39 protein-coding genes and 1 pseudogene (1 of these 40 running past the window's edge) are annotated in these 44,304 nt (G+C 70.2%); 20 read left to right on the top strand and 20 right to left on the bottom strand.

Annotation, left to right across the window (positions count from 1 at the left end; translation table 11 throughout):
- The first annotated feature begins 224 nt into the window (after positions 1–224).
- The 4 genes from ACFWYW_RS45515 to ACFWYW_RS45500 all read left to right on the top strand — a co-directional run bounded on the left by ACFWYW_RS45515 (position 225) and on the right by ACFWYW_RS45500 (position 4,826).
- Positions 225–833, top strand: a complete 609-nt coding sequence (locus tag ACFWYW_RS45515) for a superoxide dismutase (RefSeq protein WP_379610701.1) — start codon at positions 225–227, stop codon at positions 831–833.
- A gap of 70 nt (positions 834–903) precedes the next feature.
- Positions 904–2,013 carry a serine/threonine-protein kinase gene (locus tag ACFWYW_RS45510; RefSeq protein ID WP_379610702.1) on the top strand — a complete coding sequence of 370 codons (1,110 nt, stop codon included), beginning with the start codon at positions 904–906 and terminating at the stop codon, positions 2,011–2,013.
- Positions 1,965–3,395 carry a serine/threonine-protein kinase gene (locus tag ACFWYW_RS45505; RefSeq protein ID WP_379610704.1) on the top strand — a complete coding sequence of 477 codons (1,431 nt, stop codon included), beginning with the start codon at positions 1,965–1,967 and terminating at the stop codon, positions 3,393–3,395. The genes ACFWYW_RS45510 and ACFWYW_RS45505 overlap by 49 nt, the downstream gene beginning before the upstream one ends.
- A gap of 42 nt (positions 3,396–3,437) precedes the next feature.
- On the top strand, positions 3,438–4,826 hold the full coding sequence (locus ACFWYW_RS45500) for a class II fumarate hydratase (RefSeq protein ID WP_379610705.1): 1,389 nt from the start codon (positions 3,438–3,440) through the stop codon (positions 4,824–4,826).
- 159 nt (positions 4,827–4,985) lie between these two features.
- Here the strand turns inward: ACFWYW_RS45500 and ACFWYW_RS45495 are convergent, their stop codons facing one another.
- Positions 4,986–5,942, bottom strand: a complete 957-nt coding sequence (locus ACFWYW_RS45495; protein ID WP_379610706.1) for a LysR family transcriptional regulator — start codon at positions 5,940–5,942, stop codon at positions 4,986–4,988.
- 120 nt (positions 5,943–6,062) lie between these two features.
- Here ACFWYW_RS45495 and dnaE point away from each other — a divergent pair, with 120 nt between their 5' ends.
- Positions 6,063–9,575 (top strand): DNA polymerase III subunit alpha, encoded by a 3,513-nt coding sequence (gene dnaE, locus ACFWYW_RS45490; RefSeq protein ID WP_379610707.1) that lies wholly within the window; start codon positions 6,063–6,065, stop codon positions 9,573–9,575.
- Here the strand turns inward: dnaE and trpD are convergent.
- Positions 9,541–10,614: an anthranilate phosphoribosyltransferase gene (trpD, locus tag ACFWYW_RS45485; RefSeq protein ID WP_379610708.1), complete on the bottom strand. Its 1,074-nt coding sequence runs from the start codon at positions 10,612–10,614 to the stop codon at positions 9,541–9,543. The genes dnaE and trpD overlap by 35 nt on opposite strands.
- 241 nt (positions 10,615–10,855) lie before the next feature.
- Between trpD and ACFWYW_RS45480 the strand changes: the two genes are divergently transcribed.
- From ACFWYW_RS45480 to ACFWYW_RS45460, 5 genes are read left to right on the top strand one after another with little or no spacing between them, the layout of a single operon-like run.
- Positions 10,856–11,605 carry a 3-hydroxybutyrate dehydrogenase gene (locus ACFWYW_RS45480; protein ID WP_379610709.1) on the top strand — a complete coding sequence of 250 codons (750 nt, stop codon included), beginning with the start codon at positions 10,856–10,858 and terminating at the stop codon, positions 11,603–11,605.
- Complete coding sequence (locus tag ACFWYW_RS45475) at positions 11,605–13,476, top strand: helix-turn-helix domain-containing protein (RefSeq protein ID WP_379610710.1); 1,872 nt, start codon at positions 11,605–11,607, stop codon at positions 13,474–13,476. The genes ACFWYW_RS45480 and ACFWYW_RS45475 overlap by 1 nt, the downstream gene beginning before the upstream one ends.
- 31 nt (positions 13,477–13,507) lie before the next feature.
- The gene (locus ACFWYW_RS45470) at positions 13,508–14,779 is read left to right on the top strand and encodes an MFS transporter (RefSeq protein WP_379610711.1); all 1,272 of its coding nucleotides are present in this window, start codon (positions 13,508–13,510) and stop codon (positions 14,777–14,779) included.
- Positions 14,776–15,786 (top strand): alpha/beta fold hydrolase, encoded by a 1,011-nt coding sequence (locus ACFWYW_RS45465; RefSeq protein ID WP_379610713.1) that lies wholly within the window; start codon positions 14,776–14,778, stop codon positions 15,784–15,786. Before ACFWYW_RS45470 ends, ACFWYW_RS45465 begins: the two co-directional genes overlap by 4 nt.
- Complete coding sequence (locus tag ACFWYW_RS45460; RefSeq protein WP_379610714.1) at positions 15,786–16,922, top strand: alpha/beta hydrolase family protein; 1,137 nt, start codon at positions 15,786–15,788, stop codon at positions 16,920–16,922. The genes ACFWYW_RS45465 and ACFWYW_RS45460 overlap by 1 nt, the downstream gene beginning before the upstream one ends.
- Before the next feature lie 4 nt (positions 16,923–16,926).
- Here the strand turns inward: ACFWYW_RS45460 and ACFWYW_RS45455 are convergent, their stop codons facing one another.
- Both ACFWYW_RS45455 and ACFWYW_RS45450 read right to left on the bottom strand, forming a co-directional pair.
- A complete protein-coding gene (locus ACFWYW_RS45455; protein WP_379610716.1) occupies positions 16,927–18,924 on the bottom strand; it encodes a glycosyltransferase family 2 protein in 1,998 nt (665 codons plus the stop codon).
- A gap of 60 nt (positions 18,925–18,984) precedes the next feature.
- Complete coding sequence (locus ACFWYW_RS45450; RefSeq protein ID WP_379610717.1) at positions 18,985–19,620, bottom strand: lytic transglycosylase domain-containing protein; 636 nt, start codon at positions 19,618–19,620, stop codon at positions 18,985–18,987.
- 321 nt (positions 19,621–19,941) lie between these two features.
- Between ACFWYW_RS45450 and ACFWYW_RS45445 the strand changes: the two genes are divergently transcribed.
- Genes ACFWYW_RS45445 through ACFWYW_RS45435 form a run of 3 tightly spaced genes read left to right on the top strand, consistent with a single transcriptional unit; the run spans position 19,942 to position 22,570 of the window.
- Positions 19,942–20,616, top strand: a complete 675-nt coding sequence (locus ACFWYW_RS45445) for a response regulator transcription factor (RefSeq protein WP_184967676.1) — start codon at positions 19,942–19,944, stop codon at positions 20,614–20,616.
- Positions 20,616–22,025 (top strand): ATP-binding protein, encoded by a 1,410-nt coding sequence (locus ACFWYW_RS45440; protein WP_379610718.1) that lies wholly within the window; start codon positions 20,616–20,618, stop codon positions 22,023–22,025. The genes ACFWYW_RS45445 and ACFWYW_RS45440 overlap by 1 nt, the downstream gene beginning before the upstream one ends.
- Positions 22,022–22,570 carry a hypothetical protein gene (locus ACFWYW_RS45435; protein ID WP_379610719.1) on the top strand — a complete coding sequence of 183 codons (549 nt, stop codon included), beginning with the start codon at positions 22,022–22,024 and terminating at the stop codon, positions 22,568–22,570. Before ACFWYW_RS45440 ends, ACFWYW_RS45435 begins: the two co-directional genes overlap by 4 nt.
- Here ACFWYW_RS45435 and ACFWYW_RS45430 read toward each other — a convergent pair.
- From ACFWYW_RS45430 to ACFWYW_RS45370, 13 genes are all read right to left on the bottom strand, one after another.
- On the bottom strand, positions 22,560–23,879 hold the full coding sequence (locus ACFWYW_RS45430; protein ID WP_379610720.1) for a PhoH family protein: 1,320 nt from the start codon (positions 23,877–23,879) through the stop codon (positions 22,560–22,562). The two genes, ACFWYW_RS45435 and ACFWYW_RS45430, sit on opposite strands and share 11 nt — an antisense overlap.
- A 195-nt stretch (positions 23,880–24,074) precedes the next feature.
- Positions 24,075–24,842 carry an isoprenyl transferase gene (locus ACFWYW_RS45425; RefSeq protein WP_184967670.1) on the bottom strand — a complete coding sequence of 256 codons (768 nt, stop codon included), beginning with the start codon at positions 24,840–24,842 and terminating at the stop codon, positions 24,075–24,077.
- A gap of 49 nt (positions 24,843–24,891) precedes the next feature.
- Positions 24,892–25,392, bottom strand: a complete 501-nt coding sequence (locus ACFWYW_RS45420) for a hypothetical protein (protein WP_379610721.1) — start codon at positions 25,390–25,392, stop codon at positions 24,892–24,894.
- 72 nt (positions 25,393–25,464) lie between these two features.
- Positions 25,465–26,292: an amidohydrolase family protein gene (locus ACFWYW_RS45415; RefSeq protein ID WP_379610722.1), complete on the bottom strand. Its 828-nt coding sequence runs from the start codon at positions 26,290–26,292 to the stop codon at positions 25,465–25,467.
- A 9-nt stretch (positions 26,293–26,301) separates the two neighbouring features.
- Positions 26,302–26,658, bottom strand: a complete 357-nt coding sequence (locus tag ACFWYW_RS45410) for a hypothetical protein (protein WP_379610723.1) — start codon at positions 26,656–26,658, stop codon at positions 26,302–26,304.
- A gap of 118 nt (positions 26,659–26,776) precedes the next feature.
- Positions 26,777–27,607 carry a DUF692 family multinuclear iron-containing protein gene (locus ACFWYW_RS45405; RefSeq protein WP_379610725.1) on the bottom strand — a complete coding sequence of 277 codons (831 nt, stop codon included), beginning with the start codon at positions 27,605–27,607 and terminating at the stop codon, positions 26,777–26,779.
- A gap of 12 nt (positions 27,608–27,619) precedes the next feature.
- Positions 27,620–28,582: a TIGR04222 domain-containing membrane protein gene (locus tag ACFWYW_RS45400; RefSeq protein WP_379610726.1), complete on the bottom strand. Its 963-nt coding sequence runs from the start codon at positions 28,580–28,582 to the stop codon at positions 27,620–27,622.
- Between the two features lie 60 nt (positions 28,583–28,642).
- The gene (locus ACFWYW_RS45395; protein ID WP_379610727.1) at positions 28,643–29,608 is read right to left on the bottom strand and encodes a TIGR04222 domain-containing membrane protein; all 966 of its coding nucleotides are present in this window, start codon (positions 29,606–29,608) and stop codon (positions 28,643–28,645) included.
- 40 nt (positions 29,609–29,648) lie between these two features.
- Complete coding sequence (locus ACFWYW_RS45390; protein WP_379610728.1) at positions 29,649–31,442, bottom strand: phosphoenolpyruvate carboxykinase (GTP); 1,794 nt, start codon at positions 31,440–31,442, stop codon at positions 29,649–29,651.
- Positions 31,443–31,677: 235 nt separating this feature from the next.
- Positions 31,678–32,184, bottom strand: a complete 507-nt coding sequence (locus tag ACFWYW_RS45385; RefSeq protein ID WP_379610729.1) for a hypothetical protein — start codon at positions 32,182–32,184, stop codon at positions 31,678–31,680.
- A 70-nt stretch (positions 32,185–32,254) separates the two neighbouring features.
- Positions 32,255–33,523: a C40 family peptidase gene (locus ACFWYW_RS45380; RefSeq protein WP_379610730.1), complete on the bottom strand. Its 1,269-nt coding sequence runs from the start codon at positions 33,521–33,523 to the stop codon at positions 32,255–32,257.
- Positions 33,524–33,536: 13 nt separating this feature from the next.
- Positions 33,537–34,037, bottom strand: a complete 501-nt coding sequence (gene greA / locus ACFWYW_RS45375; RefSeq protein WP_184967656.1) for a transcription elongation factor GreA — start codon at positions 34,035–34,037, stop codon at positions 33,537–33,539.
- 100 nt (positions 34,038–34,137) lie between these two features.
- The gene (locus tag ACFWYW_RS45370; protein ID WP_379610731.1) at positions 34,138–34,557 is read right to left on the bottom strand and encodes a DUF4307 domain-containing protein; all 420 of its coding nucleotides are present in this window, start codon (positions 34,555–34,557) and stop codon (positions 34,138–34,140) included.
- Positions 34,558–34,691: 134 nt separating this feature from the next.
- Between ACFWYW_RS45370 and mca the strand changes: the two genes are divergently transcribed.
- Genes mca through ACFWYW_RS45355 form a run of 3 tightly spaced genes read left to right on the top strand, consistent with a single transcriptional unit; the run spans position 34,692 to position 36,077 of the window.
- Positions 34,692–35,576 carry a mycothiol conjugate amidase Mca gene (mca, locus tag ACFWYW_RS45365; protein ID WP_379610732.1) on the top strand — a complete coding sequence of 295 codons (885 nt, stop codon included), beginning with the start codon at positions 34,692–34,694 and terminating at the stop codon, positions 35,574–35,576.
- Positions 35,577–35,627: 51 nt separating this feature from the next.
- Positions 35,628–35,795, top strand: coding sequence for a hypothetical protein (locus tag ACFWYW_RS45360; protein ID WP_379610733.1), 168 nt, complete (start codon positions 35,628–35,630; stop codon positions 35,793–35,795).
- Positions 35,796–36,077, top strand: a complete 282-nt coding sequence (locus tag ACFWYW_RS45355) for a GNAT family N-acetyltransferase (RefSeq protein ID WP_379610734.1) — start codon at positions 35,796–35,798, stop codon at positions 36,075–36,077.
- Here ACFWYW_RS45355 and ACFWYW_RS45350 read toward each other — a convergent pair.
- The gene (locus ACFWYW_RS45350; RefSeq protein WP_379610735.1) at positions 36,063–37,217 is read right to left on the bottom strand and encodes a hypothetical protein; all 1,155 of its coding nucleotides are present in this window, start codon (positions 37,215–37,217) and stop codon (positions 36,063–36,065) included. The two genes, ACFWYW_RS45355 and ACFWYW_RS45350, sit on opposite strands and share 15 nt — an antisense overlap.
- 92 nt (positions 37,218–37,309) lie before the next feature.
- Here ACFWYW_RS45350 and ACFWYW_RS45345 point away from each other — a divergent pair.
- Both ACFWYW_RS45345 and nadE read left to right on the top strand, forming a co-directional pair.
- Positions 37,310–39,281: pseudogene (locus ACFWYW_RS45345) on the top strand (thioredoxin domain-containing protein).
- A 9-nt stretch (positions 39,282–39,290) separates the two neighbouring features.
- A complete protein-coding gene (gene nadE / locus ACFWYW_RS45340) occupies positions 39,291–40,139 on the top strand; it encodes an ammonia-dependent NAD(+) synthetase (protein ID WP_379610736.1) in 849 nt (282 codons plus the stop codon).
- Here nadE and ACFWYW_RS45335 read toward each other — a convergent pair.
- Both ACFWYW_RS45335 and ACFWYW_RS45330 read right to left on the bottom strand, forming a co-directional pair.
- Positions 40,136–42,205, bottom strand: coding sequence for a transglycosylase domain-containing protein (locus tag ACFWYW_RS45335; protein WP_379610784.1), 2,070 nt, complete (start codon positions 42,203–42,205; stop codon positions 40,136–40,138). The genes nadE and ACFWYW_RS45335 overlap by 4 nt on opposite strands.
- Before the next feature lie 186 nt (positions 42,206–42,391).
- Positions 42,392–42,871 (bottom strand): Lrp/AsnC family transcriptional regulator, encoded by a 480-nt coding sequence (locus ACFWYW_RS45330; RefSeq protein ID WP_184967643.1) that lies wholly within the window; start codon positions 42,869–42,871, stop codon positions 42,392–42,394.
- Positions 42,872–42,938: 67 nt separating this feature from the next.
- Between ACFWYW_RS45330 and hppD the strand changes: the two genes are divergently transcribed.
- The gene (hppD, locus tag ACFWYW_RS45325; RefSeq protein WP_184967641.1) at positions 42,939–44,039 is read left to right on the top strand and encodes a 4-hydroxyphenylpyruvate dioxygenase; all 1,101 of its coding nucleotides are present in this window, start codon (positions 42,939–42,941) and stop codon (positions 44,037–44,039) included.
- A 34-nt stretch (positions 44,040–44,073) separates the two neighbouring features.
- Positions 44,074–44,304, top strand: partial view of an RDD family protein gene (locus tag ACFWYW_RS45320; protein ID WP_379610737.1) — the 5' portion only. 204 nt of this gene lie beyond the right edge of the window; 231 of the gene's 435 nt are visible here — the first part of the coding sequence; the start codon lies at positions 44,074–44,076; the stop codon falls past the right edge of the window.

The raw sequence follows: 44,304 nt of genomic DNA, 5'->3' as shown, positions 1-44,304 counted from the left end.
GGGTCCCCCTCCAGTGGTTTTTGGGCACGACCGGGCCGGGGCATGAAAGGGGGGGGCGGGCTAACTTAGACCGCTCGCCCGCACGACCAGGACCTAACTGACTCTTGCCATGATGTCTTAGTTGCGAATAGTTCGCAAGAAGAGCTGGACCTAGGTCGCAGGTCTGATGCAGTTGCGTGATAGTTGCAATAGTGTCGGATGCCAGTGATCGACTAGGAGGACACATGGGGGAGTACACCCTTCCTGACATGCCTTACGACTACGCGGCGCTGGAGCCCGCCATCACCGGCGAGATCCTGGAACTGCACCACGCCAAGCACCACGCGGCGTACGTCAAGGGCGCCAACGACACCCTGGAGCGCCTCGCCGAGGCCCGCGACAAGGGCGAGTTCGGCGGGCTGGTCGGACTGGAGAAGACGTTCGCGTTCAACCTCTCCGGCCACGTGCTGCACTCGATCTTCTGGGAGAACCTCTCCCCCGACGGCGGCGACCGCCCCGACGGCGCGCTGCGGGCGGCCATCGACGAGCACTTCGGCACGTTCGAGGCCTTCCAGAAGCAGTTGACGACGGCCACCGCCGGGGTGCAGGGTTCCGGTTGGGGAATCCTGGCCTGGGAACCGCTCGGCAAGCGCCTGATCGTCGAGCAGGTCTACGACCACCATGGCAACGTCGGCATGAACAGCACGCCGCTCCTGGTCTTCGACGCCTGGGAGCACGCGTACTACCTGCAGTACCGCAACGTCCGCCCGGACTACGTGGAGAAGCTGTGGAGCCTGATCAACTGGGACGACGTAACGCGTAGGTTCGCTGACGTCACAAGTCAAGCGAGTTGACCAAAGTTCGCAACTTTTTATCGGCCCGGCCTCTACTGGTCGGTTTACACAAATAGGTAAGCTGCCTGCCATGCGTGCGCCCGCCGGTTACCTCCTCGCCGCGCGCTACCGGTTGTTGGAGCCGGTCGGCCGCGGTGGCATGGGCACCGTTTGGCGAGCGCATGACGAGTTGCTTGACCGGCACGTGGCGGTCAAGGAAGTGCGGCTGCCCGCCGTACTCGATGAAGAGTTGCGCGCGGAGTTGTGCGCCCGCACCGAGCGCGAGGGCCGGGCCACCGCGATGGTCGCCCACCCCTCGGTCATCACCGTCTTCGACGTGGTCACCGAGGACGATCGGCCGTGGATCGTGATGGAGCTGCTCCAGGCCAAGTCCCTGGAGCAGCTCATCCTTGAGGACGGACCGCTCCACCCGCGCAAGGCCGCCGAGATCGGCCGCCAGATCCTGGGCGCGCTGCGCGCCGTCCACGCCAAGGGCATCCTGCACCGCGACGTGAAGCCCAGCAACGTGCTCGTGACCGAGGACCGCGCGGTGCTCACCGACTTCGGCCTGGCCGCGCTGGAAGGTGACGTCTCGATCACCCAGGCGGGCATCGTGCTGGGGTCCGCGGGTTACATCGCGCCCGAGCGGGTGCTCGGCGCCAAGGCCAGCCCCGCCGCCGACCTGTGGTCGCTCGGCGCGACCCTCTACACCGCCGCCGAGGGCAGAGGTCTCCATGGCCGGCGTACGGCTGCCGCCGCCCTGGCCGCCCTGACCAGCGGTGAGCCGATCCCGATGGCCAAGGCGGGCCCGCTGGCGCCCGTGCTCGACGCCCTGCTGCGCATCGACCCGGAGACCCGGCTCGACTCGGTGCGCGCCTCGCTGATGCTGGCCCGCGTGGCGGCGGGCGGTTCGGCCGAGGAACCGCTGCCGGTGAAAAGGGGCGCGCGGCCGACGCCGGTGATCACCACCCCGTCTTTCGCGCGCAGGCCCGCGCATCGCGGGCTGCATCGGGCGGAGGCCACGGCGGCGGCGCTGGCCGTACCGGGGCCCAGGATGGAACGTCGACAGGGCGAGGGCGTGCACCGCAAGCGCGTGGAACCACGTCCCACTCTGTCGGCTTATGCCCGATTTAAAGCTGCGGTGATAAAGTTGTGCCTTCCTCGTCGCTTCTGGCCACGAGAACTTCGCAAGCGAGGGTAAAGCACTTCCTAAGCGAGAATCGATATCTTCTACCCATGCCGGAACAGCACACACGCCTGCTCGCGGAGCGCTACGAGCTGATAGCCCCGCTTGGCCGGGGCACCATGGGCACCGTGTGGCGCGCCCGTGATCGCGCCCTCGGCCGGGACGTGGCGGTCAAGGAGATTCGCCAGGATCCCGGGCTCAGCGAGGAGCAGCGTGCCGAGCTGCGCGAGCGCATGGTCAGGGAAGGCCGTACCGCCTCCAGGATCAACCACCCCTCGGTCGCCTCGATCCACGACGTCATCATCGAGGACAACAGCCCGTGGATCATCATGGAGCTGGTCGAGGCCCGCTCGCTGGAGCAGGTCATCGACGAGGAGGGCCCGCTGCCGCCGCGGCTCGTGGCCGAGATCGGCGTCGACCTGCTGGGCGCGCTGCGCGCCGCGCACGCCCAGGGCATCACCCACCGTGACGTCAAGCCCGGGAACGTTCTCGTCACCGCGAGCGGGCGGGTGGTGCTGACCGACTTCGGCATCGCCAAGCAGGAGGGCGACAGCAAGCTCACCAAGACCGGCATGGTGATCGGCTCGCCCGGCTACACGGCTCCGGAACGCGCCAGAGGCGAATACACCGGGCCGGAATCGGACATCTGGTCGCTCGGCGCGACCCTGTACTTCGCGGTCGAGGGACGGCCGGCGTACGAGCGCTCGTCGATCGCCGAGACGCTGGCGGCGCTGCTCAGCGAGAACGCGGACCTGCCCACGCAGGCCGGGCCGTTGCGCCCGGCGCTGACCGGGCTGCTGAACAAGGACTACAAGCAGCGGCTGAGCGCGGCGCAGGCCGAGACCATGCTCAGGATGGTCGCCGACACGCCCACCAGCGAGATCCCGATCATCAAGGACGAACCGCCGAAGGCGCCGCCGCGGCCCCCGAGGCCCGCCGAGGGCTACGACCCGGACCGCACGATCGCCGTACGGGTCCCCAAACCACCCCAGATGCCCACAGCCGCCCGTCCCCCGGCCCCGCCCGTACGCAACCCCCAGGCCCCCGCCTACCCGGCCTCGGCCAACACCGCGCCCCACCCCACGTCCCGCCCCCAGCCCCCGGCTCCGCCCGTACGCCGGCCGCCGGTCGACGAGGGGGACGTCAACACCATGCGCGTCTACCCGCCAGGCCAGCAGGTCTACCCGCCGCCCCCGCACATGCGCCCCCAGCAGCAGCCACCTCAGCCGCCGCCGGTCTTCGAGGAGAAGGGGCTGGGCACCGACCTGTTCGCCATCGCCGGCACCAACCAGGAGCCGCCGCAGACCGGCAACAAGCGCGGCATGCTCATCCTCATGGCCGTGGCCGCGGCGACCGCGGTCATCATCGCGATCCTCATCGTGGCGCTCGTCAGCTGACCGCCCTCATGAGGCAGACCCCCATGAGACAGACTGGGAGCCATGAGCGAGTTTCGGATTGAGCATGACTCCATGGGCGAGGTCCGGGTGCCGGCGGGGGCGCGCTGGCGGGCGCAGACCCAGCGCGCCGTGGAGAACTTCCCGGTCTCCGGCCGCCCGCTTGAGCCGGCCCACATCGCCGCGCTCGGCCTGATCAAGGCCGTGGCCGCGGAGGTCAACGGCGAACTCGGCGTGATCGGCAAGGATCTGGCCGAGGCCATCGCGCAGGCGGCGGCCGACGTGGCCGACAACGAGTACGACGCGCACTTCCCCATCGACGTCTTCCAGACCGGCTCCGGCACCTCGTCCAACATGAACGCCAACGAGGTGATCGCCAGCCTGGCGGAGGAGCGGCTGGGCCGTCCTGTGCACCCGAACGACCACGTCAACGCCTCGCAGTCGTCCAACGACGTCTTCCCGACCTCGATCCACGTGGCCGCCGCGACCGAGGTCACCTTCCACTTGCTGCCCTCCCTTGAGCACCTGGCGGCGGCGTTGCGGGCGAAGGCGGCGGAGTTCGCCGATCACGTGAAGTCGGGCCGTACGCACCTCATGGACGCGACGCCGGTCACCCTGGGCCAGGAGTTCGGCGGCTACGCCGCGCAGATCGAGCACGGCCTGGCCCGGGTCCGCTCGGCGCTGCCCCACGTGCTCGAACTCCCCCTGGGCGGCACCGCGGTCGGCACCGGCATCAACACCCCGCCGGGCTTCGCCGAGCAGGCGATCGCGAAGCTGCGCGAGGCCACCGGGATCGCGTTCCGCGAGGCGGACGACCACTTCGAGGCGCAGAGCGCGCAGGACTCGATCGTCGAGCTGTCCGGGCAGCTCAAGGTCGTGGCCGTCTCCCTGAACAAGATCGCCAACGACCTCCGCTGGATGGGCTCGGGCCCCCGCGCCGGTCTCGGCGAGATCAACCTGCCCGACCTGCAGCCCGGCTCGTCGATCATGCCGGGCAAGGTGAACCCCGTCATCCCCGAGGCCACGGCCATGGTCGCCGCCCAGGTCATCGGCAACGACGCGGCCATCACCTTCGCCGGCGCCTCGGGCACGTTCGAGCTGAACGTCCAGCTCCCGGTGATGGCGCGCAACATCCTGGAGTCGATCCGCCTGCTGGCCGCCATCTCACGCCTGCTCGCCGACCGCACCGTCTCCGGCATCACGGCGAACGTGGAGCGCCTGCGCGAGTACGCCGAGTCGTCGCCGTCGATCGTGACGCCACTCAACCGCTACATCGGTTACGAGGAGGCGGCCAAGGTCGCCAAGCAGGCACTGGCCGAACGCAAGACGATCCGCCAGGTCGTCATCGAACGCGGCCACGTGGCCAATGGCGCCCTCACCGAGCCCCAGCTCGATGCCCTCCTCGACGTGCTCTCCATGACCAAACCCTCTTGAAGACCGCCCATACGTTACGGCGAAGCCGCCCCCACCCCCACCCGCCGACGCGGGCGGGCGCCGATCGTGGGGGTCGCTTCTCACGTCGGACGTGGTCCCCACCGCAACGGCCACCCTTGGCCACCCGGCGGGGAAACCCCTCAGCCCGCCCGAGGGAGGTCACCCCAGCCCGCCCGGCCCGCGGAAAGCCTCGCGGTCTCGGGCGGGCAGCCAGTGCCGGTCCGGGGTGAAGGCGCGGAAGCTCTCTCGCACATGCCCCACAAAAGCCCGCAGGATCGGCCGCCGGTTCTGCCGGTGCACGATCAGCGAGCACGGATAGGCCGGTGACGGGTTGACCAGCGGGATCTGCGTCGTGTCCGGGTGCCGGGGGATGCGGGTCCGCTCGCCCGCGAAGCTGACCCGTTCCCCCTCCGCCACCGTCTCCACGAAGTGCTCCCAGCCGAAGTCCGGGCCCGAGGTGTCCACCCGGAACCCGAAGGCGGCGGCCATCTCGGCATAGAAGCCGGCCCACTCGCTGCCCTCCTCGTTGCCCGGCATCCAGACGGTCATCCCGGCCAGGTCAGCGGTCTCGATCTGCCTGTGCCCGGCCAGCGGATGCGTCCTGCCGACCAGGAGATGGAGCGGTTCCAGGTAGGCGGGGACGGCTTCCAGCGTGTCGGGCAGCACGCCGTCGGCGCGGGCGAAGACGGCGTCCACGTGGCCCTTGCCGAGGCTCTCGCGGGCGCTTCTGAGGCCGTTGGAGGTGACGACGTCGATGTCGGCTTCGCCGCGGGCGCGGTGGAAGGAGCGGACCAGTTCGATGGAGGCCACCCGGGTGTCCAGCACGTCCACGCGCAGCGCCCGGTGCCGCCGCCTGGCCAGTTCGACGGCCTGGTCGGCCAGGCCCACGAGGGCGCGGGCGTGGGTCAGGAAGGCGGCGCCGTCCTGGGTGAGGTCGGCGCCGCCGCGCGTGCGGTAGAACAACGTCAGCCCGAGGTCTGACTCCAGCTTCGCGATCCGCTTGGAGACGGCCTGCTGGCTGAGGCCGAGCTGTGCGGCGGCCTCGCTGAAGAAGCGTTCCTCGGCGATCGCCACGAACGCGCGCACCGCGCCGAGGTCGAGCTCGGGACCTTCCACCGCCACCTCCTTACACAACCACTCGTTGTGCTTTTCCGCGTGTCGATTGTTGGACAGCCCATGTCGGCCTCGGGTCGAATGCTCGGGTTCCGCGCCGAGCGTACAACCAGGAGGAGTGGCATGAGGTCCTTCGCACACCTGCACGTGCACACGGAGTACAGCATGCTGGACGGCGCCGCCAAGGTGGCGCCGCTGATGGCGGAGGCGGTCAGGCTGGGGATGCCGGCCGTGGCCATGAGCGATCACGGCAACGTGCACGGGGCCTACGAGTTCCACCAGGCGGCGCGGAAGGCGGGCGTCAAGCCGGTCATCGGGATCGAGGCGTACGTGGCGCCGGCCTCCCGGCGGGACCGGCGGCCGGTGTTCTGGAGCGAGGACCTGTCGCTGCGGCGCTCCAACGACGAGACCGGGGCGGGCGGCGACGTGTCGGGGCGCGGGCTGTACACGCACATGACGATGTGGGCGGCGGACGCGGCGGGGCTGCGGAACCTGTTCCGGCTGCAGTCGCGGGCCTGGCTGGAGGGACACGTCCAGAAATATCCGCGCATGGATGATGAAATCCTGGCCGAGCACCACGAAGGCGTCATCGCCACGACCGGCTGCCCCTCGGGAGAGGTGCAGACCCGGCTGCGCCTCGGCCAGTACGACCGGGCGCTCGCCGCCGCCGCCCGCTACCGCGACGTCTTCGGCCGCGACAACTACTTCCTGGAGCTGATGGACCACGGCCTGGCCATCGAGCGCCGCGTCCGCGAGGACCTGCTGCGCATCGGCACCGCGCTGGGCCTGCCGCCCCTGGCCACCAACGACTCCCACTACGTCACCGAGTCGCAGTCCCAGGCGCACGACGCGTTGCTGTGCATCGGCACCGGCAAGCGGCTGGCCGACGCCGACCGGTTCCGGTTCGGCGGCAGCGGCTACTACCTCAAGCCCGCCGAGGAGATGCGCGCCCAGTGGGACGCCGAGGTGCCGGGGGCCTGCGACAACACCCTGCTCGTGGCCGAGCGGGTCGGCGACTACTCCGAGGTCTTCGCCCACCGCGACCTCACGCCGAGGTTCCCGGTGCCGGAGGGCGAGAGCGAGTCGAGCTGGCTGCGCGAGGAGTCGCTGCGCGGCGCCCGCCGCCGCTACGCCGGCGAGCCGCCGCAGGAGGTCCTGGACCGCATCGACTACGAACTGTCGGTCATCGACACCATGGGCTTCCCCGGCTACTTCCTGGTCGTCTCCGACATCTGCCGGCACGCCCGCGAGAACGGCATCGGCCTGGGTCCCGGCAGGGGTTCTGCCACCGGCTCCATGGTCGCCTACTGCACCGGCATCACCGAGCTCGACCCGATCGAGCACAAGCTGATCTTCGAGCGGTTCCTCAACCCCGAGCGGATCACCATGCCCGACGTGGACCTCGACTTCGACGACCGCCGCAGGGACGAGATGATCGACTACGTCACCCGCAAGTACGGCGACGACCGCGTCTGCCAGATCGTCACCTTCAACACGATCAAGGCCAAGGCCGCCGTCAAGGACGCCTGCCGCGTGCTCGGCCACCCGTACGCGCTCGGCGACCGGATCAGCAAGGCCTTCCCCGCGGCCGTGGGCGGCAAGGAGATCCCGCTCCAGGCCATCCACGACGAGGACCACCCCCGCCACGGCGAGGCGGCGGAACTCCGGCAGATGTACGCCGCCGACGCCGAGGTCCGCCAGGTGATCGACACCGCGACCGGCGTCGAGGGCCTGGTCCGCGGCACCGGCATCCACGCCGCCGGCGTCATCCTGTCCAGCGAGCCCCTGCTGGACGTGCTCCCGCTGGCCAAGCCCAAGGCCGCCGGCCCGGTCGTGACCGCCTTCCCCTTCACCCAGGCCGAGGACATGGGCCTGCTGAAGATGGACTTCCTCGGGCTGCGCAACCTCACCGTCATCCAGGACGCGACAGCCGGCGTACGGGCGAACAAGGGTGTGGACGTCGACATCCTCGACGTGCCGCTCGACGACGCCAGGACCTACGAACTGCTCGCCCGCGGCGACACGCTCGGCGTCTTCCAGCTGGACAGCGGCGGCATGCGGGTCCTGCTGCGGCTCATGCGGCCGACCACGTTCACCGACATCGCCGCGGTGAACGCGCTCTACCGGCCCGGCCCGATGGAGATGAACGCCCACACCAACTACGCCCTGCGCAAGACCGGCAGGCAGCCGGTCGAGCCGATCCACCCCGAGCTGGAATCGGCCCTGGAGCCGATCCTGGGCGACACCTACCACCTGGTCGTCTTCCAGGAGCAGGTCATGGCCATCGCCCAGCAGCTCGCCGGGTACTCGCTGGGCGCCGCCGACATGCTGCGCAGGGCCATGGGCAAGAAGAAGAAAGAGGTGCTGGACGCCGAATGGGACCGGTTCTCGACCGGTATGCGGGCCAACGGCTTCTCCGACCCGGCGATCAAGGCCGTCTGGGACGTCCTGGTCCCGTTCAGCGGCTACGGCTTCAACAAGTCGCACACCGCCGGATACGGCCTGGTCTCCTACTGGACCGCCTACCTCAAGGCCAACCACCCCAGCGAGTACCTGGCCGCGCTGCTCACCTCGGTCGGCGACGACAAGGACAAGATGGCCGTCTACCTGGCCGACGCCCGCCGCGTGGGACTCAAGGTCCTGCCACCCGACGTCAACGCCAGCCGGCTGGACTTCGCCGCCGTCGGCGCCGACATCCGCTTCGGACTCGGCGCGGTGCGCAACATCGGCGCCAACGTCGTGGAGGCCATCGTCACCGCCCGCACCGAGAAGGGCCCCTACACCGGCTTCAACGACTTCCTCGGCAAGGTGCCCGCCGCCGTCTGCAACAAGCGGGTCATCGAGTCGCTGGCCAAGGCGGGCGCGTTCGACAGCCTGGGACACCGCCGCAGGGCGCTGGTCGCCGTGCACGAGCAGGCCGTGGACGCGATCGTCGGCGTCAAACGCAACCAGGGCCACGGCCAGGACTCGCTGTTCGCCGAGGACGCACTGTCGGCCCCGATCCCCGACGAGGAGTGGGACCAGCCGACGCTGCTCGCCCACGAGCGGGAGATGCTCGGCCTGTACGTCTCCGGCCACCCGCTGGACGGCGCCGAGCAGCTCCTTCGCGCCCACCGCGACACCACGATCGCCGCCCTGCTGTCCTCGGGCCGTCAGGACGCCAGGACCCGGGTCAGCGGCATCGTCTCCGGCCTGCAGCGCAAGGTGACCAAGCAGGGGCACCCCTGGGCCGTCGTCACGCTGGAGGACCACGAGGCCGCCGTCGAATGCCTGATCTTCCCCAAGGTCTACACGCTGTGCGGAGAGTCGCTGGCGCAGGACGACGTGGTGTCCGTCAGCGGCCGGGTCAACGTCCGCGACGAGACGCTGAGCGTCTACGGCGAGGAGGTCACGTTCCTGACGGTGCCCGACCCGCCGCTCGTGATCCGGCTGGAGGAGGAGAAGCTGACGCTCCGGCTGGTGCGGGAGTTCAAGCGCATCCTGACCACGCACCCCGGCCAGACCCCCGTCCACCTGCGGGTACGCCGCGCGGCGGGCAAGGACGTCCTGATGAGCCTGCCCGCCTGCACGATCAACCCCGGCCCCGCCTTCCACGCCGACGTCAAGGCGCTCCTGGGTCCGCTTTCCCTCTCCTGAGGTACGCCGCCCGCGTGGCCGCCGCCCACCGGGTGAGCAGGCCGGCGGCGGCGCCGGAGTCCACGGCGTCGGCGGTACGCCGCATCGCCTTGCCCAGCGCCTCGGTGAGCTCGCCGGCCGGTGGCGTCCCGTCGGCGGCGACCAGGGCGGCGGCGGCGTTCAGCAGCACGATGTCGCGCACCGGGCCCTGCTCTCCCGCCAGGACCCGCCTGGCGACGCCGGCGTTGTGGGCCGGGTCGCCGCCGCGCAGGTCGGCCACGGTGGCCCTGGGGATGTCGAGGTCGGCCGGGTCGAAGGCGGTCCGGTGCACGGCGCCCCGCCGTACCACGTGGACGGTGGACGGACCGGTGGTGGTCAGCTCGTCGAGCCCGTCGTCGCCGCGGAAGACCAGCGAGGACCCGCCGCGCTCGGCGAGCACGCCCGCGATCACCTCGGCCATGCGCGGGTGGAAGACGCCGACCGCCTGCGCGGCGGGCAGGGCGGGGTTGGTGAGCGGGCCGAGGAAGTTGAAGACGGTCGGGACGCCGAGCTGCCCGCGCGCCTTGGAGGCGTGGCGCAGGAAGGGATGGAAGATCGGGGCGAACAGGAACGTGATCCCCACCTCCTCCGCGACCTCGGCCGCCGCGGCCGGGTCCAGGGAGATGGCGACCCCGAGTTCCTCCAGCACGTCGGCCGCCCCGGAGTCGGAACTGGCCGAGCGGGAGCCGTGCTTGACCACCTTCGCCCCCGCCGCGGCGGCGACGATCGCGGCCATGGTGGAGACGTTGACGGTTCCGGCCCGGTCGCCGCCGGTGCCGACCAGGTCGACGGGGTCGCCGGGGATGCGGATCGCGGCCGAACAGGCGAGCATCCCGTCGGCGAGCCCGGCGACCTCCTCGACACTCTCCCCCTTGGCGCGCAGGGCCACGGCGAAACCGGCGATCTGCGCGTCGGTCGCGGCGCCCGACATGATCTGCTCCATCGCCCACGCGCTGTCGCGCGCCGACAGCGACCCGCCGCCGAGCAGCGTGGTGAGAAGTGCGGGCCAGGTGGTGGTCACGTGACGCCTCCGGGTGTCGAGTCTGCTCGGCAAGGCGGAGGGAAAACACGAAAGGCCGCCTCGTCGAGGCGGCCGTAGAGATGAACGCTAGGGGATCCGCCTAGGAGACGGGCCACCAGGAGTACGAGAACGCGTTCATGAGCCAAACCTTAGCACCTCGGTGTGGACCACATAGATCAACACCCAGGTATGGCGGCGGCACCCATGCGTCCGGAATCGGCCAGCGCCTATGGTCGGGAGCATGGGGAACGAGCTGAGCGGCCGGACCGCCCTGGTGACGGGGGCGGGTGCGGGGATCGGGCGCGCGTGCGCGCTCAAGCTGGCCTCGCTGGGGGCCGCGGTGGTGGCGGTCGACCGGGACAGGGAGGCGGCGGAGAAGGTCGCGGCCGAGACGGGCGGGCTGGCCGTCGTGGCCGACCTCGCCGCGCCCGCCTTCGTCACGAAATTTCCTGAAGAAGTCGACATCGTGGTCAACAACGCGGGCTTCCAGCATGTCGCCCCGATCGAGGAGTTCCCGCCGGAGACGTTCGCGACCATGCTCAAGGTCATGCTGGAGGCGCCGTTCCTGATCGCCGGGCACGTGCTGCCCGGCATGTACGCACGGGGCTGGGGCCGCTTCGTCAACATCACCTCGGTGCACGGGCTGCGGGGCTCGCCGTACAAGTCGGCGTACACGGCGGCCAAGCACGGGCTGGAGGGCCTGTCCAAGGTGATCGCGCTCGAAGGCGCGCCCCACGGCGTCACCTCCGCCTGCGTCTCGCCCGGGTACGTCAGGACCGAGCTGGTCGAACGCCAGATCGCCGACCAGGCCAGGGCGCACGGCATCCCGGAGAGCCAGGTGCTCACCGACATCATGCTCGGGCCCGAGGCGATCAAGCGGCTGATCGAGCCCGGGGAGGTGGCCGACCTGGCCGCGTACCTGTGCGGGCCGAGCGGGTCATTCATCACCGGGGTCACGCTCACCGTCGACGGCGGCTGGACGGCACGCTAGTGGTCAGGCGCTTCCTCGAACTTCTCGCCCGGGAGGCCTCGGCGGTCGAGTTCGAGGGGCCGATCATCGAGGCGCGGGCGGCGGGCGCCGACCCGGCCGAGATCGAGCGGCTCGAACTGGCCAAGGTGGAGGCGCTGCGGGTCAGGCAGTTGCTGCGCCGCCGGGCCAGGCGCGAGGCCGAGCTGTCGGCGCTGTTCGACACCGCCGGGGACCTGGCCGCGCTGCGCGACCTCGACGCGGTGCTGGAGGCGATCGTCCACCGGGCCAGGCAGTTGCTCGGCACCGACACCGCCTACCTCACCCTGGGAGACCCCGAGCGCGGCGACACCTACATGCGGGTCACCGACGGCTCCGTCTCGGCCGCCTTCCAGGCGCTGCGGCTCGGGATGGGCGACGGGCTCGGCGGGCTCGTGGCGCAGACGGCGCGGCCGTACTCGACCGCGGACTATCCCGCGGACTCGCGCTTCCACCACACCGGGACCATCGACTCGGCGGTCAAGGAGGAGGGCCTGGTGGCCATCCTCGGGGTGCCGCTCAGGCTGGGGCGCCGGGTGATCGGCGTGTTGTTCGCGGCCAACCGCAGCGCGCGGCCGTTCCTGCAAGAAGAGGAGGCGCTGCTGGCGTCGCTGGCCGCGCACGCGGCGGTGGCCATCGACAACGCGCGGCTGCTCCAGGAGACGCGCAACGCCCTCGACGAGCTGTCCCAGGCGCACAGGACCGCGCGCGAGCACGCGGCGGCGGTCGAGCGGGCCGCGCTGGCCCACGACCGGATGACCTCGGTGGTGCTGCGCGGCGGCGGCATCGAGAACGTGGCCGCGGTGATCACGGAGGTACTCGGCGGGACGCTCACCGTCCTCGACGACCTCGGCCGTCCCCTGGCCGGTGACGCCGGCGCGGCCGGGCCCGATCCCGGCGTCTTCGAGGCGGCGCAGGCCTCGCGCGCCCTCGGCAGGACCGTACGGCGCGGCGAACTGCTCATCGCCAGCGTCGACGTCGGCGGCGAGCCGCTGTGCACACTCGTCCTGCGCAGCGATGACGCCGACGAGCGCATACTCGAACGCGGCGCCCAGGTCTGCGCGCTGCTGCTGCTGTTCCGGCGCAGCGTCGCCGAGGCCGAGGGCCGGGTGCGCGGCGAACTCCTGGACGACCTGATCTCCCGGCCCGGCTCACCCGGCCTGGCCGACCGCGCCCGCAGGCTGGGCCTCGATCTGGACACCCCGCACGTGCTGGTCGTGGCCAGGCACGAGGGACAGCGCGAGCGCGCGGCGTTCTGGGCCTCCTCGCAGGCGGCGATCCGGCACGGGCTGGCGGCGGCGCGCGGCGAGGAGGTCGTGCTGCTGCTGCCGGGTGACGATCCCGGCGGAATCGCCCGCCGGATCGCCGCCGAGCTGACCGCCTCCCTGGGGCAGCCGGCCACGGCGGGCGCGGCCGTACCGAGGAACGGGGAGGTCACGGCGGCCTACCGGGAGGCGCAGCGGTGCGCGCAGGCGCTGGTCGCGCTGGGCCGGGCGGGCGACGGGGCGGGCGCGGCCGAGCTGGGGTTCGTGGGCCTGCTCATCGGCGACGGCCAGGACGTACCCGGCTTCGTGGACTCCGTCCTGGGCCCGGTGAGCGGCTACGACGCCCGCCGGGGTACCGCGCTGGTGGACACGCTGGCCGCCTACTTCGCCGCGGGCGGCTCGCCCTCGCGTACGGCCGAGGCCATGCACATCCACGTCAACACCGTCACCCAGCGCCTGGACCGCATCGCCAAGCTCCTCGGCGACGGCTGGCAGGAACCCGAGCGCGCCCTTGAGCTCCAGCTCGCGCTCCGCCTGCACCGGCTCGGCCACACAACCTCCCCCCAGAGTGTGGAGAACGGCCCCATATGAGTGACGCCCGTCACTCTTTAGCGTGACCGGCATGGCCACTTCCATCAAGAAGATCGTCGGCGCGAGCCTGATCGGCACCACCATCGAGTGGTACGACTTCTTCCTGTACGGCTCCGCCGCCGCGCTGGTGTTCAACAAGCTCTTCTTCCCCGAGAGCGACCCCCTGACCGGCACATTGCTCGCCTTTCTCACCTACGCCGTCGGGTTCGTCGCCAGACCGCTGGGCGGCCTGATCTTCGGCCACTTCGGCGACCGGGTGGGCCGCAAGACGCTGCTGGTCGTCAGCCTGCTGCTGATGGGCGCGGCGACGTTCCTCATCGGCTGCCTGCCCACGCACGCCGCGATCGGCGCGGCGGCGCCGCTGCTGCTGACGGTCCTGCGCCTGGTGCAGGGCTTCGCCCTCGGCGGCGAGTGGGGCGGCGCCGTGCTGATCGTCTCCGAGCACGGCGACTCCGCCCGGCGCGGCTTCTGGGCGTCGTGGCCGCAGGCGGGCGCGCCGGGCGGCAACCTGCTGGCGACGGGCGTACTGGCGGTGCTGGCCGCGGTGCAGTCGGAGTCGGCGTTCCTGTCGTGGGGCTGGCGGGTGCCGTTCCTGCTGTCGGGCGTGCTGGTGCTGATCGGCCTGTGGATCCGGTTGTCGATCTCCGAGTCGCCCGTCTTCCAGCAGGCGCCGAAGGAGGTGACGCCGCCGATCGTGACCGTGCTGCGCCACCACCGCCGCGACGTGCTGACCGCGATCGGCGCCCGCCTCGCCGAGAACATCTCGTTCTACCTGCTGACGGTCTTCGTCATCACCTACGCCAAGGCCGAGAAGATCGACAACTCGACCGTGCTCAACGCGGTGCTCATCGCCTCGGCCATCCACTTCCTGACGATCCCGGTGTGGGGCGCGCTGTCGGACCGCGTCGGCCGCCGTCCGATCTACCTCGCCGGCGCCGCCGGCATCGGGGTGTGGATCTTCGCGTTCTTCCCGCTGGTCAGCACCGGCAACTTCCTGGCGATCACGCTGGCGGTGACGGTCGGCCTGCTGTTCCACGGCATGATGTACGGCCCGCAGGCCGCCTTCTTCGCCGAGCTGTTCGCCACGCGCTCGCGCTACACCGGCGTGTCCATTGGCGCCCAGTTGTCGGCCATCGTGGCCGGCGCGCTGGCCCCGGTGATCGCGGTCGCCCTGCTCAGGGCGTACGACAGCGCGGTGCCGATCTCCATCTACCTGGGCATCGCCGCCCTCCTGACCCTGTTCGCCGTGTACAAGGCCAAGGAGACCCAGGGCCGCGACCTGGCTGAGAGGATCCACGCGTGAGAGTCACCACCCGCCGCCTCACCCAGCACGTCCTGAAATTTCGGGACAGTGGTTTTCGGGACAACGGGGCTGAGCCCGTGCTGTTCGTCCACGGCAACATCTCCTCCGGCGCCTTCTGGCGCGACACCCTGAAGGCCCTGCCCGAGCCCTACCTCCCGCTCGCGCCCGACCTGCGCGGCTTCGGCGAGACCGACCCGGCCTCCGTCGACGCCACCCGCGGCCTGCGCGACTTCTCCGACGACCTGACCGAGCTGATCGAGACGCTCGCCCTGCCCAAGGCCCACCTGGTGGGCTGGAGCATGGGCGGCGGCGTCGTCCTGCAACTCCTGCGCGACCACCCCGGCCTGGTCAGGAGCATCACCCTGGTCAACCCCGTCTCCCCCTACGGCTACAGCGGCACCGAAGGCCCCGACGGCACGCTGACCCACGAGGACGGCACCGGAGCGGGCGCCGGAGCGGCCAACCCCGACTTCGTGGCCCGCCTCAGGGCGGGCGACACCACGGACGAGTCCCCCACCTCACCCCGGTCCGTCTTCCGCAGCTCCTACGTCGCCGCCCCGGTCCCCGACGAGGACTTCTACGTGGCCTCGATGCTCACCACCAGGATCGGCGAGCACAACTACCCGGGCGACGCCGCCACCTCCGACCGCTGGCCCGGCGTGGCACCGGGCAAGAGCGGGGTCCTGAACGCCCTGGCCCCCACCCACTTCCGCCTCGACGACCTCCACGAACTCCCGGAGAAGCCGCCGATCCTGTGGATCAGGGGCGCCGACGACCTGATCGTCGCCGACGCCTCGCCGTTCGACCTGGCGCACCTCGGCGCGATCGGCGTGGTGCCCGGCTCCCCCGGCACCCCGGCCCAGCCGATGATCGCCCAGACCAGAGCCGTCCTGGAGCGCTACGGCCGCTACGAGGAAGCCGTCCTGCCCAACTGCGGTCACAGCCCCCACCTGGAGCACCCGCAGGAGTTCCGCCGCCTGCTCCTCGACCATCTCGGACGGTCCTGATGCACGCCTTAGCCGCCCTCACCCTGCTCGGCAGCATGGTCGTCGCCACCCCGCAGCTCACCGTCCCCGGCGCCGAACACACGGTCACCGCCGCCCTCGCCGACCTCACCACCGCCGGCACGACCGCCACCGGCCACACCGACCCCGCCGACTGGGCCGGTCTCCACTCGGCGGCCACGACCAACCCCACCGGCGTCCCCGGCACCCAGATCGACGGCTACTTCCCCGACACCTCCACCGGCAACAAGACCCGGGGCTGGAACCACGACTCCCAGTTCGTCATCCGCCTGCCCAAGAACTGGAACGGCGGCCTGGTCGTCTCCGGCACCCCCGGCAACCGGGAGCAGTACGCCAACGACTTCACCATCTCCGACTGGGTCCTCGCCAAGGGCTACGCCTTCGCCGCCACCGACAAGGGCAACGTCGGCCTCGACTTCCACACCGACGGCCGCCGCCCCGGCGACGCCATCGCCGAATGGAACCACCGCGTCACCCAGCTCACGCTGGCCGCCAGATCCGTCGTGAGGCAGCGGTACGGCAGGCCGCCCGCCCGCACCCTCATGGCCGGCATCTCCAACGGCGGCTACCTGGTCAGGTGGCAGCTGGAGAACCGCGGCCACCTCTACGACGGCGGCGTCGACTGGGAGGGCACGCTCTGGCGGCTGAAGGGCGACAACCTGCTGGACTTCCTGCCCACGGCGCTCAAGCACGGCCCGCTGCGGGCCGGCTTCCCGCCGGAGTCGGAGTTCCTGTGGCCCTTCCACCGCCAGTACTACTGGGAGCTCACCCAGCAGCTCTACCAGAAGGAACTGGACCCGTCCTACACCGGCGCACCGGCCGACTACGTGTATGCCGAGCGCCGGCCGTACGCGGCCGTGGCGAAGATCGCGCTGACCGGCCGGATCACCAAGCCGCTCATCACCGTCCACGGCACGCTGGACGCCCTGCTGCCCATCGCGCGCTCTTCCGACGTCTACGCCGGGATGGTCGGCCCGCACCGCCCCTTCCGCTACCACCGCGTCGAGGGCGGCACCCACCTGGACGCCCTGGTCGACGCCTATCCGGACCGGCTCAGGCCGATCCTGCCCGAGTTCAGGAAGGCCTTCGAGGAGCTGGAGGACTGGGTCGGCCCTTGAGGTATTAGTCCTTGAGGTAGCGGTGCTTGCCCGCGCGAGCCAGGCGGACCAGGTGCCGGGCTCCCGGCAGCCGCCGGCCCAGGCGGCGCAGCATCGTGTCGCGTCCCATGGGCGAACGCCGCGCGGGATCCAGCTCGGTCGAGGCGCACACCTCGACCCTGCTGCCGCGCATCTCCAGCCCGAAGCGCAGGCCCACCTCGTCGTCCTCGGCGCGCAGCGAGGACATCCAGGCGCCGGGACCGAGCCGGTCGCGGCCCGGCAGCAGCCGCTTGACCGGAACCTTGGCCACGAGCTGGCCCGCGATCCTGCCCGGTACGCCCGGCTCCACCAGAGCGGGCGCGGAGATCTCGCGCAGGCGGCCGGCCGTGTTGCGCAGCACCAGCTCCAGCGGCGGTCCGCCGCTCGGCGGCACGTACGGCACGGGCACGACCACGTAGATGTGGTTCTCCTGCCGGCGGATGCTGGCGCCCGGTGAGACCAGGGCGATCGACTCGGAGAACGAGCGCGGCTCGATGGCCAGGCCAAGCTCTCCGGCGTCGGTCCAGCACGGGACGACCAGGCGGCGCCTGGGGCGCTGGGCCAGGATGCCCAGGCAGTTGAGCGGGCCGTCGGGGCGGCGTACGCGGGTTCTGGCCTGGAGGGCGCCGCCGTACATGCGGACGTGGACCTCCCATTGACCGGAGGCGAGCGGGGTGCCGAGCGCGGCGACGGCCACGTCCAGCTTGGCCTCGCCGACGATGCGCAGCCGTACGTGGTCGTCCTCCGGCACGCGTTCCACGTGGTAGGTGACGGGCAGGAAGTAGACGACTCCGGTGTCGGCGTGCCGTACGTAGACCTCGATGCGGGCGCGCGCCACTGCGGTCGTGACGTCCGTGACGCCGTCGGGCAGGACCTTGTCGTCGAGCGAGCACGGCGGCAGCCACCGCAGGCGCCCGTCCTCCTCCGCCCGGTAGCGGGCGGGCTCGCCGTCGGCGGCCAGCACCTCCACGGCCAGGCCGAGGGCGAGCACCGGGCCGTCCCAGCGCACGTCGAGCAGGTCGGCGCGCAGGTCCGCGCGGCGCGTGGCGTTGGCGTAGCTGATGAGCTGGTCGAGGCGGCCGGCCCGCAGGAACGCGGCGACCGCGCGCAGGTGCACCGGCAGGTGCCGGTCGAGCCGCTCGGGGAAGCGTTCCAGCACGAGTTCCCTGCTCGTGGTGAACATCTTCCCGCGATCCACCGAGGACCCGGCGAAGCGGGCGCTGAGGAACGGGCGCAGCACCACGGACCGCAGCCAGTGGGCGTACATGCGGTCGCGCTGGCGGCCCTGCTCGGTGTGCTCGTCGACGACGTTCAGCAGCGACAGCAGTTCGCCGGCGACCGTGCGCAGGTCGTCGTCGGCCTCCTCGCGCTCGCCGAGGTGGCAGCAGACCTGGTCGGCCAGCACCGCGACGACCTTGGCCAGGAGGTAGGCGCGCACCACGAACGCCTGCTCGGCCATCCGCCCCCCGGGTACGGCGAAGCCCAGCTGATGCTTCTCCAGGAACGCCCGGCGGAAGAGCTTGTGCGGCGTGAGCAGGCTGAGCAGCCGGTCACGCAGGATGTCGGCGCGGGCGGTGCTGGCCTCGAACGCGGTCATCGGCGGCCCCGAGTCGCGTACGAGGCGGCCGACGAGCACGTCGGCGTCGGTCTCCCCGGCCCGCGTGTGCATGTGCTCCAGCGCGGTGCGCTCCAGGCGGTCGCGCTGGTCGAGGAAGTAGACGAACTCGCCCTTGGCGGCGGCCAGTCCGATGTTGCGCCCGCGCATGGGCGAGCCGGTGTGCGGCAGGTGCAGGACCCTCACGTTTCTGCGGACCGCGGCCACGGTGTCGAGGCGCTCCGCGATGCCGTCCGTGGACCCGTCGTCCACGAAGATCACTTCGTACGCCTCCGGCGGCAACGTCTGCTCCAGCACGGAGCGGATGCACGGGTCGGCGCCGACACCCGGATTATGGACACTGACGATCACGCTGACCTTCATAGCCATGTCGCCAGGGTGCGCCGTACTACCGGATCAGGCGCGACGGCTTGCCGATCGAATAGCGGGTCAGTACCAGCCCTTGGCCTGGGAATGGCCCCAAGCACCGCAAGGCGTGCCGTAGCGGCCCTTGATGTAACCGAGGCCCCACTCGATCTGGGTGGCGGCGTTGGTCTGCCAGTCGGCGCCCGCGCTGGCCATCTTGCTGCCGGGCAGCGACTGGGGGATGCCGTAGGCGCCGGAGTAGCGGTTCATGGCCCGCTCGTTCCAGCCGCTCTCCTTGTGCCAGAGCTTCTCCAGGCAGCCCCACTGGTCCTCGCCGAAGCCGAACTGGCCGAGCATCCCCTTGGCGAGCGCCTTGTTGCTGCCGGGCGAGGGGTTGCTGCCGACCGGGAAGTTGGCGGGCGGGAAGCCGTCGCCGCCCGGCCCGCGCTTCTTGATGATGACCGGGTCGAGGCCCTCGACGCCCTTGCGCTCCTTCTTGAGCTTGTCCTTCTGGTACGCCGTGACCGCCGCGGCCTTGTAGGAGTCGGCCTTGGGATCCGGCGAGTAGAAGTCGCCCATGGCGATCTTGCCCCACTCTTCGGGGGAGATCGGGGTGTGGACGGCCTTGGAGTTCTGGATCGCGGTGTAGGCGGTGAAACCGCCGCCACCGGCCACGACCACGACCGCCAAACCGAAGATCAGCACGCGCTTCGGGCTCATCGCCTTCTTCTTGCGGCGAGACGGCGGCGCTTCGCGCTCCTTCAACTCCGGACCAGGGCTCACGACCTATGAGAATGCCCTGTCCCAGGGGGTGGTCCGCAACCAAAACGCGACATCCGGTTGGTGTTCCATTGACTGATCAGCAGGCCACACAGGTCTTTCTTTCACGACTGTGACTTTTGTCACATGCGTAAGGCCCGCCCCTCGCGCCCCGCTCACCGAAGGGAGAGCCTCATTACAGACTTCCGCCTACCCTTCCCAGTGATGTCACATTTTTATGACAGAACACGGATATTCGCGGGGTGGAAGAATAATGTGCGCGTGGCTGGCATCCTCCTCGTCGAAGACGACCCCTCCGTCCGCACCGCCCTGGAGCTGGCGCTGACCCGGCAGGGGCATTCCGTGACGTCCTACGCCACGGGCGAGGAGGCGCTCGACCACATCAGGTCCCGCCGCCCGGAGATCGCCATCCTCGACGTGATGCTGCCGGGAATCGACGGGGTCGAGGTGTGCCGCCGCATCCGCCGCCTCGACCAACTGCCGGTCATCCTGCTCACCGCCCGCGGCGACGACCTCGACGTCGTGGTCGGGCTGGAGGCCGGCGCCGACGACTACGTGGTCAAGCCGGTCGAGCCCCGGGTGCTTGACGCGCGGATCAGGGCCATCCTGCGCCGCGCCGAATCGGCCTCCTCCGACCGCATCTCCTTCGGCGACCTCATGATCGACCGGGGCGCGCTGAAGGTCACGCTGGCCAACAAGGAGATCCACCTGACCCCCACCGAGCTGCGGCTGCTGCTGGAGCTCGTGCGTCATCCCGGCCAGGTGCTCAACCGGCGCTACCTGCTGCGCGTCGTCTGGGACCACACCCACGTGGCCGACTCCCGCCTCGTCGACGCCTGCGTCCAGCGAGTGCGGGCGAAGATCGAACCGCGCCCGGCCGAACCGGTGTTCATCCACACCGTCCGCGGCTTCGGCTACCGGTTCAGCCCTCCGTGATGCGGCCGCCCACCGGACTGCGCGCCCGCCTGGTCATCACGTTCACGCTCGTCGCCGTGGCGGCCTCGGTCATGGTCGCCACCATCGGCTACGAGCTGGCCAAGGCCGCCCTCATCGAGCGGGCCGAGGGCAGCGCCGTCGACCTGGTCACCAGGGAACTGCGCCAGATCACCTTCCCGGTCGGCACCCTGCGCCAGGGCGAGGCGGCGCCCGACTCCAAGGACCTGCGACTGCTCGCCGACGCGCTCAACGGCCCCGGCCGCAGCGTCGCGCTCGAGTACGGCCACCTCAGCTACTCAGAGGGCCCGCTGTCGATGGCCAACGTCCCGCACGAGCTGCACGGCAGGGCCCGCGGCGGCGTGGTCAAGCAGCGCCAGGTGATCCGCAACGACGTGTGGCTGATCGTCGGCGCCGAGGTCTACCGCAGGGACGGCCCCGTGCCCGAGGCCAGCGGGCTGCGCGCCTTCGTCTTCTTCTCCATGCGCGAGGAAGAGGACCAGCTCACCACGCTCAAGGGCTCGCTCGCGCAGGGCGGCGCGGTCATCGTGCTGATCGCGCTCGGCGTCGCGCTGGTCTCGGCCAGAAGCGTGCTGCTGCCCGTACGCCGCCTCAGCGCCGCCGCCCAGGCGCTCGGCGAGGGCCGGCTCGACACCCGGCTGCCCGTGCACGGCCAGGACGAGCTGGCCGCGCTGACCGCCAGGTTCAACGACGCCGCCGCCGCGCTGGAACTCAGCGTCTCCGAACTCCGCGCGCTCGAGGCCCTCTCGCGCCGCTTCGTCGCCGACGTCTCGCACGAGCTGCGCACGCCGCTGACCGCGATGACCGCCGTGGCCGACATGCTCATGGAGGAGGCCGAGCGGCTGCCCGACGCGCCCGCCGAGGCGGTCAGGCTCGTGCTGTCGGAGATCGAACGGCTGCGCCACCTCGTCGAGCACCTCATCGAGGTCAGCCGCTTCGACGCCGGTACGGCCACGCTCAACGTGGAATCCGTCAACGTCCACGACGCCATCCATGACAGCCTGGAGACACGCGGCTGGACGGAGACCGTGGAGGTGAACGTGGCCAAGGGACTGGCGGCCACCGTGGACCCGCGCCGCTTCGACGTGATCGTCGCCAACCTGGTGGGCAACGCGCTCAAACACGGCGGCCCGCCGGTCCAGGTATCGGCCAGAGGCACGGAGAACGGGCTGGAGATGAAGGTACGCGACCACGGCGCCGGGATTCCGGAGGAGGCGCTGCCGTACGTCTTCGACCGGTTCTTCAAGGCGGGAGCGGGACGCTCGCGCAGCCACGGCAGCGGGCTCGGCCTGGCCATCACCAGGGCGAACGTGCACCTGCACAACGGCACCATCTCGGTGCGCAGGCAGGGGCCCGGCACCCTGTTCACGGTCTGGCTGCCGGGCCTGTGAACGGCCGGCGAACACTGACGGCCGGCCTCCTCCTCGCGGTGGCGGGCTGCGGGATCACGCCCACGAACGTGGTGGACGTGTCGGGACCCCCGACGGTCAGGATTCCGCCGCCGTCCAAGACCATCTACCTGCTCAAGCCGGTCGAGCAGCGGCAGGACAGCAGGCGCGCGCGCTTCGAGCTGACCAAGGAGCCGGCCGACGTGGAGAACGACACCGTGGACAGCCTGCTCACGGCGTTGTTCCAGGCCAACGGCCGGCAGCTGGGCGGCCTGCACACCGCCCTGCGCGGCTTCACCTACGAAGGCATGCAGGACTCGCTCGACCCGGTGACCCGTGACGAGACCCGGCTGCCCCGGACGTCCACGCTGACCGTGTACATCAAGGGCACCGGGCCGCTGTCCCTGCTGGGCAAGAAGCAGATCGTCTGCACCGCCCAGCAGGAAACGCAGTTCGAGCAGGTGAAGATCATCCGCCAGTTCCCCAGCAGGGCGCCCCAGGACGAGGGGCAGCACATCTGCGGAAAACTGAAGGACGCTAAAGAGTGATGTCCTCCAGCATCTCCGTCACCAGCGCCGCGATCGGCGAACGCTCGGACCTGGTCAGCGTCACGTGGGCGAACAGCGGATGCCCCTTGAGCTTCTCCACGACTGCCACGACGCCGTCATGGCGGCCCACCCGCAGATTGTCGCGCTGGGCGATGTCGTGGGTGAGCACCACGCGGGAGTTGGCGCCGATGCGGCTCAGCACCGTCAGCAGCACCCCGCGCTCCAGCGACTGCGCCTCGTCCACGATCACGAACGCGTCGTGCAGCGACCGGCCGCGGATGTGGGTGAGCGGCAGCACCTCCAGCATGCCGCGGTCGATGACCTCCTCGATCACCTCCGGGGTGGTCACCGCGCCCAGGGTGTCGTAGACGGCCTGGGCCCAGGGGCCCATCTTCTCGCCCTCGGTGCCGGGAAGGTAGCCGAGCTCCTGGCCGCCGACCGCGTACAGCGGGCGGAAGACCACGACCTTGCGGTGCTGGCGGCGCTCCAGAACGGCCTCCAGGCCCGCGCAGAGCGCCAGGGCGGACTTCCCCGTGCCGGCCCTGCCGCCCAGCGACACGATGCCGATCTCGGGGTCCATCAGGAGCTCCAGCGCGATGCGCTGCTCGGCCGAGCGGCCGTGCAGCCCGAACACCTCGCGGTCGCCCCGCACCAGCTTGACCGACTTGTCGGGCAGCACCCGGCCCAGCGCCGAACCCTTGCTCGACAGCAGCCGCAGCCCGGTGTGCGCGGGCAGGTCCCTGGCCTCCTCCAGTTCCGCGGCGCCGTGCTCGAAGAGCGTCTCGACGTCCTCGGTGGTCACCTGGATCTCGGCCATCCCCGTCCAGCCCGACTCCACGACCAGTTCGGCGCGGTACTCCTCCGCCGACAGGCCGATCGAGGCCGCCTTGACCCGCAGAGGCAGATCCTTGGAGACCAGCACGACGTCGCGTCCCTCGGCGGCCAGCGAACGGGCCACGGTGAGGATGCGGGTGTCGTTGTCGCCGAGGCGGAAGCCTACGGGCAGGATGGACGGGTCGCTGTGGTTGAGTTCAACCCTGATCGTGCCTTCCCCGGTGGGCATGGGCTCGTCGAGCCTGCCGTATTGCACGCGCAGGTCGTCGAGGTAACGCAATGCCTTGCGCGCGAAGTAGCCGAGTTCTGGATGGTTCCGCTTCCCTTCCAGCTCCGTGATCACGACGATCGGGAGGACGACCTCATGCTCGGCGAATCTGGTCATCGCCGCCGGGTCGGCTAGAAGGACCGACGTGTCCAGCACGTAGGTGCGCTTGCCGGAGTTGGTCGAAGGGTTGCTCGAGGACACTGCCACACGTTCTCCCCCGGGCGCCCATGGGGACAGGCGCCCTGCAGACGAGGTGGGAATCGGACCGGACCCGCGCCCGCCGACGGGCGCCGGGATCCGGCCCCCCTCAGCAGATTGCGCAGCAAAGGCGGGCCCCCTCCGAAGTGACCGGCCTTCGGCCGGTCACTTTCAACGTTACGTACCAGATACCCCCATGCGGGATCAGGAACCGTAACGACGGTGTCTCGCGGCGTAGTCGCGCAGCGCCCGCAGGAAGTCGACCCTGCGGAAGTCGGGCCAGTAGGCCTCGCAGAAATAGAACTCGGAATGAGCGCTCTGCCAGAGCATGAACCCGGAAAGCCGCTGCTCTCCCGAGGTCCGGATGAGAAGGTCCGGGTCGGGCTGGCCGCGAGTGTAGAGATGCTCGGCGATGTGCTCGACATCGAGAACCTCGACGAGGTCCTCGATGCTGGCTCCCTTGCTTGCTTGCTCCTGGAGGAGTGAGCGCACCGCATCGGCAATCTCACGTCTTCCTCCATACCCAACCGCAACGTTCACAATCAACCCTGGACGGTGTGATGTGACTTCCTTTGCGTTTTTTAGGACATTTGCCGTCCTATCCGGCAACAGATCGAGCGCGCCGACCGGGCTGATCCGCCAGCCCTCCTCGACCAGCTCCTGCACCACGTCCTCGATGATGCGAAGGAGCAGCTCCAGCTCGTCCTTGGGGCGGTTGAGGTTGTCGCTGGACAGCATCCAGACGGTCACGACCTCCACGCCCGCCTCACGGCACCAGGTGAGCAGCTCGGAGATCTTGTCGGCGCCCTTACGGTGCCCTCTGCTGACGTCCTCCAGACCCATCGAGCGGGCCCATCGGCGGTTGCCGTCGATGATGACGCCTACGTGCCGGGGGCCATTGCCCTTCGACAGCTTGAGCTTGGCCTCCAGCCGGTGTTCGTACACCCGGTAGACCAGGTCGCGCAGGCCCACGGAGCCCTCCCAGCGATGCTGTGCCTGTAAGAGGCAATTATCACCGCGTTTAGGCGTTGCCCGCCCCCTCAACGGGATTCCTCGCGAGATCCCGTCCCCCGAGGCACCCCTCCGCCTCTGTGACCAGCACCCCCACGAACACCGCCAGTTCCGCCGAAGTCAGCACGGCCCGCATGCCGACGCCCCCGGGACCCCACGCCTCGACGTAGGCCCTGCGAGTCAGCCGCCACTCGCCCCGACGGCCTTGACCTGGCATCCAGACCGGAATCGTGCGCAGCTGGCAGCGCAGCTCACCGCCGCCCATGGCGCCCGACCGCGTCCGGTAACGGAAGGAGAACAGCTCACCGTCCGGCTCGTCCTCGGGGAACCTGTCGTCGGGATCCGGCCACAGCCCGGCGTCGCCGCGCCCCTCGCGCGCGTCCGCGACCCCGCGCGCCAGGCGCGCGAGCAGCCAGCCGCACCGCTCCCCCACCATCCCGTACGGCGTGCCGTCCCGCCAAAGCTCGAGGGTGACCTCGTACGGCCTGCCGACACTGTCACGACAGGCCACGGGCGTCACGGTCAGGTAAGACCCATCAACACAACGTAGTCCCCCCACGCCTAGAGAGTTTCCCCCCGAAACTCAGCTAAACCCGTAAAAACGCCCAGCAGTGCCGCCGAACACCTGATCTCTCCCCTCCTTCCCGACCAGGGCCAGCGCCGTCTCATAGACGGTCCGGTAGTCGGCGGCCAGCAGCGCCACCGGCCAGTCGCTGCCGAACATCAGCCGCTCGGGCCCGAACGTCTCGACCGCGTGCGCCACATAGGGCCGCAGGTCCTCGACCGTCCAGCTCGCGTGGTCGGCCTCGGTGACCAGCCCGGAGACCTTCGCGTACACGTTGGGAAAGGCCGCCGCCGCGGCCATCTGCTCCGCCCACGGCTGCCAGACGCCGTCCTTGATCCGCGGCTTCGACAGGTGGTCGATGACGATCCTGAGCGACGGGTGCCGGGAGGCCAGCGTGACCACGTGCTCCAGGTGGCGCGGCAGCAGCGAGACCACGTCGAAGGCGAGCCCGCTGTCGGCCAGCACGCCCAGGGACTCCAGCACACCCTCCCCGACCAGCCAGTCCGGGTCGGGCTCCTCGTGGATCAGGTGGCGTACGCCGACAAACTTCCGATGACTGCCGTAGCGTTCGATGGCCCTCGCGGCCTCGTCGGGATCGGTCAGCGGGATCCAGCCGACGACGCCGGCGATGAAGTCGTGGGCGTCGGCCAGGGCCAGCATCGCTTCGGTCTCCGCCTGGGAGTCGGCCGCCTGGACCAGCACGGTGGCCTGCACTCCCGTGGCCGCCAGCTCAGGGGCGAGGTGCTCGGGCGCGTAGGTGCGGTACAGGACTCCCGCGTCCGGGGTGAGCCAGGGGTAGTCGCCGGTCTCGAGGTTCCAGAAGTGCTGGTGCGCGTCGACTATCACCTCGCAAACCTAGGATGTCTTGCGACGCCACGGCAAGAGGTCGCGCCAGCCCCCGGACCGCCTGGGCAGCCTGCCCTTGTCCTCCAGCCAGGCGGCGAACGCGTCGGCGTCCTCCCGGTAGCCCTTCGGCGGGGCGGTGCGGGCGGCGGCGTAGGCGGCGAACTCGGCCCTCAGGTCCGCTCCGGCGGCCAGGGCGGCATCGGGACGCAGTCTGGCCACCACACTGCGCCGCTTGGACACCAGGCTCGCGGCCTGCGCCCTGAACCGGTCGGCGTCGAACCCCTCGGGCACCCGCGCACCGGTCACCAGCGCCGCCACGACCCGCTCCTGAGCCTCTTCCAGCCGCCGCCGGTCCTCCGCACTCACCCGCCCGCCAACGCCCCCCTCAGCCCCCACCCCAACCGCCCTCGCGGTCTCTGGTCCGGGTGGTTCTGCGGGGTCCGGGCCATGGGGTGTGGGGGCGGCGGGCGTACCGGGGAAAGGGTCAGGGGGCATGGTGGGCGGTCCCCAGCGACATCGCGGTCCTGACGCGGTCCAGTTCGCCGGCGAGGGCGGCGTCGCTGGGGTAGTCGTCGTCCCACTCCAGCAGCACGCCCGGCGGCGTGACGCGCGCGCACAGCTCGGTCAGGATGTCGAGGACCTCCTGCGGCACGCTCGCGGTGTGCGTGTCGTGCCAGATGCCCCCGTGCTCGTGCCCCCCGGCCACGTGCACGTAGGCGATCTGCGACAACGGCAGCGCGTCGAGGGCGGCCACCGCGGACAGGCCGAGGTTGACCTGGTTGGTGTAGAGGTTGGCCACGTCGATCAGCAGGTACACCCCGGTCCGCTCGACCAGCTCGGCCAGGAACTCGCCGTCGGTCAGCTCGTCCTCCGGCCAGCCGAAGATGGCCGCCACGTTCTCCAGCGCCAGCGGCACCGGCAGCGCGTCCTGCGCGCGGCGGACGTTGTCGGCGATGACGTCGAGCGCCTCCCGGGTACGCGGCACCGGCAGCAGGTGCCCGGCCTCCACCCCGCCCGCCCGCACGAACGCCAGATGCTCGCTGACCAGCGGCGAATCCAGCGCCTGCGCGCACGCGGCCAGGTGCGCCAGCCGTTCGGGAGAGGGCGGCTGGGCGCCGCCCACGCCCAGGCCGACGCCGTGCGGCACCACCGGCAGGCCGCGCCCGCGCAGCACCCGCAGCGACTCGGGCAGCCCGGCGGCGGGCCTGATGTTCTCCGCGATGACCTCGACGAAGCTCACGCCGGCCATCCGCTCGACGGTCAGGTCGATCTCGGATCGCCAGCCGATCCCCACGCCCAGCTCGAAGTCCGCCACCGACGTCCCCTCTCAGCCGCCCCCGCCGCAGCCACCACCGCAGCCGCCGCCCCCGCCACAGCTCGACCCGCCGCCGTCCGAACCGCCGCCCGACGAGCCGCCGAAGTCGCTTCCGCCACCGTAGTCACTGCTCCCGCTGCCGCCGCCGCAGCTACCCGCCGCGCAGGACCCGCCGGCGCCGCTGCCGGCCGAGTTGCGCTGCGCCTCCAGCTCGGCCTCCAGTTGCGGGTCGCCCAGCTCGCCCAGGCCGTAGAGGGCGACGGGCATGGCGACCGCGCCGACCGCGGCGCCGGTGACGAGGTAGGCGCCCGGCATGTGCCGGCGCTCGGCGTACTCGACCTGCTCGCGCCCCGCGGTCGTGATGTCGTTGCCGAGCATCCTGTGGTGGCGCCTGCGCACGACGATGCCGCCGATCCACGTACCGGCCGTGACTGCGAGCGCGACCACCCCGAGCAGCCCGCCCCCGCCGAAGACCAGGTAGATCGCCAGCCCGATCGAGGCCAGCAGCGCCCCGATCTCCAGCGCGCTCAGCTTCTTCAGGTACGCGCGCACCGACGCCAGATCGCCGTCCGGCACCACCAGCCCGAGCGCCGACAGGTGGTGCTTGAGCGAGTCCATGGCCGCCCCGTTGCCCACCTCGTGCCTGACGGCCGCGGCCGAGACCCCGCCGGGCCGCGCAGCGACGGCGGCCAGCACCGCTTCCTCGATCGGGTCGCGGGCCACCGTGGAGACCGCGTGCAGCGAGCCGCCGCGCGAGACGCGCAGGTCACCGGACTTGGCCAGCAGGCCGATGGCGGCGTTGACCACCCGCCGCGGCCCGCCGGCGAGGTAGGCGAGCTCGTAGTGTCCCAGGGCGCGGAGATTGCCGTTCACGGAAGTGGAGCGGATGCGGAGATGTTCGCGCCTGAGCGCGGAAACGGTGGCGCCCGCCGCCACCGCGAGGAAGACGGAAACGATCAGCAAGATCAGGTCCATGCGCGGCCTCCTCTGGCTCGTACCCGATAGACGCACGCGGCCCGGCGAAAGTTTCCCGGATCAGGAACTGGATCCGCAGCTCGATCCGCCGCCGCCTCCGCCGCAACTGGAGCCACTCGACCCACCGCCGCCGTCCGAGCTCGAACCGCCGAAGTCGCCCCCGCCGGACCCGCCGTCGCCGAAGGTCGAGGAGCCGGAGTCGCTGTGGGAGCCGCAGGATCCGCCGCAGTCGGAGTGCGGGTCACCGGCCGACAATCCGTCGCACAGGTCGCGGTCGTCCAGTTCGGTCAGCCCGTACAGGGCCACCGGCACCGCGACGGCCAGGGCCGGCGTGGAGGTGTCGCCGTGGCCCCTCGGGTGGTACTGCCGCGCCGACTCCAGCACCCGCCTGCCCTCGCCGGTGACCAGGTTGCGCAGCCGGCGCTTCTCCTTGTAGTGGCCGGAGAACCCGAGCACCACGGCGAACCCGCCGAAGAACAGCGCGCCCGCGAACGCGAAGTCCTTGCCCGCCACCCCGGCGAGCGCCAGCACCACCAGGGCGATCTCGAAGCCCACCGCGCCCCAGCAGGCCAGCCGCAGCGTTTCCAGGCGCCGCCGGGCCACGCCCTGCGCGCCCTCCCGCAGCAGGAGTCCGCGATCGCGCAGCCGTGCCTCCAGGGCCAGGAGCGCCGGGCTCGTCTCCAGCAGCTTGCGCACCTCCGCGGCCCGGTGACCCGGCCGCATGGCCACGGCGTCGAGTACCGCCTGCTCCAGCGGGTCGGAGGAGGTCGTGGCGCCGTGGACCGGGCTGACCTGGGCGCCGCGCGAGACGCGTACGGCGCCGGCCGTCGCGAGGACGGCCAGCGCCGTGTTGATCGCCCGGCGCGGCCCGCCCGCCAGGTAGGCGAGCTCGTAGTGCGTCAGCCGATGGCTCGCCTGCGAGAGCGTCGCGCCGGCGACCTTGAGCCGCTGCTTGGCGACGCTGCCCGACAGGTTGCTGATCAGGGTGATCACGACAAAGGCGGCTAAGAGCAGGAAGATGTCCATTCCTCGTCAAGGTAGAGGGGCGCCGCCGTACCCCACAACCTCAGGAGAGGCGGTCGAGCAGGGCGTTGTACTCCTCCCACAGCTCCTTGGGCAGGTGCGTACCGAACTTCTCGAAGTGCGGCGGGATCTGCGCCGCCTCCTCGCGCCAGACGTCCTTGTCGACACTGAGCAGGGTCTGGAGGTCCTCCTCCGCGATCTCCAGGCCCTCGGTGTCGAGCTCCTTGGGCAGCAGGCCGATCGCCGACGGTACGGCCTGGGCCTCGCCGTTGAGCCGGTCCACGATCCACTTCAGCACACGGCTGTTCTCGCCGAAGCCCGGCCAGATGAACTTCCCGCCGGCGTTCTTGCGGAACCAGTTGACGTAGTAGATGCGCGGCAGCCGTGCGCCTTCCCTGCCGCCGATCTTCAGCCAGTGGCCGAAGTAGTCGCCCATGTTGTAGCCGCAGAACGGGAGCATCGCGAACGGGTCGTGACGCAGCTCGCCGACCTTGCCCTCGGCGGCGGCGGTCTTCTCGGAGGCGACGTTGGCTCCGAGAAAGACGCCGTGCTGCCAGCTCAGCGACTCGGTGACCAGCGGCACCGCGGTGGCGCGGCGGCCGCCGAACAGGATCGCCGAGATGGGCACGCCCTTGGGGTCCTGCCACTCGGGGGCGATGGTGGGCGCCTGGGAGGCAGGGGTGGTGAAGCGGGCGTTGGGGTGGGCCGCCGGCTCGTCGCTGTCCGGGGTCCAGTCGCGGCCCTTCCAGTCGGTCAGGTGCGCGGGCGGGATGTCGGTCATGCCCTCCCACCACACGTCGCCGTCGTCGGTGAGCGCGACGTTGGTGAAGATGCTGTTGCCCCAGAGGGTCCTGATGGCGTTGGCGTTGGTGACCTCGCCGGTGCCGGGGGCCACGCCGAAGAAGCCGGCCTCGGGGTTGATCGCGTACAGTTGCCCGTCGGCGCCGAAGCGCATCCAGGCGATGTCGTCGCCGACCGTCTCGACCTTCCAGCCGGGGATCGTCGGCTGGAGCATGGCGAGGTTGGTCTTGCCGCAGGCGCTCGGGAAGGCGGCGGCGATGTAGCGCGTCTCGCCGCTGGGCGGGGTGAGCTTGAGAATGAGCATGTGCTCGGCCAGCCAGCCCTCGTCGCGGGCCATGGCGCTGGCGATGCGCAGGGCGTAGCACTTCTTGCCCAGCAGGGCGTTGCCGCCGTAGCCGGAGCCGTAGGACCAGATCTCGCGGGTCTCGGGGAAGTGGCTGATGTACTTGGTGCTGCTGCAGGGCCAGGCGACGTCGTCCTGACCGGGCTCCAGCGGCGCGCCGACGCTGTGGACGGCCTTGACGAACTCGGCGCGCTCCTCGATCAGGCGCAGGGCGCGCTCGCCCATCCGCGTCATGATCCGCATGGAGACCGCGACGTAGGGCGAGTCGGTGATCTCGACGCCGAGCTGGGAGATCTCGCCGCCGAGCGGGCCCATGCAGAACGGCACGACGTACATGGTCCTGCCGCGCATGCAGCCCTTGAACAGCTCGCCGAAGGTGGCGCGCATCTCGTCCGGCGCGATCCAGTTGTTGGTGGGACCGGCGTCCTGCTCGCGCTCGGAGCAGATGTAGGTGCGGTCCTCGACGCGCGCGACGTCGCTGGGGTCGGACTTGGCGTAGAAGCTGTTGGGGCGCTTGGCCAGACGCGTGAACGTCCCCTGTTCGACGAGGAGGTTGGTCAGGCGCGTCCACTCCTCCTCGGAACCGTCGCACCACTCGATCCGATCGGGCTGGGTCAGGGCGGCGATCTCGTTCACCCAGGCGACCAATTCGGCATTGCTCGTCGGGGCGGGTACTTCTACAGAAACGGACACGGCAGCGACTCCTCCACTTCTCAGGGCCAAAACATCATTAACGACGACGACCGGTTTTCGCCAATTGGCATAGACCTGTTGTCGCAGGCAGAGGCCCTGGTGATTGGGGAAGCCTACCCACATGAACGGGTTCTAAAGAAAACCCTCGAATCAGTGGTTTAGGCCAATGTGAATGGTCTAAACCAATAGCGGAAGAGGTTTAGTCCTTTCGCCGGAGCGTTTCCGCTGCGCAGTCCTAGGAATTGACGTCCGGGCCGGAGGAGCGGACGCGGTCGACGTGCTGCAGCGCGTCGCGCAGATCGGCGAGCCACGTGTCGGTGTGCTTGCCGACCAGGCGTACGCACCACGCCAGCGCGTCGCTGCGACTGCGGGCCACGCCCGCGGCCACAAGCGTGTCGAGAACCTGCCGCTCGGACTGCCGGAGCCGGGTCATCACCGGCACCGACAACGTGGTGAACATCACGGTCTCGCCGCCGCAGACCACGCCCCAGGACACCTTCTGCCGGAACTTGCGCTCCGCCTCCCTGGCGATCTCGATCCGCCGCTCGCGCGTCTCCTCGCGGAAGCGCCTGATCAGGCCGTCGATCAGCGCCGCCCGCTCGGCCTCGCCGCCCTCGGCGGGCGGGTCGGGCAGCGTGCCGAGCACGGCGATCTCCTCGCGGTCCAGCACGATCTCCGGCGGGGCCGAGAACCAGCTCTCTGGCATGCGGCCGGTGAACCAGCCGCGAATCTCGCTTTCCATGTAATCAACATTACACACTTGCAGGCCATAGCCAAGAGCCCGCTCGGGCCGAAACAAAGGAGAGAACGCCCTAGCGGACGCGGGCCGCGACCGAGGGCGCGATGCGGACCACGCCCGCGAAGTTACGCATGCCCACCGGCGAGATCTTGACCACGTCACCGGTGCGCGGCGCCTGGAGCATCTTGCCGTCGCCCAGGTAGATGGCCACGTGGGAGATGTACCCCGGGTTGGTCGGGTCGTGCCGCCAGAAGATGAGGTCGCCGGGCTGCGCCTGGGCGTACGGGATCTGGGGGCCCGCCACCCACTGCTGGTGCGTCACGCGCGGGACCCTGATGCCCGCCTGGGCATAGGCCCACTGGACCAGCCCCGAGCAGTCGAAGGTCTCCGGCCCCTCGGCGCCCCACACATAGGGACGGCCCAGCTTCGACAGGGCGGCCTTCAGCGCGACGGTGATCTGCTCGCCCGACATGAAGGAGTTGCCCTGGTAGACCAGGTTCTGGACCGGTGGCGGGCCGACCGGGTTGATCTCGGCGATCTGGGTGCCCTTGGGCAGGATGCCCATCAGCTTCTTGCGCAGGTTCGCCGAGTTGGCCTTGGGCGCGCTGACGATGAGCGCGTTGTCGTGCGGCAGGCCCAGGGTCCTCGCGGTCTGCTTGGAGACCACCGCGTCCACCGCGCCGAAGCCGGTCGTCGCGTACGCGCCCACCCGCAGCGGGCCGCCGGGACCGCTCACCTGGCGATGCAGGGTGAGCCCGCCGTCGTTGCCGAGCACGAAGGAGACGGCCACGTCACCCCGCGCCACGTTGGTCCACAGGCCGTCGGAGGCGGCGGTGACCTTGGGCGTGTACGCGCGGAACGTCGAGGGGTCCACGCCGAGCGTCTGGACCCGCTTGCCGTCGATCATGACCGAGGCGGCGTCGGCCAGTTCGAGCGCCCTGATGCCGCGTACCTTCGCCACCTTGCCCAAAAGCGGGGTCGTGAAGGGCTTCTTGGTGACCACGAACAGGTTCGGCTTGTGCAGGCGGCCCAGCGGGCGCACACCCGGGTCCTGGGGGCTGGTCTGCGCCACCAGGTTCTCCTTGGGCGGCGCGGCCGGCTTGCGGCGTACCGACTGGGCGGTCTTGACCTCGGGCTCAGGCGAGCTCTGGAACTCGCCCAGCAGCAGCACGTCGGCGGTGAGCACCGCGACCAGCGTCACCACGATGAAGGGGATCAGCCGGCCTAAGTCGCGGCGCCTTCGCGAGGTCACCAGAAACGCCAGGTCCTGCCGGATGCCCGAGGCATGCGGAGGATCCGCCGGGCCCACGGCCCGGCGGAGGTTGTCGTTCTGTGTCGTCAAATCTGGGTCGTCGTCAATTGCCGATGTACGGCACGGCCTCGAGGATCTCGACCGTGTTCTGCCGGCCGTTGGGCAGCGAGTACGTGGCCCGCTCACCGATCTTCTTGCCGTTGATCGCGGCACCCAGCGGGGACTTGGGCGAGTAGACGTCGATCGGGGCGCCGGTCTCCTCACGGGAGGCCAGGAGGAAGGTCACCTCGTCATCGTCGCGTTCGAAGCGGATCGTCACCGTCATGCCGGGGCCCACCACGCCCTCGGTCTTGGGCGCCTCGCCCACCCTGACGTTGTCGAGCAGCTGCCGCAGATGGAAGATCCGGGCCTCTATCTTGCCCTGCTCGTCCTTGGCGGCGTGGTAGCCGCCGTTCTCCCGCAGGTCGCCCTCTTCGCGAGCGGCCTCGATCTTCTTGGCGATGTCGACGCGACCCGGGCCCGAAAGGTAGTCGTACTCCTCCTTCAGGCGGTCGTACGCCTCCTGCGTCAGCCAGGTGACGTTCTCATCGCGAGAGTCGGCCACGGGATCTCCTTGCTTACTTAGGGGGCCCTGAGTTCACTTGGGGTTACGAATTGCGAAAGGCTAACAAGTTAGCTGCTCGAACGCTTCCCCAAATGTCTCACTATACGAGATTGCAGTACTGGATGTGGACGGAAGTGGCCTGGGCAGTGGTGTCCAGACGCTCCTTGAGCTGCTTACTACCCTCACCTGGGGGGATTCTTACTTCCTTGCTGCCTACTTCTCCGTGGTTGACGTCGGTCGCCCGCAGGCGGCACACGGCCATCCGGTCGGCGGGCTTGCTCACCGTGAAGGTGATCTCCGCCTCGTCCGGGCGTTCTATGGAGAAGGTGATGACCTGAGGCTTGGCGCCGGTGGCGCTGCCCGTCATCGACCACATCACATAGCCCCAGCCACCAGCGACGATGGCGACCAGCACCCCGATCACCACGTGCACAACCATGCGGCCCCCGCGCCTCTGTCGATCGGGGAAGTCGTCGGGTGTGCCGAGAACGGGCCCGTTCTCGACATCTCTGGTGGCCATGGCGGAATCTCCCTGCACTCCCTAAGCGTTATCCGAGACAATTGTCGCCCGCGTGGGCCCCGCCCTCGCGACCGCCCAGCAGAAACTAACCTCTCTGGGCAACTGATCGGTCCAACTGAGGAGACATCGAGCCCGTGAGTGCACCGCTGAGGCTGATGGCCGTCCACGCCCATCCGGATGACGAGTCGAGCAAGGGCGCCGCCACGATGGCGCGCTATGTGCGCGAAGGCGTCGAGGTCCTGGTCTGTACCCTCACGGGCGGCGAGCGCGGTTCCGTGCTCAACCCGAAGATGGACCGTCCCGAGGTGGTCGCCAACATCGCCGAGATCCGCAGGGCGGAGATGGATCGCGCGCGCGAGATCCTCGGCGTCCAGCAGCGTTTTCTCGGCTTCATCGACTCGGGGCTGCCGGAGAGCGAGGAGGAGGAGCTGCCCGACGGCTGCTTCGCGCTCCAGCCGCTGGAGAAGGCCGCCGAGCCGCTTGTCGCCGCGGTCCGCGAGTTCCGCCCGCACGTGATCATCACTTATGACGACGACGGCGGCTACCCGCACCCCGACCACATCATGACCAACCGGGTCTCCGTCGAGGCCTTCGAGGCGGCCGGCGACCCCGACCGCTACCCGGGCACCGGCGACCCGTGGCAGCCGCTGAAGCTCTACTACCAGATGGGCTTCACCAAGGAGCGCTTCGAGGCGCTGCACGACGCGATGACCGAGCGCGGCATCGGCTCGCCGTACGCCGACTGGATCTCCCGCTGGGAGGACCGGCCCGCCAAGTGGCCGGTGACCACCCGGGTGCCGTGCGCCGAGTACTTCGACATCCGCGACCAGGCGCTCATCGCCCACGCCACGCAGATCGACCCCGACGGCTGGTTCTTCAGCTGCCCGCGCGAGCTGCAGCAGGAGGTCTGGCCGACCGAGGACTACCACCTGGCGCGCTCGCTGGTCGACACCGATCTGCCGGAGGACGACCTGTTCGCCGGCATCCACGCCGACGACCCCAGCCCCGCCTGCCACTGAACGGGACCGGGTGCCGGTCCGACCACCGCACCCGGATGGCAGACTGGAAGAGTGACAGTTCTGGCAGCTGGCGAAGTCAGCCCCGGCCTGCTCGGCTTCCTCGTCGTGGCGGCCATCGGCGCGGCCCTTTTCCTCTTGATCAGGTCCATGAACAAGCAGATGGGCAGGATCACGGTGCCGCGCGACGGCGACGTACCCGACGAGAAGAAAGCCGAGTAGATGCCGACCGAGATAGTCGACAACTCGACGGAGAGCCGCTTCGAGATCCTCGTGGACGGCAGGGTCGCCGGGTTCGCCGACTACAAGCTGCTGCCCACGAAGATCGTTTTCACCCACACCGAGGTGCTGCGGGAGTTCGAGGGCCAGGGTCTGGCTGGCCGGCTGGTCAGGCACGCGCTCGACGCCAGCCGCGACACCGGGCTGAAGGTCTCGCCGGTGTGCCCGTACGTGAAGACCTACATCGAGCGCCACCCCGAGTACCAGGACCTACTCAGCGGGTGACCAGGCGCGCTCCAGCGCCCTCGGCAGGCCCCACCAGCCGAGCGGCGTGAGCACGTCGTCCTGGTCCACGATGCCGAGGTAGCCCCACAGGAACACCACCGGCAGGAACAGTCCCTCGGTGGTGGCGAGCTCCTCCTCGTCGCCTTCCGCGCCTTCGACGTCGATGTCCTCCGACTCGGCGATGAGCCTGGCGATCCGCTCGGGCGAGGCCAGCACCCCGGGGCCCAGCCTGGCCAGGGCGGCCACGGCGGCCAGCCAGTCGGCGTGCTGGATCGCGCAGAGGTTGGCCAGCACCGTGTCCTCGTGGCCGAGTTCGGCGTCGAGGTCGGTGAACTCCTCCGGGTCCTCGACGTCGGCGAGGTCGGAGATCGGCCCGGCGATGCCGGCCGCGACCGCCGTCCACAGGTCCGCGTCGTCGTCGGGCAGCGGCCGGTCGTCCAGCCCCGCGCAGGCGCGCAGCACGTTGCCCGGATAGCCGGGCAGGCCGAGGATCTCCCGCAGGCGCTCGGCCGCCCGCTCCAGGTCGGCCTCGGGCAGCTCCGGCCGCTTGGGCAGCTGGGCCACGATCCGGCGCAGCTCCGACAGCGCGAACGCCTCCTCCTCGTCCCAGGCGGCGAACAACTCCTCGTCCTGCTCGTCGCTGACCGCGTGACCGGGCACCCGCCCGTCGGGCAGCGGCGAGTTGAGCCAGCGCTCCTGCAAATCCTCGTACGCGCGGCGCTCCTCCGGCTCCTCGCGGGCCAGCGCGTCAGGGTCGATCTCCCCCGCCGCGATCCGCTCCTCCAGGAAGGCGACCATCAGGTCGTACATCTCGGCCGCCACCGGGCCGCGCTCGTCCTCCTCCGGCCAGACGAAGTAGCCGGGGGTCAGCAGGATCGGCTCGCTGCCCGTGGCCTCCAGCCACCGCTGCACCTCACCGACGGTGGCCGCGCCCGACTCGATCGAGCTGAGCATCGCCTTGGCCGACTCCCAGAACGGCAGGGAGAGCGGGTTGGCCGCGCCCATGAGGGCGCGGCGCAGGTCGGGCATGGCCACAAGCGCCACCCCCGACGGTACGGCGAGCAGCGCGCGGGCCACGTCCCTGCGGGTGAGGGCGGCGGCGGGGCGGCCGGCATGCCTGCTGACGAAATCCAGATCCACGCTCCGTAACCTACGCCCCACGACGGCGGCGCGTCCCGGACCGCCCGGTTCGTCCCGGTGACCTAGTTGTTCGGTTCTGACAGGATGGTCACATGAACCGGCTGGGTAGTGAGACCTCTCCCTACCTCCTCCAGCACGCCGCCAATCCAGTCGACTGGTGGCCTTGGGGAGAGGAGGCGATGCAAGAAGCGAGACGGCGGGACGTACCCCTACTGATCAGTGTGGGTTACTCATCCTGCCATTGGTTACTCGCTTCTTGACCGCCACTGATGCCATGTGATGGCGCATGAGAGCTTCGAGGACGAAGCCACCGCCCAGTTGATGAACGAGCACTTCGTCTGCGTCAAGGTCGACCGCGAGGAACGGCCCGACGTCGACGCCGTGTACATGAGCGCCACCCAGGCCATGACCCACCAGGGCGGCTGGCCGATGACGGTGTTCGCCACGCCCGACGGCCACCCCTTCTACTGCGGCACCTACTTCCCCCGCGACACCTTCCGGCGGCTGCTGCTCGGCGTCCACCAGGCGTGGACGGGCGACCGCGAGCAGGTCCTGGCCCAGGGGTCGAAGGTGGTCCAGGCGCTCAACTCCCACACCTCGCTGCCCAACGGGCCGCTGCCTGAGGCGGCCACGCTGGAGCGGGCCGTACGGAATCTGCGGGCGGGCTTCGACGCCGAGCGGGGCGGGTTCGGTGACGCGCCCAAGTTCCCGCCGTCGATGGTGCTGGAGTTCCTGCTGCGCGCGGGCGAGCGCGAGATGTCGGCGCGCACGCTGGAGGCGATGGCCAGGGGCGGCATCTACGACCAGCTCGGCGGCGGCTTCGCCCGCTACAGCGTGGACGCGGGCTGGGTGGTGCCGCACTTCGAGAAGATGCTCTACGACAACGCCCTGCTGCTGCGCGTCTACACCCACTGGTGGCGGCTGTCACGCGAGCCGCTGGCCCGCAGGATCGCGCTGGAGACCGCCGAGTGGCTGCTGCGCGAGATGGGCACCGCCGAGGGCGGGTTCGCCTCCGCGCTCGACGCCGACAGCGAGGGCGAGGAGGGCAAGTTCTACGTCTGGACGCCCGCCGAGCTCACGGACGTGCTCGGCGCCGGCGACGGCGCGTGGGCGGCGGAGCTGTTCGAGGTCACCGGCACGTTCGAGCACGGCACGTCGGTGCTGCAACTGCTGCGCGACCCGGACGACGTCGCGCGCTACGAGCGGGTCCGCGAACGCTTGCTCGCCGCCCGTGACCTGCGGGTACGGCCCGGCCGCGACGACAAGGTCGTGGCCGCCTGGAACGGCCTGGCCATCGCCGCGCTGGCCGAGACCGGCGTGGTGTTCGAGCGCGACGACCTGGTGGCGGCGGCGCGCGCGGCGGCCGTACTGCTGGAGAAGGTGCACGTCACCGGCGACCGGCTGACCCGCACCTCCCGCGACGGCCGGGCGGGCGCCAACGCCGGCGTGCTGGAGGACTACGCCGACGTGGCGGAGGGCCTGCTCACCCTCTACTCGGCGACGGGCGAGACCCGCTGGTTCACGCTGGCGGGGACGCTGCTGGAGACCGTGCTCAGCCGGTTCGCCGACGGCGAGGGCGGGTTCTACGACACCGCCGACGACTCCGAGCGGCTGTTCCAGCGTCCGCAGGACCCGACGGACAACGCGGTGCCCTCGGGGCAGTTCGCGGCGGCCGGGGCCCTGCTGTCGTACGCGGCGCTGACCGGCTCCAGGCGGCACCGCGAGGCGGCCTACGACGCGCTCGGCACCGTGTCCGTGCTCGCCTCAGGCCATGCCAGGTTCGCGGGCTGGGGCCTGGCGGTCGCCGCCGCGGCGCTGTCCGGGCCGGTGGAGGTGGCCGTGGTCGGCGATCCCGGCGATCCCGGCACGCGGGCGCTGCACCGGGAGGCCATGCTGTCCGGCTCCCCGGGGCTGGTGATCGCGCTGGGGCCGTCCGAGGAGGTGCCGCTGCTGGCGGGGCGCACGGGGATCGACGGCAGGGCCACGGCCTACGTCTGCCGCGACTTCGCCTGCCGGCTGCCCGTGACCACCCCGGCGGACCTGCGGGCCGAGCTGTCGGCCTAAAGTACCGGGATGGCTAACCTACGGGAGCAGATTCTCCGCGAACTCGGGGTGAAGGCGACCATCGTCCCCAAAGTCGAAATCCGGCAGCGGATCGACTTTCTCAAGGACTACCTGCGCTCGACCCCGGCCAAGGGCTACGTACTCGGGGTCAGCGGCGGCCAGGACAGCACGCTGACCGGCCGGTTGTGCCAGCTCGCCGCCGAGGAGCTGCGCGCAGACGGGCACGCGGCCACCTTCGTCGCGGCGCGGCTGCCCTACGGCGTGCAGGCCGACGAGCACGACGCGCAGATCGCCCTGGACTTCATCCGCCCGGACCGCTCGATCGCGGTGAACGTCAAGCCGGGCGCGGACGCGACCGCGGCGCAGACGGCGCTCGGCGTGCGGGAACTGCTGGGCGACGAGCCCGCGCTGCGCGACTTCGTGCGCGGCAACACCAAGGCGCGCGAACGCATGGTGATCCAGTTCGCGATCGCCGGGCAGCTCGGCATGCTCGTCGTGGGCACCGACCACGCGGCGGAGGCCGTGACCGGCTTCTTCACCAAGTACGGCGACGGCGGCGCCGACCTCACCCCGCTGACCGGGCTGACCAAGCGCCAGGGCGCCGCGCTGCTCCAGGAACTGGGCGCGCCGCCGAGCGTCTGGGAGAAGGTGCCGACCGCCGACCTGGAGGACGATCGGCCCGCGCTGCCCGACGAGGTGGCGCTCGGCCTGACCTACGCCCAGATCGACGACTACCTGGAAGGCGCCGAGGTACCGCCTGAGGTGGCGGCCAAGGTCGAGTCGACCTATCTCGCCACCCGGCACAAGCGGGCCCTTCCCGTCACGCCGTTCGACGACTGGTGGCGGCCCGGCGCCTAGCCGTTGGGGCGGCCGTTGGCGGGGCGGCCGGCGTTGTCGCGGCCCTCTCCCGGTCCCGTGGTGGGGGCGCCGGTGCCGTCGCCGCCCGTGGGCGGGCCGGTCTCCGGGTCCTCCGGGAGGGTCGGGTCGTCGCTGGGCGTGTCCGAGGGCTCGGGTTCCGTGGGCTCGAACGTCGGGTCGGGCGTCTGGGTGACGTCGTCGTTGGGCCAGTCGTCCGGATCGCGGGCGTTGTCGTCGCGCATGCCGCGGTCGTCCTCGGGCTCGGAGTCGTACATGCCGTAGCCGAAGTCCGTGGGCTCGGGGAACTGCACGACGGGCTTGCCGGCCATCGCCTCGGTCATGAAGGCCCGCCAGATCTGGGCCGGGAGCTGGCCGCCGAACTGCACGCCGTACCCGGGGATCTGGACGGTCTTGTTGTCGTCGCGGAACATGTTCACCGCGGTCGCCATCTGGGCGGTGAAGCCGTTGAACCACACCGCGCCGGAGTCGTCGGTGGTGCCGGTCTTGCCGGCGACGGGGCGGTCGTAGAGGCGGGCGGCGGTGCCGGTGCCGTACTTGACGACCTGCTGCATCGCGTACGTGGCGTCGCCGGCGGCCTCCTTGCTGATGGCCTGGGCGGTGGCCGGCTTGATCGTCGTCTTCTTGCCGCGGGCGTCGGTGACCGACTTGATGACGTGCGCCTCGGCGTGTACGCCGCCGTTGGCGAAGGTGGAGAAGCCGGAGGCGTTCTGCACGGCGCTGAGCGAGGCCACGCCGAGCGGGAACGAGGCGGCGCCCTGGTGCTGCTTGAGCTGGGCGGCCGGGATGCCCATGGCCTCGGCGGTGGCGGCGACCTTGTCGAGGCCGACCTTCTGGCCGAGGTCGACGAAGGCGGTGTTGACCGAGCTCTGGGTGGCGCGGATCAGGTTGATGTGGCCATAGGAGCGCCCGCTGTCGTTGGGGATGGGGTGCGAGGGGTCGGAGGCCACGCGCATCGGTGAGTTGCCGTCGACCCGCGTCGAGAGGCCCATGCCGTCGTTGAGCGCGGCGGCGAGCGTGTACGGCTTGAAGGTCGAGCCCGCCTGCACCTGGGAGGAGAAGGCGTTGTCGTACTTGTACTGGGAGGCCTTGCCGCCGTAGAAGGCGATGACCTCACCGGTGGACGGTTCGACCGCGGCCAGGCCGACGCGGACCTTCTTCGGGGTGGCGGCCGGGACGACCTGCTTCACGGCGCGGGCCGCGGCGTCCATGAGCTTCTTGTCGAAGGTGGTCACGATCTTCAGGCCGCCGCCGTTGATGGCCTCGTCGGTGTAGCCGCGCCGGTTGAGCTCGGCGCGTACCTGGTCGACCATGTACTGGCTCTGGCCCTTGAACTCGAAGGGCTTCTTGGGCGCCTTGAGCGTGGGGAACTTCTCGGCCGCCGCCTGGTCGGGCGTGAGCGCGCCGATCTCGCGCATGCCGTTGATCACCGAGGTCCAGCGGGACTTGGCCGCGTCGAGGTCGCCGCCCTGGGGGTCGGCGAAGCGGCTGGGCTGCTGGATGACGGAGGCGAGGTAGGCGGCCTCGGAGACGGTGATCTTGCTGACGTCCTTGCCGAAGTAGGCCTGGGAGGCGGCCTGCACGCCGTTGGCGCCACGGCCGAAGTAGATCGTGTTGAGGTACTGCTCCAGCACCCATTCCTTCGACTTGGACTGGTCGACCTTCATCGCGATGAGGATCTCTTTGAACTTGCGGGTGACCGATCGCTCCTGGCTGAGCCCGCTGTAGTAGTTGCGGACGAGCTGCTGCGTGATCGTGGAGCCGCCCTGCAGCTGCTGGCCGGTGACGGTGGACCAGACGGAGCGCACGGTGCCCTTCACCGACACGCCGCTGTCGGTGTAGAAGGAGCGGTTCTCGATGGCGATGACCGCGTCGCGTACGTGCTTGGGCACGCTCGCGAGTGGAACGTTCTTACGGTCGACGCCCTGCCGGGCGATCTCGGTCTTGCCATCGCGGTAGTAGATGACGGAGCCCTGTGCGGTGGCCTGCTTCTGCGTGCTGTCGGGAATGGGAGTCATCGCCCACGCGATGCCGAAGAGCCCGATCATCACGACGATTCCCACACCACTGGCGATTAGGAAATAGCGGAGAATCCGCCGCTTTCGCATGCCCTTCTCCCCATCACTCCGCACGCGCAACCCCCCGATCGCCCTCTGCTCCGCCCTCGCGACCTGGGCGAATGTCAAGGGTAAACGATCGATAACGGTGCCTCGACCCTGAACCCGATGGTACGTCTACCGCGCCACACGACGCGGGACATCCGCGACCAAGGGCAGCACACGGTATGGGACAGGTGTGTCGAGCGCGATTACGGAGGATGTTCTGAGCACCCCCTGGACTTCCACGATCTGGTCGATAACCCGCTGGAGGTCGGCATTCGTGCGCGCCACGACCCGGCAGATGAGATCGCTTCCGCCGGTGATCGTGTGAACTTCGAGCACCTCGGGAATGTGCGCGAGCCGGTCCGCCACGGGGTCGTGCCCGGCCACCTGGCGAATCTCCATTGTGACGAACGCCATGACGTCGTAACCGAGCGCGGCGGGCGAGACGTCAGGACCGAAGCCGGTGATCACCCCCCGGGCGATCATGCGATCGAGCCGAGCCTGGACGGTCCCGCGCGCCACGCCGAGCCGCCGCGAGCACTCCAGGACACCGAGCCGCGGCTCAGTGGTTAGCAGACTGAGCAGTTTGGCGTCCAGTTCGTCGATGGCCATGGACAGATTGTCCACCAAAACAAGTCACTGTTGCGCACTAAGCGCATCAAATTCAACAGTTAGCCCTATGAGCGACGTATTTCCGGTGAACGGCATGCACGCCGTGGTCTTCGCGGTGGGCAACGCCAAGCAGACCGCCCACTACTACTCGACCGCCTTCGGAATGCAGCTGGTGGCCTACCGGGGCCCGGAGACCGGCAGCAGGGACGAGGTGGCGTACGTGCTCAAGTCCGGCGGCGCCGTATTCGAGTTCAGGTCCGCGGTACGGCCCGGCCACGACCTGGCCCGCCATGTGGCCGAACACGGCGACGGCGTGATCGACCTGGCCATCGAGGTGCCCGACGTCGAGGCGGGGTACGCCTATGCCGTCGCCCATGGGGCGCGGGGGCTGGCGGAGCCGTACACGATGGAGGACGAGCACGGGAAGGTGATCGTCGCCGCGATCGCCACCTACGGCGAGACCCGCCACACGTTGATCGACCGCTCCAACTACAACGGCCCCTACCTGCCCGGCTACGCCGCCCGCGAGCCGATGGTGGCGCCTCCGGCCAAGCGGTTCTTCCAGGCGATCGACCACTGCGTCGGCAACGTCGAGCTGGGCAAGATGGATGAGTGGGTGGAGTTCTACCGCAAGGTGATGGGCTTCACGAACATGGCGGAGTTCGTGGGCGACGACATCGCCACCGAGTACTCCGCGCTGATGTCCAAGGTCGTCGCCGACGGCACCAGGAAGGTCAAGTTCCCGCTGAACGAGCCCGCGATCAGCAGGAAGAAGTCGCAGATCGACGAGTACCTCGAGTTCTACGGGGGCCCCGGGGTCCAGCACATCGCGCTGGCCACCAACGACATCCTGGCCACGGTGGACAACATGCGCGCGGCGGGCGTGCAGTTCCTCGACACTCCCGACTCCTACTACGACGATCCCGAGCTGCGCTCGCGCATCGGCGAGGTCAGGGCGCCGATCGAGGAGCTGAAGAAGCGCAAGATCCTCGTGGACCGCGACGAGGACGGCTACCTGCTGCAGATCTTCACCAAGCCCGTGCAGGACCGGCCCACGGTCTTCTTCGAGCTCATCGAGCGCCACGGCTCGCTCGGCTTCGGAAAGGGCAACTTCAAGGCGCTGTTCGAGGCCATCGAGCGCGAGCAGGAACTCAGGGGCAACCTTTAGTTTGTCCTGACCCGGTGGTGGTGATCTTGCTTGCATGACACCACCACTGGCGGGGCGCTGGCGGCGACTGTTCTCGGGCCTCCTGGACGAGATCATCATCGCGATCGTCTCGATACCGTTCAGCTGGAACAGCTGGACGTACGTCTGGGACTCCAGCCGGGGCATCTGGGAGCGCATCCCGACGCAGCACGTCTTCCTGCAGTCGATCATCGCCTTCCTCTACTTCTGGCTGCTGCACTCCTACTGGAACGGCCAGACGGTCGGC

This window comes from Nonomuraea sp. NPDC059023 (genome assembly GCF_042740095.1).
GTDB lineage: Bacteria > Actinomycetota > Actinomycetes > Streptosporangiales > Streptosporangiaceae > Nonomuraea.
The sequence above is the reverse complement of the archived record's forward strand: the minus strand, read 5'-3'. Positions and strand labels throughout refer to the sequence as shown.

Bases quoted from the DNA above. Each gene is read 5' to 3' on its own strand.
- ACFWYW_RS45515 (WP_379610701.1), top strand. From the start codon at position 225: ATGGGGGAGTACACCCTTCCTGACATGCCTTACGACTACGCGGCGCTG.
- ACFWYW_RS45510 (WP_379610702.1), top strand. From the start codon at position 904: ATGCGTGCGCCCGCCGGTTACCTCCTCGCCGCGCGCTACCGGTTGTTG.
- ACFWYW_RS45500 (WP_379610705.1), top strand. From the start codon at position 3,438: ATGAGCGAGTTTCGGATTGAGCATGACTCCATGGGCGAGGTCCGGGTG.
- dnaE (WP_379610707.1), top strand. From the start codon at position 6,063: ATGAGGTCCTTCGCACACCTGCACGTGCACACGGAGTACAGCATGCTG.
- ACFWYW_RS45480 (WP_379610709.1), top strand. From the start codon at position 10,856: ATGGGGAACGAGCTGAGCGGCCGGACCGCCCTGGTGACGGGGGCGGGT.
- ACFWYW_RS45470 (WP_379610711.1), top strand. From the start codon at position 13,508: ATGGCCACTTCCATCAAGAAGATCGTCGGCGCGAGCCTGATCGGCACC.
- ACFWYW_RS45460 (WP_379610714.1), top strand. From the start codon at position 15,786: ATGCACGCCTTAGCCGCCCTCACCCTGCTCGGCAGCATGGTCGTCGCC.
- ACFWYW_RS45455 (WP_379610716.1), bottom strand. From the start codon at position 18,924: ATGGCTATGAAGGTCAGCGTGATCGTCAGTGTCCATAATCCGGGTGTC.
- ACFWYW_RS45450 (WP_379610717.1), bottom strand. From the start codon at position 19,620: ATGAGCCCGAAGCGCGTGCTGATCTTCGGTTTGGCGGTCGTGGTCGTG.
- ACFWYW_RS45440 (WP_379610718.1), top strand. From the start codon at position 20,616: ATGCGGCCGCCCACCGGACTGCGCGCCCGCCTGGTCATCACGTTCACG.
- ACFWYW_RS45400 (WP_379610726.1), bottom strand. From the start codon at position 28,582: ATGGACCTGATCTTGCTGATCGTTTCCGTCTTCCTCGCGGTGGCGGCG.
- ACFWYW_RS45395 (WP_379610727.1), bottom strand. From the start codon at position 29,608: ATGGACATCTTCCTGCTCTTAGCCGCCTTTGTCGTGATCACCCTGATC.
- ACFWYW_RS45385 (WP_379610729.1), bottom strand. From the start codon at position 32,184: ATGGAAAGCGAGATTCGCGGCTGGTTCACCGGCCGCATGCCAGAGAGC.
- ACFWYW_RS45370 (WP_379610731.1), bottom strand. From the start codon at position 34,557: ATGGCCACCAGAGATGTCGAGAACGGGCCCGTTCTCGGCACACCCGAC.
- ACFWYW_RS45355 (WP_379610734.1), top strand. From the start codon at position 35,796: ATGCCGACCGAGATAGTCGACAACTCGACGGAGAGCCGCTTCGAGATC.
- nadE (WP_379610736.1), top strand. From the start codon at position 39,291: ATGGCTAACCTACGGGAGCAGATTCTCCGCGAACTCGGGGTGAAGGCG.
- ACFWYW_RS45335 (WP_379610784.1), bottom strand. From the start codon at position 42,205: ATGATCGGGCTCTTCGGCATCGCGTGGGCGATGACTCCCATTCCCGAC.
- ACFWYW_RS45330 (WP_184967643.1), bottom strand. From the start codon at position 42,871: ATGGCCATCGACGAACTGGACGCCAAACTGCTCAGTCTGCTAACCACT.
- hppD (WP_184967641.1), top strand. From the start codon at position 42,939: ATGAGCGACGTATTTCCGGTGAACGGCATGCACGCCGTGGTCTTCGCG.